The sequence below is a fragment of the Hypnocyclicus thermotrophus genome, assembly GCF_004365575.1.
Classification (GTDB): domain Bacteria; phylum Fusobacteriota; class Fusobacteriia; order Fusobacteriales; family Fusobacteriaceae; genus Hypnocyclicus; species Hypnocyclicus thermotrophus.
This window is the reverse complement of record NZ_SOBG01000001.1, coordinates 288,358-346,028: the sequence shown is the minus strand read 5'-3', so window position 1 is coordinate 346,028 and position 57,671 is coordinate 288,358. Positions and strand designations below refer to the sequence as shown.

Sequence of the window (57,671 nt, the reverse complement as noted above, 5' to 3'; positions counted from 1 at the left end):
GCTTGGATATTCTGCAATGGCAGGTGCTATTGGTGGTGGTGGTTTAGGCGATTTAGCTATTCGATATGGATATCAAAGATTTAAAATGGATATAATGATAATTTCTGTAATTGTAATAATTATTTTAGTTCAAATTATTCAATATATTGGTGATAAAATAGTTTTTTATATTAAAAAAAATAGATAATAAAAATTTTAATAAAATAAATATATATAAGGAGGAATTTATTATGAAAAAACAAAATATTTTTATTTTAGTATTAATATTAATACTATCAACAACAACATTTGCAGGACTTTTTAAAAAGAAAGTTAATGAAAACGAATTAAAAGTAGGAGCAACTCCTATACCTCATGCTGAAATTTTAGAATTTATTAAAAAAGATTTAGCAAAAGAGGGAATCAAATTAAAAATAGTTGAATTTACTGATTATGTAACACCAAATTTAGCATTAAATGATGGAGAAATTGATGCAAATTTTTTCCAACATATACCTTACATGAATAAATTTTCTAAAGAAAGAAACCTAAAATTAGTATCAGTAGGAACTGTGCATGTAGAGCCAATGGGTTTATTTTCTAAAAAAATTCAAAATATATCTGAGTTAAAAAATGGCTCAATAATTGCTATACCAAATGACCCCTCAAATGGTGGAAGAGCTCTTATTTTATTAGAAGATAAAGGACTAATTAAATTAAAAGATGATGCAGGATTAAATGCTACAGAATTTGATATAATAAAAAATCCAAAAAAATTAAAATTTAAGGCTCTTGAAGCTGCTCAACTTCCTAGAGTATTACAAGATGTAGACGCTGCTGTAATTAATGGAAATTATGCTCTTGAGAGTAATTTAAATCCAGCTAAAGATGCATTGCTTGTAGAAGGTGCAAACTCTCCATATGCAAATATAGTTACTGTAGTAGCTGGAAATGAAAAGAATAAAAAAATACAAAAACTTATAAAAGTGTTACAAAGTGAAAAAGTGAAAAAGTTTATTAAAGAAAAATATAATGGTGCTATAATACCTGCATTTTAAAAAATAAGCTACTTTTAATAGGTAGCTTATTTTAATTTATTTATTCTATTAACTATCTCTTTTGCAATAGCATAAGAAGGTAATGTTATATGAGAACCACCTCTTTTTATAGCCTCATTTGGCATTCCAAAAACAATAGATGTTTCTTTAGATTCAGTTATTGTAAAACCACCATTTTTTTTAATCTTTACCATTGCATCTGCTCCGTCATCTCCCATACCTGTCATAAGAACGCCTATTGTTCTTTCTTTAAATACATTTAAAACAGATTTCATCATTATATTAACAGAAGGAATAAATAAATCATCCGGTATTTTAGATAATTTTATAAATACTTTTCCCTCAGTATTTTTTTTTATTTTTAAATGATAATCACCTTTTGCTACATAAACAACACCATTTTTTACTTCCATTTCATTTTCTGCAACAACAACTTTTAGTTTTGAATATCTGTGCAGTCTTTCAGCATATGAATCTATAAAACTTGGCGGCATATGTTGTACTAAAAAAACAGGAGCATTTAAATTTTCAGGTAAATAAGGTATAACTTCATATATATTTTTAGGCCCACCAGTAGATATTCCTATAGTAACTGCATTTACAACTTTACTTGTAATATCTTCTAAATCATAATAATTTTGAGTTTTAATTAGTTTATGTTTTACTCTTTTGTATAATAAATTTAATTTATTAATATCATTCCCTATTCTTCCAGCTTCTATTACAATTTGTAATAATTCTTTAGAAATATCATTTATATTTAATAATAATCCACTACTTGGTTTTTCTATACATGCAAAAGCTCCTAATTCAAAAGCTTCATAAGTAATAACTGAATCTCTTTTTGAAAGTGACGAAAATATTATTACCGGACATATTTTTTCATAAACAATTCTATTTAATGCAGTTAGCCCGTCCATTTTAGGCATATTTATATCTAAAAGAACTACTTCTGGTTTTAAATTTATTGTTTTTTCTATTGCTTCTATTCCATTTTTAGCAAAATCTATTATTTCTATCCTATTATCTAATTTAATAATATTTTTTATTAAATTTCTAATCAATGCTGAATCATCAGCAACTAATACCCTAATTTTTTTCATTTTTATTCACCAGCTTCTTTAATTAATTTCATCTCTTCTTGTGAAATAATTTCTTTTAAATCCACTATAATTGTTTTTATATTTTTTTCAATATAAACCCCTTTAAAATATTTTATTTTTAATAATAAAATATTTGTTATATTTAATATATTATTTTCTTCTATTTCTTTAATCCCTAATACTTTTTCCACAATAAAACCTATTTTATTATTATTAATTTTTTTTACTATTATTTTATTATTAAGATTATTTTCTTTATTTTTATTATTAAATTTTTTATTTAAATCATATAGCGGTAATACTTCTCCTCTTAAATTATAAACATTTAAATTATCATTTTTTTCAAAACTTAAAATTTCTTCTATTTCATTTAATTTAACAGCATATTTTTTATTTTTTATTTCAAATTCGATAAATCTAGTTTTTTTAATTGTATCTTTATTATTTTTATTATTTATTCTAATATCAACTTTTTCATAATAATTCATTAAAATAAATATATCTAAAATAAAAATCATATTCTTTTCATTATCATAAGTAATACTACTTATTTCTTTTATATTTTTACTAATTAAATAATGAGGGATTTCTAATATTTCATTATTATCTCTCCCAATTAATTCAACTATATTAGATACCAATATTCCTAATTTTTTATTCTCTTTTTCTAAAATTATTATTTTAGAAAAATCTGTTAATTTTATTTTTTCATTATTTATTTTTTCTAAAATATCAATAACAACTATTGACTTACCTTTATATTCTAAAATATTAATATCCTTATTTTTAAAAGGTATATTTTTTATTTTTTTATAATTTATTATTTCAACAATTTCATTAGCATTTAATCCATATTTTTCATTATTTATTTTAAAAATTAAAAATTTTTCTGTTTTTTTAATTTGTTTTTTAACGATATTGTTAATTTGAGTATCATTAGTATCTGATACTAATATTTTTTTTATTTCAAGAAGTTTATTTAAATTAAAATAAATGTATTCTATATTTTTTATTTTAATTATTTCATTAGAAAACTCTTCTATATCTAAAAACTCTAAAATTTTTTCTATTTTTAAAGCATATAAAGAATTATTATAATTTAAAATTAACATTTTATTACTATTAATATTTTTTTCAATAGATAATACAGGAATTATATCATTTCTATAATTTATAATCCCTAATATATTTTTATTTTTGCTATATATCGGTGAAATATTATTTTCTTCTATAACTTCTTTAATATATTTATTTTCAATAATATATTTTTTTTTATTTATAACAAAACTAAAATATTTCATAATTCTCCTTTTTAATATTTTATTTCTTCAGCTACTAATAATATTTCTTCAATTGCTTCTGATATTTCTTCAAAAGAATTAAATTTATTATAATTAAAATTGATAACCTCTTCTATATCTTTTATTAATTTTTCTACACTAATTAATATATTTTCTTGTCCAATTTTTATTTCAGAAATAGAATTGTTAATAATGTCAAATTCATTTATTATATTTGTATAATTTTTTAATAAAAAATTAAATTTTTCATTTATTTTATTAAAATCCATAATTGTATTAGTTGCTTTTTTATTATTAATATTTAATAATCTATTAGAGTCTTCTATATTTAAATATATTTTATTATTATTTTGTTTCAATTTTAATATCAAATTATTAATTTTTTCTATTTGATATTCAGAATCATATGTGAGTTGTTTTATATCCATTGATACACTTGTAAAACCTTCTCCTTCTATACCAAATCTCGAAGCTTCTAAAAATCCATTTACCGCTAAAGTTGAAATTTTTATAGTAATTCTATCTATCTGTTTTATTATTTTTTCTATTGAATATATTTTATTTTCAAACAAATCAATTTTTTCTAAAATATTTATAAATAAATTTATATTATTTTCTAAATCACTTTTTATATCTTTTAAATTATTATTATTGACATTAATTAATTCAAAAATTTTATTTAATTCATTAAAATCATTTTTAAAACTAAGTATAAAGCTATTATTTTTATCTTTAATCGCATCTAAAAATTTATTAGTGATTTTTATAGTATTTCCCATTTCATTTATTTCTTTTGAAATAGATTTTAATCCTTCTATTATTTCATATGAAGCGCTTGTTGTTTCAGCAATATTAGAAGATAATTGCTCTGCTGTAGAAGATAATATCTCTGCTAAATTTCCTACCTTTATATTATTTTTTAGATTTTCTGCTACTCCTAATAGTTCATTTGAAGCATACAATATTTCATTTATTGCTTTTACTTGTTCTTCATTTGCATTTGAAGATTCTTGTAATGCTATAGATATATTTTGAATAGAATTTGTTAATATTTCTGATTGAGAATTTATCTTCTTATATAATAAAATTATCCCATCTAACTCTCTAAACAAGTTATCTGTATTTTCTAAAATTTTATTAAATTTAGTATTTATTAAGTTTAATTTTATTTTTATTTCATCACCTATACTATTATCCTGTTTTGAATTATTTATTATTTTATTTATTATCTCTACAATTGAAATAATAATATTTTTTAAATCTTTTATTATTATATTTATATTTTGTGCTGAATTTTCTGAAATATCAGCAAGTTCTCTGATTTCATTAGATAATATGTCAAAAGTGATTCCTTTCCCTTCCATTTTTGATGATTCTATTGCAGCATTTAATGCAAAAAGATTAGTTTGATCTGCTATTTTTACTATAATTTTTAATGATTCTTCTATAATTTTATTTTTTTCATTTAATTCATCTATTTTTTTTACAGATACATTATTTTTTTCTACAATTTCATTGATATCCATTATTAAATCTTCTAAAGTTACTATCATTAAATCTATAATTCTTCTATTATCTAGTATATTTAATTTTAAATTTTCTATACTTTTCTTAAATAAACTAATTTTATCATTAATTTCACTAATAATTTGATTTGACTCTTCAATAGCAGAACTTGATTCATAGCTTACAGAAGAAATATTTTCAAAAATTTGTATAGAAAAATCATTACCTTCTTTAATTTTTTCTATATTTTTAACCAACTCTTGGGTTGCAGAAGCTATTTTCTCAGCGAGCATCTCTCGCCGTAAATTTCCTTGTTCTTTTGATTTACTAATTTTTTTTATACTCATTTCTTTTTCTTTTATAGGATTATATTTTTCATAGTTATGATTTTTTATACTGTATTTATAATCAGATTTATAATTTTCTGGCGTTTCTAATCTTTTTTTTTCCATTTTATCCTCCATTTAATATATATTCAATATTTAATATCCCTAAAATTTCACCATTTCCTAATATAGATACTCCAAATAAATATTTTTCATTTTTTAAAATATCTGGTAATTTTTTATTTAAATATTTATTTTTTTCTATTACTTCATCTATCATAAAGGCTATATATTTTTCATTATTTTTTAGCAATATATATATTTTATTATTATAGTTTGAATTAGAATTAAAACTATAAATTGGATAAATTTCATTATTTTGTTTTAAAAAATATTCATTTTTATAACTTCTTATTTCAAAATTATTTTTAATTATTTTATCAATTTTATTTATAGGTAAAATATATTTTATATTATTAATCTTAATTAATATACCATTAACAATTGATAAATTTATAGGAATTTTCAATATAAACTTTGTTCCTTCATTTTTTTTGCTTTCTATTTTTATATTTCCATTTAATGAATTAATTACATTTTTTACTATATCCATTCCTATCCCTCTACCAGATATATTATCCACCTCATCATTAGTAGAAAAATTAGGTAAAAATATCAAGTTGTATATATTATTTTCATCATATTTTATATTTAATTTATTTGCTTTATTTTTTATTTTTTCTTTATTTATACCTCTTCCATCATCAGAAATTTCAACTACTATATTTCCTCGTTCATTAAAAGCTTTTAGATTTATTTTTCCTTTTTCATTTTTATCTTTTTCTATTCTTTCTGAAATACTCTCTATACCATGATAAACAGCATTTCGCACAATGTGTACAAGCGGTTCTTGAAGTTTATTATATATATCCTTATCAAGTATACTCTCCTCACCCATTATTTCTACTTCTACCTTTTTATTAAGTTCATTTGCAATATCACGAATACTTCTTTTTAAAATTTTAAATAAAGTTCCTATTTTTTCCATTTTTATATTGTTTAATAAATTATTAAAGCTATCCATATTTTTATTAAATTTCTTTTTAAAATTTATAAATTCATTGTTATTTATAGAATATTTCTTCAATAAATATTCGTATTCAGAATTTAATAAAAACATATTATTTAATATTATTTCTAAATTATTAATAGTTTCTTTATTTAAATAAATTTTATTACTTATATCTATTTTTTTATTTGTTTTTTGCGTTGAATTTATTAAATTATATATTTTATCAAAATTTTTATTTTCTACATTAGAATATATTTCTTCAATAAATTTTATATGTTTTTTAATATTTTTCTTTTTTACATAATTATAAAAACCTTTTGAGCTCCTTTTCAATTTTGCTAAATTAAAATCTTTTTTATTTAATATATTAATTTGAATATACTCTTTAAATTGGATAATAAAATTATTTAATATAACATCATTTTCATTTTCTTCTTTTTTATTATAATTAAATAACTCTTTAAATCCATTTAAATCAATGATATTTTTTTTGTTTTCAAATTTTTCTAAAATTTCTTTTATAAAATCAATATAACTAAAAAATATATTAATATTATTAATTAGTGAATCATTTATAATAATATCTTCAAAATAATGAGTTTTTTCTTCTATTAATTTTAAAATATTTTTTATGCTTTTATCCAATTCAAAACTTTCTAATAATCTTGTGTTACCTTTTAAAGTATGTAATTCTCTTTTTAGGATTTTCAACACTTCATTATCTAAACTATTTTCATAATTTATACAATTTTCTTCTATTTTAGTTATTATTTCATTTGCCTCTAACAAATAATCATTAAAAGTCTTTTCTTCAAGTTTATTATTAAATATATAATTTATATTTTTAAATAATAATATTTCTTTATTTTCTTTTTTATTTAAAAGTTTAATTTTATTAAATTCTTTTTCTATAGTCTGTTTATTTTGAGTATTTTCTTTTTTATTATCTAAAATAAAATTGCAATCTAACAATATTTCATCTTTTATATCATTAATTAATATTTTAATTATTTCATCTTTATTTTTTTGATATGTTTTATTTAAAATTTCAAAATAATTTAATAATTCAAATAAATAATTATATGTTCTTAATTTTTTTCTATAAAACTCTATCATTCCTTGATTAAATTCATTTTTAATAATTTCTCGTTTTAATTGTTTTATATAATCAACAACTTCCATTATTCTACCTCTAAATATGATTTTACTATTTCAATAAAATTATTCGATTCAACTGGTTTTATAATGTAAAAATCAGCCCCTATTCTATATCCCTCTTCAATTTTATCTTTTTCATCAAGAGTAGATAATATCCCAATAGGAATTTCTTCAAACTCTTTATTTTCTCTAATTTTTTTTATTAATGATAACCCGTCTAAATTTGGCATATTTAAATCAGTTAATATAAGTTTTATCTCATCTTTATAATAATAAAGTTTATCTAATGCATTCATTCCATCACTTGCATCAACTACATCTATTCTCTGACTTTCAAGAATATATGTATAAAAATTTCTTGTAGTTTCTGAATCATCAATAATTAATATCTTCATAATTTTCCCCTCTCTTTTTTTGATATACAATTTGATTTTCAATTTTTTTTATATAAAATGCTTCTGTTATTCTATTTAATGATTCTGAAGATCCCAAAAATATATAAGCATTTTCATTCATCATTTTATAAAAATTCTCTATCACTTTTCGACGAGAAAAGCTATTAAAATATATAAGTACATTTTTACAAAATATAAAATCAAAGTTTTTTCCCAAACTTCTTAGCTCTCTATCGTTTACTAAGTTAATTCTTTTAAATTTTACTTTTTCTTTTATAAAATCATTTATAATATATTTTTCATTATATTTTAGAAAATATTTTTCTAAATAAAGTTTCGGTATTTGATTTATTCTATTTTTATCATAAATACCTTTTCTAGCAAATTTTAATATTTCTTCGTCAATATCAATAGCTATAATTTCAAAATCAAAGTTATCATTCCCTAACATTTCTTCTGCAATAATTGCTATTGAATATGGTTCTGCACCTATAGAACATCCCGCTGATAATATCTTTATTTTTTTATCAGTTTTATTTTTAGCTACTTCTATAAGGCATTCTTCTCCAAATACTTTTAATTGATTAAATTCTCTAAAAAAATAGCTTTCATTTATTGTAATTTCATTTAATAATTTTTTTATTTCATTATTACTTTTTTTTAAATATTTTAAATATTCACTTATGGATTTAATTTCAACCTTTTCTAATCTTTTTTGAATTTTAGTATACAAAAAATAATATTGATTTTCAGAAATAAATATTCCTGAATACTCATATATAATATCTTTTATTATTAATATATTTTTATCTAATAGATCTATCCTTTCCCGTTTTTCTTTTATTTTATTTATATTTAATCCCATTTTATTCACCTTTGATTAATTCTCTTAATCTCTCTCTTATTGTTTGATCTTTTTCATAATTCAAACTTTTTTTTACATCTTCTATGTATTTTATTTGATTTTTTTCAATTAATATCTCAGCTGATTTATATCTTATTATACCTTCTTTTTCATATAAATATTTTTTTGCTATATTTTCTACCTCTTCATTATCATATAAAGATAATAAAGTTAATACTTCATAATATATAATATCAGATAATTTCAATTCTAAAAGTTCTTTTAATATATTATAAATATCTTTTTCTATTTCAAAAATTTCATCTTCTGTTAAATTTTGAAATGCAGAATTTAGAGCAAAAATAATCTCTTTAGCTAAAAATTTATAATGTTTTTTTAATTTTTTTAATTTATATATCATATCTTTTTTTATAAATTTTGCACAAAATTTTATTAATGGTTTTAATATAATAATACTTACATTTTCTATATCATTAAATTTTTCTGATAATTTTTTATAGCAATAATCATTTCCTATATAATTTAACGCTTCTATTACTGTCACAGTAAAAAATTCATTGTCCTCTTTATCTAATAAATTTACGATATCATCAGCATATCTTTTAGCATTTAATTTTCCTAAATATTCTACGGCTGTAATTTTGTTATTTATATCAGTTTCATTAATTAAAGATTCCATAATAAAACTAGCCATCATAGGGTTTCTAGTATTAAAAAGTGTATCTAAAGCTAGCTTTCTAATATGTTTATTTTCACTATTTAACATTTTTAATAAATTTTGTAAAGGTAACTCATAATATGAAGTAACAATATCTATTGCAATATTTCTCAAATATACATCATTTGAATCATAAAATTTTAATATTTGTTGAACTATTTCTATAGTATTATATTTTTTTAATGAAAATACAATTTTTTCTCGTATGATAAGTTCTTTTTCATTTTCTAATAATTCAAACAACCTATCTATATATTCTAAATAATTTTTTCTTTTAAAAAATTCATCTATTAAATCTAGCTTTTGTTCTTTTGTGGATATTTTATATAATTCGAATAATTCATCCATATATTATACCTCCAATTCATTTAATATATCTATAGCAATTTCAGTAATTTTTCTATTAAAATGTATTCCTGATTTAGATTTCAATTCATTTATTACTATTTCTTTTGAAAGTGCCGGTCGATAAGGTCGATGAGATATCATTGCATCTATTACATCTGATATAGCAATTATTTGGGCCTCTATTCTTATTTCATTATCTTTTAATCCTCTAGGGTATCCACTTCCATCTAATCTTTCGTGATGTTCTAATACATATTCAGCTATATCCCATGGAAAATCTATATTTTTTAATATGTCATATCCACTATCAACATGTGTTTTTATTAAACTAAATTCTTCATTTATAAGTTTTCCTGGTTTATTTAATAAATCTGTTGGAATAGAAATTTTACCTACATCATGAAGTTTTCCTGCAATTTCTATCGCTTTTACTATGTCATCATCAAGTTCTAATTTTTGAGCTATTTTTACTGCTATTTTAGCCACATTTTTTTGATGCCCTGTAGTATAAGGATCTTTTTGTTCTACAATTTTACTAACAGTCTCCACAATTTCATCTATTAATTTATCTCTATTTTGTAAATTTTTTTCCAATATGTTATTTGCTTTTTCTTCTATTTCTATATCTTTTGCTATTATTATAAATAAATTTTTATTTTCTATTTTTAATTTAGTTAATTCTACTGTTATATAACTTCCATTTCTTCTAACTAACTTAGATTTTGTTTTATTTTTTGAATATAAATCTTTTGCTTTTATAATAAATAATTCATTTATTTTTTTATCAAATAATTCATTTTGAGTATAATATAATTCTTTTTTTACTTTTAAATTTACTTCTAACAATCTATTTATTTCTAACTTATTATTCAATTCATAAATAAAAATATAGTCATCTATATAATTAAATAAATAATCTCTTAATTCAAAAATATCAAATAAAATATTCATTTTTTTTTGTTCGAAACTAACGTCTAATAAATAAATTATTTTATCATCTTTATTTTTTTCTATTATAACTTTAAAATATTTCATTCCTTTATTTTTTACAAATGCTTTAATTAAAATTCCTAACTTATTTTTTTGTATTATTTCTATTTTATTCTCTTTAAAAAAATATTTTAAATTTACTCCTTTTATTTCTGAAATATTATAACTAAGATTTTTAGCTCCTATTTCATTAATATAATTCAATTTAAACTGTTTATCAAAAATAAGAATTGCAAAAAATGTTTTTTCTACTGATTTGTAAATATCCTTTATCATCTTTACCACCTTTTAATATTATCTTTATATTTATATTCACTAATATAAAGATTTTCCTTTTATTTTTTATAGAGTTTTTTTATAAAAAATAAAGTTCTTTGATAACAATATCAAAGAACTTTATTTAATAAGTAATATACTCTTCACATTGATACTCAATTATTTCTCCAGTACCAACTAATTTGCCATTTAAATTTGTTTTTAGAGATATAATATCTATATCACCATCTGTAATATAATGTGTATAATTTTTACCATTTATTGTAATAATATCTTTTTTTTCAATAATTTTCATATTAATTTTTACCATTTTATTTTCTTTATCTACCTCATTTAATAAATATGCTATTCTTGATAACCAATCATCCTCAATAAGAAGTTTTCTTATTTTACCACATTCCATTTTTGAGATAACACGTTTATGGATAGCTATATTTCTAGTTTGTACTACTTTTTGCTTATTTATTGCATATACAAATGTTTTAAATAATGGATTTTTTTCAAGTCTATTTATTATATTACCAAATGTTAGCTTTGTATTATTATATTGATAAACTCTTTTCAATTCTATTTCTAATGTTTTTATATAATTAATATATATAATAGAATAATCCATTTTATTATTCGTTTCATTTTTATATAGATATTCAGCAGTTGCTAGTGAAACAATACTTCTATCTAATAAAAAATTATATTTACTTTTTAATTTATTGTAAATAGAATCATATCCATATTTTTTATTTGTATTCCCTATATTTTCTTTTTCTTTCTTTAATTTTCTATTTTCTTTCTTTAATTGTTGAATTTCATTTTGTAATTTTTCTAATTGTTTTTTACTTTCTTCATTATATATTTCATCTACATTAAAATCTATAAACATTTTAGCAATTTCAGTATTTTCATTATCGGACTTTTTGTTGTGGAGGTGTTTTTTTATTTGTTCTAATTCATATTTAACACTATTTAATTCTTTTTTTAATGCTTTTATAGATTTACTGTTTTCATTTTTTTCTTCTTTTGTATTTTTTATCTGCTTTTTATTTTCATTATTCTCTTCTTTTAAAAAGAAGTTTTCTATATCTTGTAAATCTTTAAAATTTTTAAACGTCTTTTTCATTAAGTAATCCCCTTTATTTTAAAATATATAATATTAACTTTATTTTCAATAAAATTCAAGAGAAAAAAATAACTTTTTTGTTTTTTTTATACAATTAATTATGTAATATTTCTTTTTAAATATGAAATTTTATCAAACCGGCAAAGATATTATCATCTATGCTTAGCTCACTTATTAAATAACGATATTAAGATAACATAATTTTTTAAGCTTTACAATAAAAAAGTAAGATTTAAGCTTTTAGTGAAAACATCCTAATTCAGTTAATGAAAAAAGTCGTATAACTCGAGGTTATCTGGTAGAAATTAGCCTGTCCTTTAGGTCATTTCTTGATAAATTGTAATCATAACCGCTTTCAGTTTTATATAAAAAATTCAAAACTCATATAATTTTAGGAAAGCTGACTAGGATGATCGGATTTTTTAAAATGGAATTTCATCAAATTTCTCCAGTACATAACTAAATAAATCAATATCGTATTCTTTATATACAATATCTAATTTGCTCTCTATAAATTTATTCTCAAATACTTCTTCTAAAAGTATTTCCATACCTCCTTCTGCATACTCTTCAAGTTTTTTTCTTGCTAGTAACATAAAATTTTTATTCTCAAATTTTTCTATTTCTCTACCTATTTCTTTATCTGCAAGAATTATTGAATATGCGGTTGCCTTTTGAGCTGAACTAAAATAATTTGACCGAAGTTCTCTCCCTTTTGAATCAAATTTTATATGTCTATTATTCTTAAAGCCAATCGCCGAACAAAGTATAAACAAATCTTGATATTTTATACTAAAGGTTTCATTAAAAAAAATATAAATATCTTCATATTTTTTACTTGTAAAAATTAATTGTTGCTCACTTAGAAAATCCATTACTACCTCCTTTTCGCTATAGAATCATCTAATTTCTTAGAGGTAATTTTGGTATATCCATTTTTTATTTGTTCCAAAATATACCATTTACCCAAACGCTGTGTAGATTTTATTTTTAATTCTTCTGTTACTGTAAATTCTGTATCTGTTAATAATAAAATCCATTGTACTGTTAATTCTGGAATATTATCAATAATATTGTCTCTGTTTTCTCCACTTATTCTTGCTAATGGAGTATCCATAAATAAGGGAAATTCAATATTTTCACGACCACCAGAAGCAATTTTGGCTAATGCTGTAATAAAAGACAATGCAATGATTTGTCTTTGCCCTTGAGAAATATCTTGATTAGTTTGTATATCAGACCAATTTTTTAATTCTATTTCATACTTTTCATTTATATTAATCTCATTTATTAAATTCTTATTCTTAATATCAATTAATTTATTAAAAATTTTTGTACATTCATACGATAAGTCTTTTCTTATTTTACTGCTATATTTTTCAAATATATTCTCAAAATTTTCTTTTAAAATATTCAAATATTTAAGTCTTTCATAATCTGCCCTTAATGATTTATCCTTAGACATTAATACTTCAAGTTCTTTTTGTTCTTTGTTAATATTTTTCTTTAAATCATCATTTACTTTATGTAAAGCTCTGATATCAATTTTTAATTTTTCAAATTTAGTTTTTAATTTTTCACTTATTTCCTCTAATTTAGTTAAGTTTTCTTCTTCTTTACTGTATTCTTTTATATCATCATTATTCTTTTCTAGAAGAAAATGTAATTTATTTAATTCATCTTTTGTATTTTTTATTTTTAATAAATCTTTTCTTATATTATTAATAATTTCATCTTTATTTAAAGAAAAATCATGAACAATCTCATTAATCAACCTTATTAATGGAGTTAATTCCGATTTTTTATATTCATTCTTAATCTTTTCTATATTCTTCAATGCTTCTTTGTCAATATTTAAATTTGTACCACAAATACACTTCATTTCTAAAAGAATTTTGTCTATTATTTCAATAGACACTAAATCTTTTTGTTCGGTTAAAAGTTGATTTAAATATTCCTTAACTTCTTCATAAGAATCTTTCATGAAAAATTGATGTAAACTATTAAAATAACTTCTACTCAAATTTCCTTTTAATAAATTCAATTTTTCATTATACTCCTTTATTTTAACCTTAATATTTTTAGATTCTTCTTGTATCCTTTTTATTGGTTCACTTTTCGATAACTTTATATCAATTTCATCAAGTTCTTCTTTACAAAATTCAAGTTCTTCTTCATTTTTCTTTATTACTTCAAAGTTTTCATTCAATTTTTTCATCTTATCTTCTATTCGTTCTTCTATGCTTTTTATATTCATATTACTACTTTGAGTAGAAATTAGTTTATTCTCTTTGTTATATAAATTTTTAGTAATTTCTATTGATTTATCTAATTTATCAATTTGTAACAATTGAACTATACCTTGCTTCACTTTTTTTCTAATAAGTATATTAGTTTTTGCAAGTGCATCTATTTTTTCACCATCAAAAAGAAAAAAATCTTTTATATTTGAGCTAATAATTTTTTCTATTTGACTTTTTATAAAATTTTCATCTACTATTGGATCTCCAGAATAATTACCTTTACTATCTTGCATATACAACTTTGCTTTATTAACTTTTTCTACAATTTCATTTTTCACTTTATACCCAGTAATACTTCTTTCTAAAAAATAAACTTTTCCATTTTCTTCAAATTCAACTTTAACACAAGCCTCTACAGGACATCCAATATTTTCGTCAAGAATATTAAAATTTACTAAATGTATCTTTTCTTTCTCATTATCTTGTTCCAAAAACTTGTTTCCAAATAAAGCAAATATTAAAGCTCTAAAAATACTTGTTTTTCCTTTTCCATTTTCTCCAAATATTACAGTTATATTTTTTTCTCCTTTTGAAAAAACAATCTCTTGTTTTCCATAAAATTGTCTAAAATTTTCTAAATATATTTTCAATATTTTCATTTACGTCTTCTCCTATATAAACGATTCTCTTAATTCTTCTAAAATGATTTCTTCTATTTGTCTATTTGATTTATTTTTATTTAATTCAGACAAAATAATTATAGCCAACTCTTTAACTTCTACTGGAAAATTTTCTTCAATTTCTTTTATTAATATTGAATTTATATCCATTCATTATCCTCCCATTCATTTTGAAATTCGTTATATATATCCCAAGGTAATTTGTCCATTAAATAAGAAAGGTTATATTTTTCTAAGTATTTTTTTATTTCTTTCCTAGCATAAAACTCATTAAATGCATATTTTGAAAATTCAGCAAAACGTGGCATTTCTTTAGAAACAATATTCTTAAATAAAACTTCATCTACGTTCTTTGGAATTACAATAAAATCATAAATATTTGCATTTTTTTTATTTGGTGCAGGTCTTAATATTCTACCTCGTCGTTGTATAAATTCTCTAGGATTGGAAGTACTTGAAAGAAAATAAGCTTCTTTTGTACTTGGAACATCCACTCCTTCATCTAAACATTTTATTGCAACAAGTATTTGAATTTTACCATTTTCAAAATTTTTTAATAACATTTCTCTATCAACTTTTTTTACCTTTGAGTCAAATCTATAAACTTTTATTCCTAAATTAGCAATTGATTTAGTTAATTCATTAATTTCTCCTGGTGCACAATACAGCAATGTATGTGATATTTCATCAAAATTTTTATTTGATAATATTTTAAATAAAATTTCCTTTTTATTAACAGCTTTTGATAGGATAGATGACCTTTTTCTTGTTATTTGTTCAATTTTCTGTTTGTCTTTTTTCTTTTCTGAAAACAAATATACTAAATGCTTGGTTAACTTTTGATAATCCTTTATTTCTTTTTCTGATAAGTCAATTTTTATCGGAAAATAATTATACTTAATAAGATTTCCTTTTGTAATTGCTTTTTCCATATTATATTCATAAATAGTTTTTTCAAAATATTCATAAATAAAATCAGTACCTGATTTATCCCACCAGCGATTTGGAGTTGCGGACAATCCTAATCTACCGTCTATTTTATATCTTAAGCTTTTAATCCCAAAATAATGACATTCATCAGCTATTAAAAACCCTTTTCCTTTTAATTTGAAAATTATATCATTAAAATCTTTAGAAGAAGCTGTTTTATATGTAGTAATTATTACCTCTTTTTTACTAATATTTATATTATAATCTCTGACTTTTTCTCTCATTTGATATATCCACTTGTTTTTATTTCCAAAACATTTTAAAATGTTTTCAAAATTAAGTTTCTCAAGAGTTAATATCCATTGCTCTATCAAATGAATAAAAGGAACTAATATTATCAAAAATATCCTTTTATTTGTGATATAGTAGTTATTAGCACATAAAATACTTGTAATGGTCTTTCCCGTACCTGTTGCCATCTCAAATATTCCTTTATAGTTATTATTCTTTAGTGCATTTATTGCCTCTACTTGATAATCTCTTGGAGTTATTATATTTTCTTTTTTATAATTTGTATTCATTAATTTTCTATCCTTCCTAAAAGAAAGTATTTTATTTTTTACTTCCATTAGTAATTTTATGACTTCTAATCTTTTTGTTTTATTTTCACATAAACGCTCAAAATCATATATTGCATCTTTTATCCTCATTAAATTATTAGATTCTATGAACACATCTATTTTTTCAAAATTATTTTTCATACCTCCTATAGTTTCATTTGATGAACCTGAAAATAAAACTTGATTGTTATATTTATCATAAAATATTCCAAATTTTCATGATATTTTATATAAAAATCTTTATAAAGCTCATCAATATCAGATCTATATTTAAATTTTAAGTTTAAATCATTTAATGAAATTCTACTTCACCAACTCAATTCTACCAACTTTATCAATTTTAATTATTTCTGACTTTTTTATTTCCAATGGTAATTTCTTATTTTCAATATACTCTCTGCCATTTATTATTTTTTTTTCAACTAAAAAATCATATACTTTTAATTCATGAAAAATTCCATTATATTCTTTTTCTAAAATATGGTAAACTAAATCTTCAAATGTTTTTATATGGCTATCTTCCCTTACAATTATTATTTTATTATATCTATAATCACCGTTACTCTTTTCTATTTTTCTATATCCTACATTTTTTAATATCGTTCCTAATAAATGAGGATTCCACTTATATTGTATTTTGGGTAAAATTTTTCTATACCCTTCTATACTATGCAAACTTAAGTATTCATTTTTAAAGTAATTATCCTCAATAATATCTTTTACTTTATTATATACGTCATTAGGTATATTTAATTTTTCTTTTAGAATTATTTCTTCACGACTTATTTCTACAAAAATTTCTTTTTTTAATAATTTCCCCAAAATTTGTGCAATAGCCCCACTCTTATATCCGTATTCTTCTAAAAAAAACTTTAAATCTTCTTTTAATAAAATTTCAGTAAATTTATTTTTTATAACCTTTTCTATAGAAGTAATACCACTATTTAATTTATAAAGAAATAATGTACGTCCTCCAATATTTGTAAATATATTTTTTATAATAGAAGCTAATTGAAATGAATTCTCTATATTATTATTTTTTATTATTTTATTAAGTTCTGAATCAAATCTTAATTCATTCAAAAGGATATGGCTTGTTGTAAATCCATTTTCCATTTTTTGATTTAATAAATCATTTAATTTTCTTTTCTGATCCTTCGTTATTTTTATTGTTTCAATTAATGTTATTAAATTTCTTCCCCAAGAAATAATTTTACTTGATTTAGATATAGTATCTTCAAGTTTAAAGAGTTTCCAGTTTAGTTTTCTTAAGATAATTTCTTTGTTGATAGGATTATTATATTTTCTAACAATATTTACGACCTGTTCCTCTTTGCTAAGTTTCTCAATATTATCATTTAAAAATATATCTAAAGTATTTCCCTTCCCAATATTATATTTTTCTTCATAATTATATTTAATAATTGAATATAGTGTTTGTTTATTTTTAATATTATTTTCAATTAATATATCTTTTAAATCACTAAATATTTCCTCAGCATTAATTTTATCCTGTTGTTTACTTTTTTTCAGTAAATATTTGTCTATTATTGCTAAGATATTTAAATCATATTTTATTCTGTTAATATTCAAAAAAGTTTTTGGTCCAACCAATACAATTTCATCATTATCTCTAATTCTCCCTTCTAATGATCTAATATTTCCTGTTAATTTATAGTTTAAAAATTCTATACCAATTTTTTTTAAATATAAAAGCCCTTCTTCATTAAAATATATTGGCTCTGTTATATATTGATCGAAAACAATACTAAAAAACAAAGTTACCGTCATTTTTATTCTTGAAAAACATTCATTATATTTAATGAAGCCATAATACATTAATAGATTTTCAATATCTTCTATTTTTATATCTTCCATTTTATATTTTGATAACAAATCAATAATTTCATCTAAAAAATCAAATAAATAAAAATAATCTGGTAATTTATTTATAAAGTTTTTAATTTCGTTTATTAGCCTCGAAATATCTTTGAAAAAATATAATTCCAAAGGTTCGTAATAATAGAATATCTCATTATTATAATTATTAAACAAATAAATATAATTGATATTTTTAGAAGTAATAATTCTAATCAATTCTTCTTTTTCTATAAAAGTTCTGTTAGGAAAAAAAAGCTTTATTATTTGCAAAAAATTATTTGCTTTTAATTCATGAAAAACATTTTTATGAATTTTTTCTAAAATTTGTCTAATTCTTTCGCGTGTCACTCCAAATAGTTTGCTGATCTTTTCATAAGTCATTCCATCGAGAAATCTTTTTTCAAATATCTCATATTCTTTTTCATTAAAAGATATTTTTTTTATCATCTTTGATGGAGATTCTAGTTTGTTTATAATATCTATCAATTTCTCTAAATTTTCATTTTCATAATTTTCATTAATTTCAATAAATTGACTGATCTTTCTATTGTTCAGTTGTTCAATTTTTATATCATCCTTAATATTTAAGTTTATATTAAATACTTTCAAAACTCGAGAAACAGTTATTTCACCGAATTCTTTTAAAATATTCTCTTCTAGATTTATTTCTTTATTGTACATTAATTCAAATCTTTTTTTTATGTCATTAGGGGTAATATTTTTTTCTAAAAATTCTTTAACTTGATAAAGTTTTTTAGATCCAACTCCTAGTTCATTTTGAAAACTAATAAAAGTATTGTTATTAATTTCGTATATATATTTCAATTCTTTTTTATTACAAAACTCTCTAAACATTTCAAATTTTCTTTCTTTAAAGATATAATTTATTGAATTAATCTCATTATCTAACTCGGGTTTGAGTTTTGGATTTTCTACTAATTCAAGGAAATCCTTTTGATTATCAATTTCAATATTCTCATTTAAAAAATTTTCTTCTTTATTTTTCCTAGAATTAAAAGTATTTTTAAATTCTTTTTTTAATATTTCATTATTTACATTTGGATTTAAGTAGCGAAACCCCTTATAAGGAATTTTATTAAAAAATAAATCATCTTTAACTCGAAATCTTTCAATAAAATTTCCTAAATTCAAATTTTTAAAATCAATCTTTACAAAGTTCTTTCCTAGCCTTGATACAAAAATTAGTTCTTCCTCCTCGCAATACTCTACTTTTGGTAAAATATTGTTTGATTTCAATGTTTTAAATTCAAATCCTCTTAATGCTAGTTCGTCTATTACATTTCTAAAATTTATTTCTCGACTTTCTTTGTAGTATTTTCTCAAATACTCTATATCAATTTTATTATCTTCTGATTTCAGAATATATTCAAAAAATTCTTTTAAGTTTTCACTTTTAATTTCATGAATATTATTTATCCAATTCGGGATTATAATATATTCTTCCATTTTCACCTCCAAATTTTATCAAACCAACTAGAACAATCGGCAAAAACTTCTTTTAGATGAATTTTAGATTTTTTCTTTCAAATCAAAAATAAACTTTTTTAAAATGTTAAAGAATGATTTCTATCGTATAATGTTTCCTCTGTATGCAACTACAATAAGGAAAAGAGGTTTTAATTGATGACTTAAAATTTGGTGTCATCTCGTATGTACATCATATTATATTTGACAAAAATCAGCCTATATCTTACCTATTAGAATTTTTTTAATACCTTTTATTCAACAAAAGTCTACTAAGACTATTATGCTTAAAATTTACTTACTTATGATACTTATATCCTTGTTTAATTAGACTTAAAACATCTGTTAAAGTTGTTAACCAGGAAGAAATAATATTTTCATTTATCTTGTGATTATTTTCTTTCTAAATATTTCGCACTATAAATCTAGTTATATGAGGAGCTAAATAACTGGATCCTGATATTTCAATTATTTCCTCTTCATCTTCTAATCTCTGCCATGTTTCCATATTTATATTATTATTTTTAAAATCAATTGATACTTTCTTTTCATCTATTCCTTTTACCCCTATAACATTATTAAAACTTGCAGGATAAGAAATTTCTTTAATGCCGTTACTATGTGCAGCTACAATCATTACACCTTTTTCATCTGCATATTTTACAGCATTTTTATTTCTTTTAATAAACTCTTTATTCGGTGTTCCAAGACTTATATTTATCAGATTGCACTTTTCGTTCACCGCAAATTCAATTGCTTTTGCTAAAGCAATTGAATTCCCCATTAGCTCTTTATTGAGTATTTTTATGCTAATTATTTCTTCAGCTTTTTTTAAATATTTTTCTAAAATTTTAAATACAAGTGTAGCATGACCGTTTTCATCTTCTATTCTATCTTTTAATACGTAGCTTTCATAATCCTGATTAACAAATATTCTGTATTTATTTGTAATATTTAACTTCGATTTTTCAGGTGCTCCGCTATCAATTACTGCTATTTTCACTTAATCACCTTGTGTTTCCTTTAAGCTGCGTGCCATATTAAAAGCCCTTTCAGACTTTTTTGCGAAACCTTGTTTTTTTAATATTTCTCCCTTAAGGTTATAATATTTCCACATATTCGGACTTATTTCTATTGCTTTTTCTACATAAAAAATCGCTTTATTATAGATGCCTTTTTTTTCGTAAAGTTTCCCCACTACATAATAAAGACCTCTATTTTCAGGAAGTATATTTAAAGCTTTTTCATAATATTTTATAGCTTTATCCATATCTTTAAAATCTTTGTAATAAAAACGTCCTAAAGCAAGATTTAATCCTAAATCTTCCGGATTTTTTTCAAACCCAGTTTTGTAGAATTCCAATGCTTTATTAAATTGATCTTTGTCATAATAAAAATCACCCAAAGCAACATACACTTGACTATTATTAAAACCTAGTTTAATTGCTTTTTTATAATTATCTACAGCTTTTTTTGAATTATTAATATAGTAATAAATTTATCCAATGTAATAAAAAATTTCACCATCTTTCTTGTTTAGGCTTAATGCTTTTTTATAATACTTTAAGGCTGATTTATATTCACTAATACCAAAGTAACTATGCCCTAAAAGTAAATATGCCTCTATATCTTTTTCAGTTAACGCTATCGTTTCTTCTACTTTTGTTACAGCTTTTTTATAATAAATAGCAGCTTTTCCTTATCCATTAATAGACTGTAGCATTCAGCAATTCCATAATATATTCTTCCATCATCTGCCCCTAATTTTACAGCTTTATTATAAAAACTAAGTGCTTTTTTGTATTTATTAAGGTTTTGATAGCTATATCCAAGAAGAAAATATACTTCTTTATTTCTATCATCAAATATTAATGCCTTTTCAAAGTTTTTTATGGCTTCATTAAATTGTTGTTCTTCTAAATAATTAGATCCAATACTGATATAATTATTAGTTTTCCCAATTTCATCTGTAAATAATAAATTCATAGACATTAGCATTAATCCTAATATTATGATACTTCTTTGCTTATTTTGGATACTTTTAATTTCTTTGATCCTCCTCATTTTTATTTTATCCTTTCTTTAGTAATTTAAGTAAATTGTATATAAACATTAACATTAACAAAATTCCAATTAAGGGATATTCTAAGGTTTGAAAATGAATACCAGGTTCAATTACAGAGATTTCAGGATTAAGCGGATCATAAAAAACTATAACAATATTTCCTACATCGTATTGTCCTCTCTTTTTCTCCAAAACAAATGAGAACTTTGAAGGTTTATATCCAAAATATATATTATCCCCATTATATTTTTTTTCATTAACAGAGTAGTTGTATTCTATTTTCAAATTATAATTAGGTAATTCATATCGCTTAACCAGATTATCTTTTTCAATCTTAAAAGAAACAATTTCACACTGTATTTCTTTCCAAAGATTACTATTTATTGCAAGTTTTAAGTTGATATTTAAAAAATTCTTCTATATGAGGACTTTCTAAAAAAAGTAATTTTCCCATTCTTGTATATTTAAAATATCTATAAAACATATAGGGAAAATATTATTAAACGTTGACTTTGAGATTCGTAAGCTTTACGATGACAAGACATACACATTTGTAATTTTCGGTTAAGCGTTGACTCATGCAAATTGCAAATGTGTATGGATTTTGGGTTAGATTTTCTTTTCATAACTCTAATTTTCTGATGAGAATATTTCTGCTAATGTTTCACCTTGTGCTAAAACTTTGTCTGCTTCCATTCTTGCTAAATCTGGTGGATAACCATAACGCATCAATATTTTCTTTACTGTTAATCTTAATTTTGCCCTTACATCATCTCTTTTGCTCCAATCAACAGTTGCATTTTTCCTAATTACATCAACAATGGTGTGAATTAATTCTTTCATCTTATTATCATCTAAAAAACTAGTTGATTCATTTTCACTTAACACACTATAAAAAGCGTATTCTTCTGGTGTAAGTCCGAGTTCTTCCGATTTATGATCTTCTAAACGCATCTCTCTGGCAATTTCTGATAATTCTTGTAATACTTGTGCAGAATCTATTTGATTATTATGATATCGTTTAACAACCGACTCTAACATTTCTGAAAACTTTTTTCCTTGTGCAATATTTTTTGTTTTCCTAACTCTTACTTCATCACTCAATAGTTTTTTGAGCAACTCAAACGCAACATTTTTTTGTTGCATATTTTTAACTTCTAATAAAAATTCATCCGACAAAATACTAATTGAAGGACTTTCAATTCCTGCTGCTTCAAAAATATCTATGACACCATCACTTGAAAGTGCATCATCTACAATTTGCTTAATCGCAGTTTCAACTTCGTAATCCGATTTAATTCCATTCCCTGAAAACTTATTTATTCTTGATTTTACAGCTTGAAAGAATGCAACTTCATCTTTTATCACCTCTGCCTCAAAACTTGGGACTGACATTGCAAAAAGCTTTGACAGCAATGTTACTTCTTTTAAAAATCTCTCTTTGAGTTTAACATCAGATAACATAAAATTTTGAGCACCGAGCAAAACTTGTAATTTTTGAGCTGTATCAACTTTGAAATAACTTTTATAATCGAAACCGTTGAACATCTGCTCTACAATTTCAAATTTCTCTTTCATTCCTGCGATAGCTTCTTTTATATCAACAATTGCTGAACCTTTCCCACCGCTTTGCAAATAAGTTGCCATTGCATTTCTAAGTTCTTGACCAATTCCAATGTAATCAACCACCAAACCACCTGGTTTGTCTTTGTAAACACGGTTTACTCTTGCAATTGCCTGCATTAAGTTATGCCCTTGCATTTTTTTATCTACATACAAAGTGTGCATACTCGGTACATCAAATCCAGTAAGCCACATATCACGAACAATGACCAATTTTAACTCATCATTAGGGTCTTTCATCCGTATTGCTAAATCTTTTCGTTGCTGTTTTGTAGTGTGATGCGGTTGAAATATCTCGGGGTCATCTGTCGAACTTGTCATTACAACTTTAATAGTTCCTTTGTCTATATCATCACTATGCCACTGGGGTTTTAATGCGACTATTTCATTGTATAATTTCACACAAATATTTCGTGTCATTCCTACAATCATAGCTTTACCTTCAAAAACTTTTTGCCTTGCTTCAAAATGGCTTACAATATCTTTGGCAATATCTTTTAATCTGTCAGGGTGTCCTACTACGGTATCAATCGTCGCTGTTTTTTTCTTTGCTTTTTCAATCTGCTCTTCCGTAGCATCAGAAATATCATTAATTTCTTCATCTAACTTTTTGGCGGTCTGCTCATCTAATTTAATTTTTACCAAACGAGATTCGTAACTAATTGGAACGGTTGCTCTATCATCTACGGCTTGTTTAATATCATAAACATCAATGTAATCTCCAAAAACAGCAGGCGTTGATTTATCCTCTTTTTCAATTGGCGTTCCTGTAAAACCAATGTATGAAGCATTGGGCAAAGCATCACGCAAATATTTTGCATTTCCGTATCTAATTTCCGAACCCTCTTCATTTTCTACAACTCTACCTTTAAAACCATACTGGCTACGGTGTGCTTCATCTGCAACAACTACAATATTTGTGCGTTCTGATAGTGTTTCGTAAATATTTCCCTCTTGTGGTGCGAATTTTTGAATAGTGGTAAATATTACACCTCCACCTGAAACTTTTAATAACTCTTTTAAATGTTCACGGCTATTGGCTTGCACAGGTGTTTGTCTTAAAAGTTGCTTACAGTTTCCAAAAGTGCTAAAAAGTTGGTCGTCTAAGTCGTTACGATCAGTAAGCATTACAATGGTTGGATTTCCCATTTTTGGGTGTGTAATAATTTGACCTGCATAAAAAACCATTGATAATGATTTCCCCGAACCTTGTGTATGCCAAACTACGCCAACTTTACGGTCACCCTCTTTTGAATTTGTGGCTCTCAAAGTTTCTTTAACTGCTTTTTGTACCGCATAATATTGATGATACGCTGCAACCTTTTTGATTTTAACTTGAAAAACTAAGCCTGTTTTTTCATCTTTTTTTTCTTCTTGCTCAAAAACAGTATTGTATCGTATTAGCTCAACTAATGTTTTTTTACCCAGCATATATTGGGTTAAAATTTGTAATTCTGTCCGTGGGTCATTGTCTAATTTCTCTGGCGATTTCCACGATAAATAACGGGTAAATGGTGCTGATATACTTGATGTCTTTGCTTCTATTCCGTCACTAATAACGCAAAGAGCATTATAATAAAAAATAGTTGGAACGGCTTTTTTATAGTTTTGAATTTGTGTGTAAGCTTTACGAAGTGTTGCGTTTTCATCTGTGGCAGATTTTAACTCCACAAATACCAAAGGTAAACCATTTACAAAAATAACTACATCAAAACGCTTCTCGTTGTTGTTCTCTTTTACTACAAGCTGATTAACTACCCAAAAGCTGTTGTTGTCAGGATTTTCAACATCTAACAAAGTAACATTAATCCCCTTTGTTTTTCCGTCTTTGGTATATTCTACCGTTACACCATTTGTAAGTAAGTTATGGAAACGCTCGTTGTTTTCCATTATATCTTCTGTGCCAAGATTGATTATTTTTTGATAGGCTTCAACTCGTTCCGATTCGCTCAATGTCGGATTTAATTTTTTTAATGATGCTTTTAGGTGCTTTTCTAAAATCACTGATGCAAAATTCTCTCGCTGTGGATTATCACTATTTGGGGCAATCTCTTTACCATTATAATAGGTGTAGCCTTGAGCTATTAATTGGTCAATGAATGATTGTTCTATGGTATTTTCGTTTAACATACCGCACTCTCTTTAAATTCATCAACTCGCAACTGCCCGCTCATTAATTTTGGTAATAGGGTGTCGCGGGTTTGTTTTAAGGTTTGGATTTGGGAATTATTTTTTTGAATTTTATGAAACAATGGTTCAACGATATTATTGAATTTTTCTAAAATGTTATTATCTGGTTTTGGAATCATAATATTTTTAATCCCGTCATTATTAATATCAGCTTGAACACTACCACTCAATAAATTATCTTTAATTTCTTGAAATTCTTTACTAAATACGAATAGCCAAATATAATAATGAGATAGATTTGTAGTTTTTAATCCACTAAATCCTGTTGATAAAATATATTTTTCAACTTCTTCTTTTGAATTTAAATCAAACATCAGTACTTTTCTAACACTACCTTTTTTTGCAAACCATACAGAATTTAATACGGGTTGCATATTTGCTCTTGAAGGTCTTTTGTTAAATGTTATAAAAGTTTCTGTGTTAACAATTTTTTCATTTTGAACATCAGCAGTAGCAAGATATATCTTTTCTCCTCTAAATTCTGTAAGTCCACTTCCTATTATTTTAGATAACTCAGAATTACCTAAACTAACTCTATCCCAATCCTCCCCTGCTTCTTCCACAAACCACTCTTTAAAAATGGTTTGAGCGGTGGTTTCTAAGGTTTTGTTTTGGGCTTGTAAGAGTTCTATTTTGTCATCAAAGGCGGTTAGTATTTTTGTTATGGCGACTTGTTCTTGGAGTGGGGGGACTGGAATTGGAAATTTTCTGAGCTCTCCAAGAGTTATATATTTTTGAGTTGTCCCAGATAGTCTACTCAATATATAATTCTGACCAATCTTACTAATTAAAAAATAAAATAACCACTTAGCCTTTGTTTCATCTCCACATTTGAATAATCCAACATTCTTTATGGCAAAATCAGGTTTATTATTTAATAAACAAACCTCTCCAACAGTTCCAATCATTGATAATAAAATATCCCATTTGTCAACTTTGCTTCTTTTGTTAATTTCAGTAAAATCTTCAATGGAAATATTGTATGCAGAAGATGTTTCTAATTTACTATTCTTAATATTTTTAGAAGTTATTAACAACTTTCCTTCTTTTGTTTTTTTAGGTGAGTTATGAGTTCCATCTGCAATTTTTATACAAAAATTTTCTGCTGTTATTATTTTCCATTGTTCAGGAAACAAACCCAAAGTAGTCTCCACCCAACCTTTTGGTACATTATTATCTGCACTCATAATCTAAACCCAATTTTAGCAAGTTGTTTTTCAATCTCTTGGTTAAGCTCGGTTTCTTTGTCCATTTGTTGTTTTAAAGTTGCTGTAAGTTCAGTCATTTTATCTTCAAATAGTATGCCGTCATCTTCTTCATCGGGTATGCCTACATATCGTCCTGGTGTTAATACATGAGAATGTTTGCGTATCTCTTCAAGCGTGGCAGATTTACAAAAACCTTTTTGGTCTTCGTAGTTTTCGTCTTTACGCCAGTTGTGGTAGGTCTCTTTTATTTTATTAATGTCTTCTGGGGCTAAGTCTCTATGCACACGGTCTTTCATAAAGCCCATTTCAGAAGCATCAATAAATAAAACATCTTTGCTATGGCTGTTTTTTTCTCTACGCAAAAACCAAATACAAGCAGGAATACCAGTATTGTAAAAAAGTTGTTTTGGTAGGGCTACAATACACTCTACCAAATCAGCTTCTACTAAGTTTTTACGAATTTCTCCTTCTCCCGAAGTATTGGAACTTAAACTTCCATTAGATAGCACCGTTGCCATTACACCTCTTGGCGATAGATGATACAACATATGTTGCATCCAAGCAAAGTTGGCGTTTCCATTTGGTGGTGTGCCATATTTCCACCGTCCATCTTCTTGTAAAATATCTGCTCCCCAATCTTTTTGGTTAAAAGGTGGATTGGCTAAAATGAAGTCGGCTTTTAAATCAGGGTGAGCATCTTTTAAAAATGAGCCTTCGGTATTCCAAGCCACAAACTTTGAATTTATGTTACGAATGGCTAAATTCATTTTAGAAAGTTTCCAAGTGGTTTGGTTGCTCTCTTGTCCGTAAACAGTTATATCTTTTATGTTTCCTTGATGCTCAGTTACAAACTTTTCACTCATCACAAACATTCCACCACTACCACTTGCAGGGTCGTAAACTCTCCCTTTGTAAGGCTCTATCATCTCAACCATCAGTTTTACAATCGCTTTTGGTGTGTAAAATTGTCCACCCTTTTTTCCTTCGGCATTGGCAAATTCTCCTAAAAAGTATTCATAAACTCTACCAAAAAGGTCTTTTGAGTTTTGGTTTTCGGCTTGTAGTTCTGTGTTAGAGATTAAGTCAATCAATTCACCCAAAGAGGTTTTGTCTAAATTGGCTTTGCCATAAACTTGTGGGAGCACATTTTTAAGTTCTTTGTTTTCTTTTTCTATGGCTTCCATTGCATCATCAATGGTTTGATAGTTGGCAATTTAGCTTGAGAATGAATATGAGTCCAACGAGCTAATTTGGGTACAAAAAAAACATTTTCAGCAATGTATTCGTCTCTATCTTCTGGGTCACTCCATTCGTCAGCTTCTAATTTGTCATAGAGTTCTGCAAACGATTCGGAAATGTATTTTAGAAACACCAAACCTAACACAACATGTTTGTATTCTGCGGCATCAATGTTCTTTCTAAGTTTGTCTGCCGCTTTAAATAGTTTTTGTTCAAAACTGCTATTATCTGTTTTTGCCATAAATTTTAATCTCCTTTATTAGTTTTAAATATCATTTTTTTAGTTATTTTCAATATATTTTTTTAGTTTCATAATTAAATGATAGCAATCATATAACCTATACCTATTTACGATGACATCAGACAGAAATACATCTACCTTGTTCACTCCTCATACTAGTGATATGTATTTATAACCAAAGCTTTGTAGAAATTCTGTTGCATTACATTTTGGACATGCGACATAATATCTGTGTTGTCATCTAATCTAATTCTAGTTCCACATTTTTTTATAAATATAGGTTCCAATTCCTGGTTTTTCTCCAGTAGTAGCCATATCAAATTACTCATCTTTTTTATTTTTTATCTTTTGGTGGGCAAGGATCACTCCCATAACTGTTCCCTGCCCTTATTTTTCCATCTTTACCATGTATTTTTGTATCCGACTTTTGGTTTTTAGCAATTTCTGTTGCTTTTTTAATAGCTTCGCCTTGTGTTTTAGTTACTTTAGTCGCCTTTGAATTTCCTGCTCCCTTAACTGCCCAATCCTTTCCATGTGGAACTACATGTTGATTTTTTCCCATTACAAATCCTCCTCATCTAATTTTTCTTTATCTATAATTTTTATAAGTCTTCTGATGAGTATAAGTTCCTTTTGAACTTACTCTCATTAATTCATTATAAATATTTTCTAGTATATTATATTTTTCATATATCAAACCATCTCTAAATTTATTTACAAAAAATCCTCTTAATTATTAGTACATATATAATATTAACTTTATTTTCAATAAAAATCAAGAGAAAAAAATAACTTTTTATTTTCTTATTGACAAAACAAGGATCTCCTATTATAATATATTAGAATTTTATTAAATAGTAAAACAATAAAATGAAAGGTGGTTAAAATATAATGTTAGGATATATTTTTAATTTTGGATGGCTTTATGATCTAATAAAGCTATTAGTAGAAAATGTTTTTAATCTTCAAATGAATACAAGACTTGGTGAAAGTATACATTTTTTCTTTTATGATAGTATAAAGATTATAATTCTTCTTAGTTTTATGATTTTTACTATTACTTATATTAGAAGTTATTTCCCACTTGAAAAAACAAAAAAAATAATTGAAAAATATAATGGATTTAGTGCTCACTTAATGGCGTCCTTACTCGGAATAGTTACTCCTTTTTGTTCTTGTTCTTCTATTCCTTTATTTATCGGTTTTGTAGAAGCTGGAATTCCTATTGGTGTTACTTTTTCATTTCTAATTACATCTCCCATAGTAAATGAAGCTGCTTTTGCTGTATTGCTTGGTAGTTTTGGTTGGAAAATAGCTACAATTTATGTAATAACAGGAGTTATTATAGGTATAATTGGCGGTATAATAATTAGACTTCTTAAAATGGAAAAATATGTAGAAGAATATGTATACAAAATGAAAGCTGGAAATGCAATTATTGAAGAAATGACACAAAAAGATAGAGTTAATTATGCTAAAGAACATGTAATAGAAATAGTACAAAAAATTTGGATATATTTATTAATTGGTATAGGAATAGGAGCATTAATTCATGGATGGGCTCCAGCAGAACTTTTAGCAAAATATGCAGGCCCTAATAATCCTATAGCTGTAATAGTTGGTGTTTTATTTGGTATACCTTTGTATTCAAATGCTCTAGGAACTATTCCAATAGCAGAAGCATTAATTAATAAAGGAGTAGGAATAGGTACTGCATTAGCATTTATGATGGCAGTTACAGCTCTTTCATTACCAGAAATGATATTACTTAAAAAAGTAATTAAACCTCGATTAATAACTACATTTGTTATAATTACAGGTATATCAATAATTATTGTTGGATATCTATTTAATTGGTTATTATAACCAAAAGATTATTTAATAAAAAAATTATATATAAGGAGTAAAAAAATGAACAATGATATGAAAAAAATGAATAAAATGTTGTTAATACTTGGATTAATGGCCTTTTTAGCAAATGGCGATAACTATGCCGCAGCACCTCTTTTAATTGACATAGCAAAAGATTTAAATCTTAACATTCAAACTGCAGCATTATCAGTTACGGCATATATGCTATCTTTTGGATTATTTACTTTATTATTTGGTCCATTATCAGATAGATACGGAAAAACTAAAATAATAAACATTGCAGCACTTGGGACAGCTACATTTAGTATTTTAGGAGGCTTTGCTTTTAATTTACCATCTCTTATATTTTTTAGAGCTGTCAACGGAGCTTTTGGAGCAGGTATTTTCCCTGTAACTATGGCACTTGTAGGACAAAGTTTTGATAATCAAAATAGACAAAAAGCACTTGGTAAAGTAATGGGACTTATGTTTTTAGGTGGTGCTACAGCTACAGCAATAGGTGGCGCATTAGCATACTTTGGTTCTTGGCGTATCGTTTATATCGGATATGGTATAGCTGAATTAATTTTAGCTTTAGCTATGTTAAAAATGCTTGAAAGAGATAACCCTGTAGTTAATAAACTTAACTTTATTTCAGCTTATAAAGTTCCTTTATCAAATTATAGATTTATGAGATTAGTTACTTTGATATTTTTTGTAGGTTTTAGTGTATTTGGAAGTTTTACATATTCTGGAAAATTACTCCAATCAATTACAGGATTCAATATACTTCAAGTTGGATTAATTTTATCATTATTTGGAGTAGGAACTGTAATAGGTGGAAAAATTGTTCCGAAAGCAAGAATTATTTTAAAACATGGTTTTTTAATAACAGCAGGAATATTAGGATTTATGTCGTTATTTGCAATATCATCTTATAAAAATGTGTGGATATTAGGAATTAGTTTAATAGGATTTGGTATAGCATTTATCTTTATGCAAACTACTCTTATTTCTACAGCTCAAGAAAAATTACCTAAAATGAGAGGAACTGCTATGTCTCTTGCATCATTTAATATGTTTGTAGGTGGTGCTAGTGGAACAGCACTTAATGGTTATATAATGAAACAATATACTATATCGAAAATTTTTTATAATACTTCCTATATATTACTTACAGTAGGATTTATTGCAGCTATATTTGTAGCTAGATTTGAAATGAGAAAAGCAAAAGGCTATTATAACAATCAATAAAAAAATGATTCTACTAAAAATTTTATAATAAAAAAATTATAATTGCCTATTGTTGTATTTAAAAATATATGATAAAAAATATATAGTTTTATAAAATAAAAAAATGAAAAAGGTGATTATAATGGATACTACTTATTTACTCGGAATCGATATTGGTTCAACTACAATTAAAGCTGTTATCATAAATAACACAGATGAAATTATTTATTCTATATATCAACGACATAATGCAGAAATTATATTAACTTTAAAAAAAATACTAAATGAAATAAATATTAATTTTAAAAATTTTAATTTTAAAATTGCAATTTGTGGAAGTGGCGGAGAAAAAATTGCGAATTATTTAAATATTAATTTTATTCAAGAAGTTGTTGCTAATGCAATTGCAGTAAAAGAAAAATACAAAAATACGAAAGTTGCAATTGAACTAGGTGGTCAAGATGCAAAAGTTATATTTTTTAATCATAATAATGAAGGTAATATAGTTAATACTGATATGAGGATGAATGGAGTTTGCGCTGGTGGAACTGGAGCTTTTATTGATCAAATAGCTGAATTATTAGATATTAAAACTGAAGAATTTGAAAGTTTGGCATCAAAAGGTAAAAATATATATAATATATCTGGTCGTTGCGGAGTTTTTGCAAAAACAGATATTCAGCCTTTATTAAATCAAGGAGTTCCAAAAGAAGATATTGCACTTTCTAGTTTTCATTCAATAGCAAAACAAACTATTAGTGGATTAGCTCAAGGAAATGAAATACTACCTCCTGTTATATTTCAAGGTGGACCACTAAAATTTAATCCTACATTAATAAAAGTATTTAAAGAAAGACTAAATTTTTCTGATAATCAGGTTATCATTCCCAAAAATTCTGAAATTTTTGTAGCTTATGGTACTGCCTTAGCTATTAATCAATTATTTAAAGATACAAAAAAATATAATTTAGAGAAAATTATTAAACGGTTAGAAGCATATAAATATAATTTAGAAACAAATGATAATTATAATAATGTTTTTTTTAAAAACTTAGAAGAAAAAGATGAATTTTATAAAAGGCATACTAAAACTAAATTAAAAAGAATTTTAAAAGAGAATGAAAATATAGATATTTATATTGGAATTGATGGTGGTTCTACAACTACAAAAATAGTTTTTATAGATGAAAATGATAAAATAATTGATAATTTTTATAGTTCAAATAAAGAAGATTCTTTAACAGTTGCAAAACAAGGCTTACTCTATTTAAAAGATAAATATAGAAAAAGAAATATTAAATTTAATGTAAAAGGTGTAGGAACGACAGGATATGGAGAAAATTTGCTATATAAAGCTTTCAAAGCAGATTATCATAATGTAGAAACTGTTTCACATGCAAAAGCAGCTTTAAAATTTAATAAAGATATTTCATTTATATTGGATATTGGTGGGCAAGACATGAAAGCTATCTTTATTAAAAATAATATTTTAACAGATATTGTATTAAATGAAGCTTGTTCTTCAGGATGTGGGTCATTTCTTGAAACTTATGCAAAATCTTTAGATGTAAAACTAGAAGATATTGCTAAATTAGCATTTAAATCAAAATCTCCTTCAAGACTTGGTTCTAGATGTACAGTTTTTATGAATAGTAGTATTATTACTGAACAAAAACAAGGTAAAACTAAAGAAGATATTTTAGCTGGTTTATGTATGTCTATTATAGAAAATGTATTTACTAAAGTTGTTCGAATAAATGATTTTGATAATTTAGGTAATGTAATTTATGTTCAAGGTGGAACTTTTAAAAATGATGCAGTACTCAGAGCATTAGAAATATATACTAATAAAAAAGTAATTCGTGCTCCATTCCCAGGAGAAATGGGAGCATATGGAGTTGCTTTATTAACTAAAGATTTCATAACAAAGCAAAAAAATTATAAATCTACTTTTATTGGATTAGAAAATTTAGAAAATTTTTCTTATACAAAAAAATCTGGTTCTATATGTCAATTTTGTACAAATAACTGTGTAAGAAGTATAATTGAATTTTCTGATGGTACATATTTTGTAACAGGAAATAAATGTGAACGTGGAGAAATTATTGGCAATATTTCTATCGAAAAAACTAAAAAAGAATTAAAAGAAAAAATTAATAAAATTAACAAAGTTCCAGATGTAATGAAAAGTAGAGAAAAATTAATATTAAAAAAATATTCAAATATATTATTATTACCTCAAAAAAATATTACTATTGGGATTCCTAAAATATTAGAATTTTGGAATAGTTTACCATTTTGGAAAAGTTTTTTTGAAACACTTGGATTTAAAGTGATTTTATCAGATAATAGCTCTTACAAAATATTTGAAGAAGGAATGAAATTTATACCTTCAGATACTATATGCTTCCCTTCAAAATTAGCTCATGGGCATATTGAAAATCTTGCTCAAAAAAAAGTAGATAGAATTTTTATCCCTACTTTTTTAAAATTACCTAAAATTACTAAAAAATTAAAAAATTCAGATGGATTATGTGCGGTAGTACAAGGTTCAGCTTTAATGCTTTCTCAAAATAATGATATAAGTAATAGATATAATCTAATAATTGATAATCCCACTTTTAGATGGACAAGTGAAAAATTAAAGGATAAACAAATTATAAAATATATGACCGAAACATTTAATTTAAAAGAAAATATAATAAAAAAAGCTATTGATATAGCAAATATTTCACAAAATAAATTTAATGAAGAACTAATAAATATAGGTAAAGAGGCAATAGAATATGCTAAAGAACATAATACTTTTGCTGTCCTTTTAGCCGCAAGACCTTATCATTCAGATAGTTTAATTAATCATAATATTTCATCAATATTTACTCAAAATAATATACCTATATTAACTATTGATTCTGTCCCTTATGATATAAACGATAAAGATATAGAAAACATTATGATAGATGTAAATAATAGATTTCATTCAGAAATGATTCTGGCTACATTATGGGCTGCAAAACAGCCAGATATAGAAGTAGCTCAAATAATTAGTTTTGGTTGTGGGCATGATGCTATAAATAGTGATGAACTTGCAAGAATATTAAATAAAATTTCTAATAAACAACTATTGGCTTTAAAAGTAGATGAAGGAGAAGTAATAGGTCCTCTTAATATTAGAATAAAATCTTTTATTGAAACAATAAAAGAAAAAAGAAAAGAGAAAAAAGAATTTAAAATAAAATCTTTAGAAAATGGATATAAAGCTAGATTTAAATATGAAGATAAAAAGTTAAAAACAATTTTAATTCCAAACCTTTCAGAAGCATTTAGTGAAATTGCTACAGCTGTTGTAAAACACTTAGGTTATAAAGCTAAAAGACTTGAAATTGCTGATGAAAGAGCTATAGAACTTGCTAAAAAATACGTACATAATGATATGTGTTATCCAGCTTTTATAAATACTGGAGAAATGTTAAAAGTCTTGGAAGAAAAAAAATATAATCCTAATGAAATTGCTTTTGGACTTGCTCAAAATTGTGAAGATTGTAGAGCAGCACAGTATCTAATGGTCATAAGAAATGCTTTAAATTCATTTGGTTATGAAAATATTCCTATAGTAACTACAGGTAATGACCCGCTTGGAGTACATCCTGGAATAAAACTTGGAATAAAATTTCAAGTACGTATGCTTGTAGGAGTAGCAATTATTGATACTTTACAAGTAATAAAAAGAAAAATAAAACCTTATGAAGTGAATAAAGGTGAAACAAAACAAGTTTATGAATATTATGTAAAAAAAATTGCTAATTCTCTTGAAAAAGGATTTTTTGAACCTTTTAATATATTTGAGAAAGCTGTAGAAAGATTTAATAAGATAGAAACAAAACAAGAATACAAACCAAAAGTTTTTTTTATTGGTGAAATTCTTATGAACTATCATTCAACAGCAAATTATAAAATAGTTGAATATCTAGAAAATAATGGACTAGAAGTAATAATGGCTGGAATGGTTGATTTCTTTAGAAGAGAAGTTATTACAATAAAAGAAGGGATAAAAAAACATCATTTCCCAAACCCTGCATTAAGTTTTTTATATGCAGATGTTACAGATAAAGCTTATCATTATGTTCTTAAAGAAATTAATAAACGAATGAAAAACTTTAAATTTTATGAAAAAAAAATAAGTATTAAAGATTTAAGTAAAAAAATAGAAGGACTTGTAGATAAATCATATAATTCAGGAGAAACATGGTTAATACCTGCTGAGATATTAGAATATGCCGAAAAAGGAGTGAAATCTTTTATTATTGTACAGCCATTCGGATGTCTTCCAAATCATGTTACAGGTAGAGGATTAATAAAACCTATGAAAAAACGTTATCCTGATATACAAATTCTTGCATTAGATTACGATCAAAATACAAGTTTTGCAAATATAGAAAATAGATTACAAATGTTAATAATGAATGCAAAATAAATAATTATAATTTCAAAAAAATAATTATATAAAATATTTTATTTATATGATATACTATATATTTAAAAATATTTCATTTGAAATAAAAAAGGTGGTTATATAATGACAATAATTTTATATTTAATAACATTAATTTTATTATTTATTTCTTTTATAAAAGATAAAAATAAAACTAAAAAAGCTTTAAAAAAAGGATTAAAAGCATTTGAAAATATTTTACCTCAATTTTTAGGAGTTATTGTATTAGCAGGAATACTTTTAGCTATTTTTAGTCCAGAATTAATATCTAAAATAATTGGAGATAAATCTGGAATTTTTGGTATATTAATATCGGCTATAATAGGTTCTATTACATTAATACCTGGATTTATAGCTTTCCCTACTGCTGCTTTACTTCTTGAAAATGGCGCTGGATATATGCAAATTGCATCTTTTATATCTACACTCATGATGGTAGGAATAATTACTTTTTCTATTGAAAAAACATATTTTAATACAAAATTTACTATAGCTAGAAATTTATTAGCATTTATATTTTCTTTTATAGTAGCATTTATAATTGGTAAGGTAGTGATTTAAATGAAAAAATTAGTTAAACGATATGTATTCTTTTTAATTACAATAACTATGCTATTAATACTTTTAGCAATAAATTTTGAAATTGGTAAGAAAAGTTTTTTTATTACAATTAATTCTTTAAAAGAAATGATTTTAATTATACCTCCTATTTTTATTTTATTAGGTTTATTAGATATATGGATATCAAAAGAAACTATGACTAAACATTTAGGAGAAAAATCAGGGCTAAAAGGTATTTTTCTTGCTATATTTATAGGCTCTGCTGCTGCAGGTCCTTTATATGGTGCATTTCCTATAGCAACTGTATTTATGAAAAAAGGAGTAAAATTTAAAAACATTATAATATTTTTAGGTGCATGGTCAACTACAAAAATTCCTATGTTTTTATTTGAAATGTCATCATTAGGAGCAAAATTTGCAATAACAAGATTAATAGTAGATATTTTTGGAATAATTATTATTGCAGAAATATTAAACAAAATTATTTCTGATGAAGAAAAAATAAAAATATATAAAAATACACAAAATTTTTAATATCTTATATAATATATAAATTTCTAAATATTAATTTAAAAGGAGTGATTAAACATGGTAATTAAAATTTTAGGTTCAGGATGTAAAAATTGTAAAACTTTAGAAGCGAATACAAAAAAAGCTATAGAAGAATTAGAATTAAATGCACAAATAGAAAAAGTAGAAGATATTCAAGATATTATGGCATATGGAGTAATGAGTACCCCAGCTCTTGTAGTTGATGAGATAGTTAAATCTACTGGAAGAGTATTATCTCCAAAAGATATAATAAAATTATTAAAATAATTAAAAATCCCATTTGATAATTTATTTATTAAATGGGATTTTTAATATTAATTTACTTTATTTAATATTACTTGTTTTATTTTTTTATTTATTGTATTTACAAGTATTGCTATTGCGCCATCACCACTTACATTTGTAGCCGTTCCAAAACTATCTTGAGCAAAATGTATAGCTATCATTAATCCTTGTTGTCCAGTTCCAAACATAAACATTTTTTCTAAAAGTCCTAATGTAGCATAAACTCCTCCTCCTGGTATTCCTGGAGCTGCAACCATTGTAATACCTAACATTAAAACAAATGGAAACATCATAGTAAATGTTGGAGTTGTTCCTGACATTAAAAGAACTGCCATTGTAGCTAAAACTAATGTAATTGTATCTCCTGCTAAATGTATCGTAGCTCCTAAGGGTACTACAAAATCTACTATCTCTTCATCTACACCATTTTTTCTAGAACATTCTAAACTAACTGGTATTGTAGCAGCTGATGATTGTGTTCCCAATGCTGTAAAATAAGCTGGCAATATATTTTTTATTGCTTCAAACATATTTTTATTTGCAAATGTACATGAAATAAAATACTGCACCAATACATAAATAAATTGAAGTGATAAAATCATTATAAATACTGATGAAAATGTTTTCATTGTATAAAAAATTTCCCCACTTGCACTTATTTTTGCAAATATTCCTGCTATATGTAATGGAATGAATGGAATAAGTACTGCGTTTACTGTATTTTTCATTATTTTTTGAAAATCATCTATTACATTAAATAAATTTGTTGACTTTAAATGTGCCATCCCAAGTCCAATTAAAAAAGCAAATATTAAAGCTGTCATTATTCCCATTATTGGAGGCATATCTATTGTAAAAAATGGTTCTATATTTATACTATTATTTTTACTAAGCTCTTTTGCTTTTATAAATTTTGGTAATATATTACTTCCAATTAAAAAAGCACTAAATCCTGCTACTATAGTAGATACATATGCTATAACTACTGTTAATCCTAATAATTTATTTGCTTTTTTACCTAAATCCGCTATACCTGGAGCGACAAATCCTATTATAATACACGGTATTATAAATTTTAAGAAATTTCCAAATATTGATGAAAATGTAGACATTATTCTGACAATTCTAAAGTTATTTAAACTTTTTGATATAAGACCTATAATTATACCTGAAATAATTCCAATTATAAGTTTACTTAACAATCCTAATTTTTTCATATAAAATCCTCCTGTATATTTTTTTAATACATTTGTAACAAAAAAATATCATATATTTTACAAAAAGTCAATAAAAAATTAGTATAATAGTACTAAAAAAATAAACTTATAGTGTTTTATTAATAAAATCAATGTTAAAAGTATTTATATATATGTAATTAAAAAAAGTAGTGCTAATTGCACTACTTTAATAATTTATGCTATTTTCACTTCTTTTTTTATTCTAATTTTTTGCAAGAAATATATTAATCCATAAACTAATAATCCAAATATATAAAATACGTATCTATGAATATTATCTATATGTAGTAAAAGATTAATCAACTTAGGGTAAAACAATATTAAAGTTGCTACTGCGAATAATATTGTTTCATACCATTTATTTTTAATTATAAACCATCCTTGAGTAAAGTTAGTAAATGCTAATGCTCCTAATGATGTCATTATAAATATAAATATTCCTTCTGGCCAGTTGTTTATTCCTACTAAAACTAAATCTGGATTAAATACAAACATAAATGGTATTACTGCTGTTCTCAAATCATATATAAATCCTTGTATCCCTGTCTCGATTGGATCTGATTTTGCAATAGCTGCTGCTGTATAAGCTGCCAAACCAACAGGCGGAGTGTCATCGGCTAATATCCCAAAATAGAAACAGAATAAATGTGCTGCTACTGGTGCAACAGGATTAAATGAATAAACAGCACTAAGCTTTAATATCACAGGAACTGTAATAGATGCCATTACTATATATGTTGCTGTTGTAGGTAATCCCATTCCTAATATTAAACTTGCAATAGCTGTTATAAATAATAATAAAAATAAATTTCCATTTGATAATACTTCTACTATTTGTACTATCATACTACCAATTCCAAGAGATACAACTCCAACAACTATTCCTGCTGCTGCAGTAGCTAATGCTACTCCCATCATATTTCTTGAACCAGCTATAAGTCCATCAGTTATTATAAATATTCCATTTTTTAGTCCTTCAACTATAGTTTTATTATTTTTTTTAGCTGATATAAGTTCTTGAACAAATGTTACAGCAAATAAAACAATTATCGCATTAAAAGCTGATAATTTTGGCGAATGTCTCATTATCATTAACTCATATATTAAAACTGATAATGGTATTAAATAGTGCCATCCATTTTTTAGTACTTTAAAAAAATTCGGTAAATCTGCTTTTGGTAATCCTTTAATTCCTAATTTTAACGCTTCTAAATGTGTTATATAAAATAACGCTATATATGATACAAAAGCTGGTACTATCGCTGCTTTTACTACTTCTATATAAGATACTCCAAGATATTCTGATATAATAAATGCTGCTGCTCCCATAATAGGAGGCATAAGTTGTCCATTTGTACTAGCTGCAACTTCTGTAGCTGCTGCTATTTTACCAGGATAACCACTTTTTTTCATTAATGGAATTGTAAAAGTTCCTGTAGTTACTACATTTGCTATACTTGACCCTGAAATAAGTCCGCTAAGTCCACTTGATACAACAGATGCTTTTGCTGGACCGCCTCTATATTTTCCAAGTAATGCAAATGATAAATCATTAAAAAATTGTCCAGCTCCTATTTTATCAAGTAATGCCCCTAATAAAACAAATAAAAATACTGTATTAGCAGATACATCTAGTGGAATACCAAATATTCCCTCAGTAGAAAGTGATATCTGTGTAAGATATTTTGTAAGAGACACTCCTCTAAATGCAAATATTCCTGGCATATTTGGTCCTAAAAATCCATATAAAGAAATTAACATAGCTATTATTGGTAATGCAGGACCTATTGCTCTTGTTGCAGCAATAAGTATTAAAATAATAGTAGTTATTCCCATAATATAATCATTTGTATTTGGCATACCAGCTCTCTTGGCTATTCCTTCTTTATCTATTATTATATATAAAATAGCTAAAATAGATAGTATAGCAAATATGATATCTATTAATGGTATTTTGTCTATTTCATGTAAAAATTTAAATTTCTTTAATGGCCTTTTTATCATTGGAACACTTAAAAATATAAGAACTGTAGCAAAAGTAAGGTGTATTGCTCTTGTTGATACACTATCTAATATTAAAAATTTTGGTAATGCTAACTGAAATAAAGCCCATAAAATAGAAATTGTAGATATTAAAAAAGAATCAAATTTTCTTTTGTGTCTTATCTTTCCTATTTCTTCTTCTAATAATTCTTCTGCTATATTTTCATCTAATTTCGACATCTTTTCACACTCCCTTTATTTGAAATATAAAAGCCTCCTAAAGATTGGAGGCCTTATCAATTACTTAATTAGTTCTTTTTTTATATATTTCATAAGTCCTGCTTCTTTATAATATTTTAAAGCGCCTTTATGAATAGGTGCTGATAATCCTTGAAGCATACTTTCTTTTGTAAGAGTAGAATAAGCTGGATGAAGTTTTTTGAAATCTTCAAAATTTTCAAATACTTCTTTTGTAATAGCATATACTACATCTTCACTAACTTTTGTCGAAGTTATTAATGTTGCTTTTACTCCTATTGAATTTATATCCTCTGTATTTTGCGCATTTGGATAATTTTTAGCTTCTATTATAGATTTTGCATAATAAGGTTTATCATTTATTAATTTATCAAATTCAGGCCCTGTTATATTTACTATTTTTACTTTTATTCTTCCAGAAGTAGCTTCTTTTATAGCTCCACTTGGATGTCCTACTGTATAAAAAAATGCATCTATTCTTCCATCTTGTAAAAGTCCTGGTGCTTCGACTGCTTTTACATATTCAGCATTTATATCGTCTTCTGAAATTCCTACAGCTTCTAATACATCTTTAGCATTTTGTAATTGTCCAGAACCCACATTTCCTAAATTAACTCTTTTTCCTTTTAAATCTTTTATTGAGTTAATTCCACTATCAACTGATGCTACTAAAGTAATTGATTCTGGATGGATAGAAAATACTGATCTTAATTCTTCTTGTTTTCCAGCTTCTTTCCATTCAGATTGACCGTAATATGCTTGGTACTGTCTATCAGATTGTGCTATACCAAAATCTAAATCACCCTTTAATACCGCATTGATATTATAAACTGACCCTGCAGTTGATTCAACAGTTGCTTTTATATTATATTCTGATTTTGAATTTATCATCTTACTTATTGCTCCACCTGTTGGATAATAAACCCCAGTAACTCCTCCTGTACCTATTGTAATAAAAGTTTTTTTACTACTCGTTGTATTAGTATTTCCGCCTCCACATGCTACAAAAGCAAATGCAAGAGTTAATAATAATAATTTTAAAATATATTTTTTCATAATAGTACCCTCCCTTGTCTTTTTATATATTTCTATGTATACACGTCTATATTTAAGAATATTTTACAAAAAATTAAAAAAAAAGTCAATATTGTCATTTATAATCATCACATATATATATTAGATGAACGCTATATATTTTATAAATGTTTATTAATGTTTATTAATTTAAATATTGTTTTTTCTATGTTTTCTTTATAGTTAAACTTATTAAAATATTCTATAAAATAATATCCATATATAAAATCTTTTTTATAATTTAATAATTTTATATATTTATCAAATAATTTTCTAGCTTTATGAAAATCTTTTTTATTATATAAAGATAATAATTTTTCTATAGTATTAAATCTATATTCTAAAGCCAAATCAAATGTAATATCATCATATTCTATATCCATTAATCTTTCAAAATAAGTTTTAGCTATTTCATTTCTATTTAGATATAATGCTGTATTTGCTATTTCATAATAATGTTTTAAAAGATAATCAGCATCTACATCATTTATATGAACATCTAAAAGTTTTCTATTTTTTCTAAAATAATATTTTACTTTTTCTATGTTTTCTATTTCTTTATATAATTCTAATAAATACATATTTATTAATATTTTTTTGTCATTTTCCTCGTATTTTTTTAATAAACTTCTAAGTATAAAAAGTGATTTATCATATTCTTTTAATCCTCTTAAAACAAGTGATATCATTGATTGAACTCTAAAAACAGTTTCTCTATCTTTTATATATTCTAATTTTTTAAAATACTCTAAAGACTCTTCATATTGTGATAATCTATAAAATGTAAGTCCTAGATTAAATATTATTTTATTTCTTATTTCTTCTTCAAATTCTTCTAAAAAATATCTAATTAATTTTTCTAATCTTACTATTTCATCATAATTTTCTAAATTATATGATATTCTTATTATATTTAATGAAACTTCAGATAATATTTTATTGTTTTTAGATATAATTATGTCGTTAAAAATTCTAAGATAATAATATAATGATTCTTTAAAATTATGATTAGTATACAATGTATCCGCTATTTTTTTATAAAGCTCTATTTTAGTATCAATATTATATTCATGGATATATTTTTCAACTTCATGAGCTATAGTTTCAATATCTTCTCCAGTTTCAATTCTTTGTAAAAAATTATCAGATATTTTTTTCATTTGCTCGTCTTTTGTTTCTAATAAGTAATCTAATTCTACTCTTTCATCTATCCCCCGATTAGATAAAATAGTATTAAAATTATTTACTATAGCTTTTGCAAATTTTTTATTGAAATTTGTTTTCCCTATTTCAACCATCCCAAGATAACTTCTTGAAAATTTTCCTTGTGTAAGTTCTACTTGACTAATTTTAAATTTTTTTCTTAGATACACAATTTTTTCATTTGGTGATAATATTTTCATAACAACATACCCCTTTTTTCAGATTTATTTTAAATTTTCTTCTATTATAGAATACAAAAAAACAATGAATTAGTCAATAGTTTTTGTCGTATATAGTACCGCTTAACTAATACAAGAATTTATTTTTATTCTTTTTCTTAGTAAATAAAGGATGATTTCACTTCTTTTTTTGTCTTATTTATAATATAGAAATTATATATATCTATAATATATATAATCAATATAAGTTTTATATAGCATTTGAAATTATTATAAAACTACGTTACAATATAAAAAATAAAAACAATTATAAATTTTTAAGGGGGAAATATGTTTAGACCATGTATCGATTTACATAATGGAAAAGTTAAACAAATCGTCGGAGGAACTCTTTCAGATAATAAGACAAATTCCATTATTGAAAACTTTGTTTCTGATAAACCTGCTAGTTATTATGCAAAGCTTTTTAAAAAATATAATTTAACTGGCGGACATGTAATTAAACTAGGTATTGGAAATGATGAAGAAGCTATTTCAGCATTAAAAGCTTTTCCTAATGGACTACAAATTGGTGGTGGAATAACTATTAATAATGCAAATTTGTATATCGAATACGGAGCTAGTCATGTAATTGTTACTTCCTATGTATTTAATAATGGTAAAATAGATTTTAAACGTCTAGAAAATTTATCCAATTTAATAGGAAAAGATAAATTGGTATTAGATTTAAGTTGTAGAAAAAATAATAATAAATACTATGTTGTAACTGATAGATGGCAAAATTTTACTAATTTTGAAATATCTAAAGAAAATATAAAAATATTAGAAAATTATTGTGATGAATTTTTAATACATGGAGTGGATGTAGAAGGTAAAAAACAAGGGATTGACAAAGAACTTCTTTATCTTATAAATGATTATTGTTCTATTCCTACTACATATGCTGGTGGGATTCGTTCTCTTGAAGATATTAAGCTTATTAATAGTATTGGAAATGGAAAAATTCATTATACTGTAGGAAGTGCACTTGATATATTTGGTGGAAACCTTTCTTTTGAATATATAATAAACAATCAAAACATAAAATAATATTTATCAATATTAAATATTCTAAATAAAAAACAGCTAAATCTTAGCTGTTTTTTTATTTAGAATATTTATTTTTTTTAATATTAATATATTTCTTTTATTTAATTATAGCGAGATTAAAATCTTATCATTATTCCTAATTTAAAGTCCATATAAAAAGAATCTTTATATCCATTTTCTCCACTCCAACTATCTTTATTACGTAAATAACTATATCCTATATCTATTCCAGCCCATGGACTAAAGAACTCATCACTTGAAAACACCTTATCTAATCCTATACCATATATATCGTATTTACTATCTGGCGCATTACTATTTGAGCTTCCCCCTGAAAAAATATTACTAAAAATATCCTCCCATAATCCATCATATATAGTTCTTTCTTTATAAAAAATCCCATATCTAAATCCATTAGGTTCTTGTAGCTTAATACTTACACCATAATATTCTCCAATTAATGGCGTCATCCCACTACTATAATTAATTAAAATATCTTTTGAATATTGATTAAGTGGAATAATTCCTGTTATTCCAGTTGAAATACTATTTATTATTCCAATTCCTCCTTCAAGTTCAATTGTATGTGCATTTGTTATTGTTGCACATAATAATACTAAAATTAAAAAATATTTTTTCATTTTACCAACTCCTAACTATTGTTATACTAATATATATTTTCGTCAAAATTTCATTTTTTATTAATGTCTAAATCTTTAATAATATAAAATTTTAATTTTTTTTAAAGGATTTCAAAAAAATTTTAGAATAATAATTTAAAGAAAAAATAATATTGACAAATCAAACATATTATATTATTATAATATAATGATATACATTATTTATGACTTATAAAATGTTTTTTTTCACAATCTATTATTAAAATTTAAGGAGGATGAATAAATGAAAGTAATTATTATCGGTGGTGTCGCTGGTGGTGCTAGTGCTGCTGCTAGACTTCGTAGAATAAGCGAAGAAACTGAAATCATTATGATTGAAAGAGGAGATTACATTAGTTTTGCAAACTGTGGATTACCTTATCATATTGGTGGTGTAATAAAAGAAAGAGATAATTTATTAGTTCAAACTGTTAAAGGGATGAAAGAAAGATTTAATATCGACGTAAGAGTAAAAACTGAAGCTATAAAAATAGATACTGAAAAAAAAGTTGTTATATTAAAAAATTTAGAAACTTCTGAGGAATATGAAGAAAGTTATGATAAATTGTTACTTTCTCCTGGAGCTTCTCCAATAAAACCTCCTATTAAAGGGATTAATGATGTTGATAATGTTTATACTCTTAGAAATATGAATGATATGGATGACATTATCGAAGGATTGAAAACTAGAGAAGCTAAAAGAGCTGTAGTTATTGGTGCCGGATTTATAGGAGTAGAAGTCGCTGAAAATTTAAAACACAAAGGATTAAAAGTATCTATAATTGAAAAAGCTAATCAAATTTTAACACCTATGGATTTTGATATTGCTGCTCAATTACATTTACATTTAAAAGAACAAGAAGTAGAACTTTATTTGAATAACGGTGTTACTGAATTTAGAAAAAATGGCGATAAAACTACTGTTGTTTTAGAAAATGGTGATTTTATTGATACTGATATTGTAATTTTATCAATTGGTGTAAGACCTGAAGTAAAATTAGTAAAAGAAGCTAATTTAGAAATTGGTGAAACTGGTGGAATTAAAGTAAATGAGTATATGCAAACTTCAAATAAAGATATTTATGCAGTTGGAGATGCTATAGAAGTAAACTGTTTTGTTTCAAATAAAAAAATTCTTGTCCCTCTAGCATGGCCTGCTAATAGACAAGGTAGACTTGTAGCTGATAATATGCTAGGATTAAAACAAAATAAATATATTGCAACAATGGGAACTGCAATTGCAAAAGTATTTGACATGACTGCGGCTTCTACTGGTCTTAATGAAAAAACTTTAAAAAGATATGGAATAAAATATAGAACTCTTATTGTAAATAAAAATGATCATGCTGGATATTATCCAGGTTCTACTCCTATAGTTTTAAAACTTGTATATAATGAAGAAACTGGTACAATATATGGTGCTCAAGGAATAGGATATAATGGTGTTGATAAAAGAATTGATGTTATCGCTACTGCTATGAAAGGTGGTATTAAAGCTTGGGATTTACAAGATTTAGAACTTGCTTATGCTCCACCATTTAACTCAGCAAAAGATCCTATAAATTTCTTTGGTTATATAGCTGAAAACATTAAAAATGGCGAATTAAAACATATTGAATGGCATGAATTGAAAGATCTTGATCCTGATAAATCGGTACTTCTTGATATAAGAACAAAAGAAGAAAATATGCTTGGTACTATACCTGGTTCAATTCATATTGATTTAAACGAATTAAGAAAAAATCTCGATAAATTAAACAAAGAAAAAGAATATATTGTATATTGTGCTATTGGAGTAAGAGGATTCTTAGCTTATAGAATATTAGTACAAAATGGATTTAAAGCAAGAAACTTGAATGGTGGATATAAATTCTGGTATCCAACTACAGTAGAACAATCAAATATTGGAATATTTAAAAATGACGGAACTTCAACAGGGATTGATAACTATATAACTGAAAATGATGGTGGAATGCATGTTGCTCATGCTGAAGATGCAAAAAGTATTGAAGTAGATGCTTGTGGATTACAATGCCCAGGACCTATAATGAAAACTTTTAAAACAATAGAAGAATTAAAGGATGGTGATATTTTATCTATTAAAGCAACTGATCCTGGATTTAAAAAAGATGTAGTTGCTTGGGCAAATAAAACAGGTAATAGATTACTTGAAGTGACTTCTAGTAAAGGAATAATTACTGCTAAAATACAAAAAAATACACCAAAAGTTGAAAATACAACTAATGCTCCTGCAAAAACTTTAGATGGACAAACTATAGTTGTATTTAGTGGAGATTTAGATAAAGTACTTGCTTCATTTATTATAGCTAATGGAGCTATTGCAATGGGTAAAAAAGTAAGCATGTTCTTTACTTTCTGGGGATTAACTGCTCTAAAAAAAGACGGAGTAAAAGTTAAAAAATCAGGTTTAGCTAAAATGTTTGATATTATGCTTCCAAAACATGTTGGTAAACTTCCTATTTCTAAAATGAACATGGGAGGAATGGGTGCTGAAATGATAAAACTTGTTATGAAAAAAAATAATGTTGATTCTGTAGAAACTCTTATGAAACAATTCTTAGATAATGGTGGTAAAATTATCGCTTGTCAAATGTCTATGGATTTAATGGGAATAAAAGAAGAAGAATTAATTGACGGAGTTGAAATTGGAGGAGTTGCTACTTATTTAGGTGATTCTGAAAATGCAAATAGTAATTTATTTATCTAATTAAAATTAAAGAGTATTTCTAAATATTTAGAAATACTCTTTATATTTTTATATTACTTTATATCTATTTTATTAAAATATATCAATAGCCCTATTTCTCAAGAGGAGCTTTTATTTTTTTCATATATAGCTTTCTATTCATATTATTCTCCATTCTAAATTTTTGATACAAATTTATTACCTTTTATATAAAATCTCCAAAGTTTATATTTATATTCTTCTGCATACTCAATATTAATTCTTTTAGCTTCTACTATCTCAATTTTTTTATCTTTACTATCTAAAATAAAAAGTTTTTTATTTTTACATAAATCATATTTATTTAATTTTTTATCTATTTTAAGAGCTTTACAAAGTTTCCCTGGACCATTTGTTAAATCATATCTTTTTTTACTTTTAATATTTCTGTTCTTTTTTAAATATTCTAATTCATTAAGTGGTTCTACTGCTCTTATTAATACTGCTTCTGGTTTATCTTTTTTATTTGCTACAATATTTAAACAATTATACATCCCATATATCATATATACATAAGTACATCCACCTTCTAAAAACATAGCTTCTGTTCTCTTTGTTCTTTTATTATTATATGCATGACATGCTTTGTCTTCAGGCCCTATATATGCTTCTGTTTCTACTATTTTACATAATATCTTTTTACCATTTATTTCTCTAACTAAAATTTTACCTAATAAATCTTTCGCTAAAAATATTGCATCATTTTGAAAATAATCTTTATTAAGAAACATTTTTCTCCTTTTTATCACTAAAATAAAAATTACAATCTCTTCTATTAATGATTTTATTTTTATAAAAATTATCATATTTAATTTTATCTAATTAATAATTTTTAATACTATATTTTTTTAATATTTTATTATAATTTTTTCTTATTTTTTTCATAGCAATAGGTAAATATTCTAATAAATCACTAGCTATTACTCCGTCCTTCCCTTTATTTTTAGCTATAATATCTGCTGTAAATCCGTGTAGAAAAACTCCTTGCCTTACTGCTTCCTCTATTGATAGCCCTAATATATATTGACTCGCAATAACTCCAGTTAACACATCTCCACTTCCTGCAGTAGCAAGTGCACTATTTCCACTTAAATTTATAAAAATTTCTCCATTTGGATAATAAATCTCTGTTCGAGCTATTTTTACTACTAAAATAACTCCATATTTTACTGCAAATTCCTTACATATTTCTACTCTATTTTTATTTATTTTCTCTATAGATATATTAAGTAATCTACTTAATTCACCTAAATGAGGAGTAAGTATCGTTTTATTTTTTCTATTATATAATATATTGATATCTTTAGAAATTATAGTTAATGCATCTGCATCAAATAAAATAGGAACATCTAGATTTATAATCTCTCTAATGATTTTTCTATTATCTTCAGTAATTGATATCCCCGGTCCTACAACTATCATTTTGTTTTGTAGAAAAATTTCTTTAATTTTATCAATATTTTTAAAACTTATTCCTCCACTTTCATTTTCACTCATTCCAAAATAAACTATTTCTTTTGCATTTGTTGATAATATATTTATAATACTTTTAGAAGTAATAAGCCTAGCATAGCCACCACCAGATTTTAAAAATCCCATTGTAGAAAATATTGGTGCTCCCAAATATTTTTTTGATCCTGCTAAAAACACTACCTTTCCAAAACTATCTTTATGACTATTTTCATTTCTTAAAGGGATTTCAAGTGGTAAATTAATATTTGTTTTTATATCATTATAATTTTCAACTGGAAATGATATTTTAGATAATGAAATTTCACCATTATATTCACAACCTGGATAAAGTATATTTCCATATTTTAATGCACCAAACGCTATTGTATAAGTAGATTTTACAGCTGTTCCCATTATTTTACCGTTATCTCCATTAATCCCAGAAGGAATATCTAAGGAAACAATTTTTTTATTACTATTATTTATTTTGTTAATAATTTCAAAATATTCTCCTTCTATATTTCTTCTTAAACCTATACCAAAAATAGCATCAATAATAAGTGTAGCTTTTTCTAGTCCTTCTTCGTAGTCCTTTTCTCTTTTAATATTTATATTTTTTAAAATTTCTAGATTTATTTTAGAAATTTGACTATATTTTTCTTCATTTCCAATAATATAATACGACACATTAAAATTTTCACTATATAATTTTCTAGCAAGCGCTAATCCATCTCCACCATTATTTCCTATACCACAAATGATAAATATTTTTTCTTTTTTTAATTTAAAATTTTCCTTTAATAAATTATAGGATGAAATAGCGGCGTTTTCCATTAACAATATTTCATTAATTTTATATTTTTCATATGCTCTTTTGTCAATTTCTTTCATTTTTTCTATATTTACTATTTTCATATACTCACCTTTTTTAATTAAAAAAAATTTAACTTACAAATAATATCAAATTATTTTTTATATATCTTTAAAAAACTTTTAGAATTTTTATTATATTCACCAATTATTTTAATTGTTTTATCTTCATAAAATAATATCTTATTTTTTCTAAATTCATATAATTTTTTTAAAAAATCTATATCATAATAAAATTTTATCTCTTTTAAAATTTTATATATATCTGTTTCAAATTGAAAAATATTATGATATTCTGATTCTAAATCAACAAGTAAATCCAACCTCTCCCCATTTTTATCTAATATTTTAAAATGATTAGAATAATAATTTTCTTTTAATGCTTTTTCTAAATACTCTTCATAATCACCATCAAAATGCTCTTTTATAAACTCTATATTATTTTTTATATATTTAATATTTTTCTTATTTAAATACAAATAAAATAATTTTTTAAATTTTTCAAAATTTTTTATTTCATACTTTATTATATTTAACAATTCATCTATATTATTAAATAATTCTAACTCTTTTCTATTTTCAAAATAAAATTTTAAAGACTTAATTCTATTATTTTTAGAATTACCTATTTTTATTTTTTCGTATCTAAAAATATAATCACTTTTATTATTTAATTCTTCTATAATATTTTTTAATACATATCTTTCAAAGTCATAAAATCTACCATATTTTTCTTCTACTTGTAATATATTTTTTAATTTTTCTATTTCTATTTCAAATTCTCCTTTATTTCTATTGAGATACCTTAAAAAATAATTATATAAATCAAGTATATTTTGACTTTCTATTTTTAAAATTGATAAAAAACCAAATTTATAAAATATACTGTCTGGATTTAAAGCTTCAAATAATATTTCATTAAATTCTACTTCTAATATATCTTTTGACATTTTTATACTATTAATTATAGAAAAGATCCCTTCTGCTATTTTACTTTCTAATTCATATATCTCAAAAATATATCTTTTATTTGAAATAGAAATAAGTATCTCATAAAAATCTTTTACGGAAATATCAAAATTTTTTTTCACTGTTTCAATATCATAAATCAAATTTTTTTTAAATTTAGAAAATTCATCAATTAAAATATTAAGATATTCTCTTTCACGTTTTGTAATTTTTTTCTCATTTTGAATGTAAATATAATAATTATTAAGATACGGTATCTTCATTTTCCCACCTTTTTTTAAAAAATTTTTTTTTTAAAATTTTTTTTATAAATATTTATATATTAATTATACCTTATAAACGAAAAAAAACAAATTTATTTTTCCCAATTTAATTATAATTAATATTTTAAAAATTTAATTATAATAAAATCAATACCTTTTAAAAAAAAACAGAATAATTCCTTTTATTATAAAACTTATAAGACGAAAAAAGCACATTTTTTACTGAAATTTGACACAAAAAAGAAAATGTTATAGACTTAGGTCAAGATAAAGAATATCTGAAAAAATAAATAAAATTTTTAGGAGGTAGAGAGGTATGAAAAAAATATTATTATTATGTAGTGCAGGAATGTCTACATCAATTGTTGTAAGAAAAATGAAACAAGAAGCTGATAAAAGAGGTTTGGAAATTGAAATTGATGCTTTAGGATTAGAAAATTTTCATGACAAATTAAATGAATATGATGTATTTTTATTAGGACCACAAGTTAGATTTAAGAAAAATGAGCTTACTGAAATAGCTAAAAAACATAATAAAGTTGTAGAAGTCATTGATTCAAGAGATTATGGTACATTAAATGGAGCTAAAATACTAGATTTTGCGCTTAGCTTATAATTTGAGGAGGAAAAATGGAATTTGATTTAGAAAGTATAGCAATGGAACTTGTAGGAAATGCTGGTGAAAGTAAAAGTTTAGCTTTTGAAGCTCTTGATTTTGCAAAACAAGGTAATTTTACAAAAGCTAATGAAAAAATGAAAGAAGCTGAAGAAAAGATATTAGCAACTCATAGATTACAAACAGAACTTATTTTTATGGAAGCTAATGGAGAAAAAATAGAAATAAATATACTTATGGTTCATGCTCAAGATCATTTAATGACAGCTATAATGGCAAAAGATTTAATAAAAGAATTTATTTCCATGTATAAAAAATTATATAATTAGTTTATAAAATAAAAATTAAAAACTTTCTTTACATCAGAATTAATAGCTCATTTTTTAAAAGAGTTATTTAAAATAGTATTTTTTAGTAAATATTTATATAAAACATAAGGAGGATATTATGAGTAAAATGATGAATTTTGTAGAAGAAAAACTTCTACCAATTGCAGGAAAAATGGCCAGTAATAAACATTTAACTGCCTTAAAAGATGGCTTCGTTTTTACAATGCCATTTTTAATTATTGGTTCTATTGTATTATTATTAGTAAATTTACCCATTTCACAAGAATACCTATCAGAAGGTATCAAAAATCCTATATATATGAAATGGTATGCTGATCTAATGGCGGCTCATAAAGCTAATTGGGTTCAACCATTTTATGTAAGTATGGGGATAATGTCATTATTTGTATCATTTGGTATAGGTTATAGTTTATCTCAGCAATATGGCTTAAATAATATTACTGGTGGATTTTTATCATTATTTACATTTTTATTGACATCAGCAAAACTTGATTGGTTACCTGTTGGCCAAGCAAGTGGTGCTTCTAATCTTTTCCATATACCTGATGGAGGTTGGATGCCAGTTATGGATGCACGGTATCTCGATGCAAAAGGTTTATTTACTGCTATTATTTGTGCATTTGTATCAGTTGAAGTATTTAAAATATTAGTAAAAGCTAAATTAACGATAAAATTACCCGATTCAGTACCACCTGCTATAGCTAGATCATTTGAATTACTAACTCCAATAATAGCAATGATATTAATATTTCAACCTATAAGTATAATTGTTCAAAAAGTTCAAGGAGTAATGATTCCTGAATTAATTATGAGATTATTCCAACCCCTAGTCTCAGCATCTGATTCATTACCAGCAGTTATTTCTATATTGATTATTGTACATGTACTTTGGTTTGCTGGTTTACACGGTGTAAATGTAGTTGTAGCAATAATAAACCCTATAATCCTCTCAAACTTAGCTGCCAATCAAGCAGCATTACAAGCAGGAGAAGTTTTACCTAAAATATTTGCAGGTGGCTTCTTAGATTCATTTGTTTATTTAGGTGGTTCTGGAGCAACACTTGGTCTAGCTATAGCAATGTCTCGAAGTAGAGTAGAACACTTACGTTCTATTGGAAAAATATCAATAGTCCCTGGATTATTTAATATAAATGAACCTGTTATATTTGGTTCTCCAATAGTAATGAATCCAATATTATTTATACCTTTTGTAACTGTACCAATAATAAATGCAACAATTGCATGGTTTGCAGTAAAATCAGGATTAGTAGGAAAAATAATAACATTAGTACCTTGGACAACACCTGCTCCAATAGCTGCATTCTTTGCAACAAATTTTAATTTTATGGCATTTGTATTAAGTTTAGGATTAATAGTTTTATCTACTATAATATATATCCCATTCTTGAAAATTTATGAAGATTCACTCCTAAAAGAAGAAGAAACTCAAACAGTTTCTGCTTAATATTTTCATAAATTTTAAAAGTTTTAATTCACTCTACTTTCAGCGTCCCTTTTAAGGGATGCTGAAAATATTTTTGGAGGCTAACTCATGAATATAACAAAATTAAAAAGAAAAAAGATAAAGATAAATAATAGATTTTGGGAAAAAAAATTGCTATTAAAAATAAATTTATAATAAAATTAAGCTTTAAATTTGATGAAAAACATAAATAATATATTTTAAAGGAGAATAATTTATGAGAAAGTTAGGAATTTCAATCTATCCTGAACATGCTACATTTGAAAAAAATAAAACTTATTTAAATCTTGCAAAAAAATATGGTTTTACGCGTATTTTTACTTGTCTTTTATCTAGTGATGGAGATTTAGATACATTTAAAAAAACTATATCTTATGCGAAAAATTTAAATTTTAAAATAATTGCAGATGTCTCACCAGCTGTATTAAATAAACTTGGGGTTGATTATGACAATTTAGAATTTTTTAATACTCTAAATGTTGATGGTTTAAGACTTGATGAATCATATAGTGGAAATGAAGAATCTATTATGACTTTTAATCCTTATGAATTAATTATTGAATTAAATGCTAGTACAGGTACAAAATATCTTGAAAATATTTTATCATATCATCCAAACTTACATAAATTAACTGGTTGTCATAATTTTTATCCAAAAAGATTGTCTGGATTATCTAAAGAAAATTTTATTAAATCCAGCTTAGATTTCAAAAAAGCTGGTATTCGACTAGCTGCATTTGTTAATTCTCAAAATGCTACATTTGGACCATGGAATATATCTGAAGGTCTTTGTACTTTAGAAGAACATAGAGATTTGCCAATAGATACTCAAGCAAAAGATCTTTTTTATAGTGACTTGATAGATGATGTAATAATCGCAAATTGTTTTGCTAGTGAAGAAGAATTAAAAAAATTAAGTGAAATAAACAAAGAATTAATTACATTAGATATTGAAACAGAAATAGAATTATCAGATACAGAATATAATATAGTATTTAAAGAACTTCATTATTATCGAGGCGATGCTAGTAATTATACTATTCGTTCTACTATGCCTAGAATAAAATATACAAATTCAATTCCACCCAAAAATACTAGAGATATACAAAAAGGTGATGTATTTATAGAAAATGATAACTATTTAAGATATAAAGGTGAGCTCCATATTGCATTACAAAATATTAAAAATAATGGAAAGAGTAATGTAATTGGAAGAATAAGTAATAATGATTTAAGATTTTTAGATATTATTACACCTTGGAAAAAATTCAAACTAAAAAAATTATAATTTTAAAATAATAAATTCTTATTTTTGATTTGCCACCCTAATAAAATAAATGATAGAGATAGATATTTACCTTTCACACTCCCGTCTATCTCTATCACAAAAAGAAAGTGAGTGAAAAGGAGCGATTTTTATGAAGTTTAGTTTATATCTCATCGTATTTTACGGTATTATATATTTTTCAAATTTCTTAGAGAAATATAATTTTATTTCAATAATAATTTCAATATTTTTATTATCATTTATCTACCATAATTCTAAAACAGAAGAAAAAAATTATGAAATAAACCATTTAAAAGAACATTTAGAAGAAATATATATGGATAACAAAGCATTAGAAATTTCTCTTGATTCTATAAATTCAGGAGAAAACGAAGAATTAACATATGGACTTATACATTTAAAAAATAATGCAAATATTATTATGGAGAAAATGACTAACCAATCTAATGACATAAACGAAGCATTATCTTCTATTGAGCAAATATCTACGTCTTCAGCTACAATTAATGTAAATGCACAATATCTATTAGAAATCTCTAATAAAGCAAAACTACAAGTTGAAGAAAGCAAAATAGATATTAACTCATTAAACAAAAATATGAATTTAATTAATAACAGTATTCAAGAAGCTAATGAAAAAATAGATAAATTAATAAGTACATCAAAAAATATAGGAAATATAGTATTTGCAATAAACAAAATATCAGAACAAACTAATTTACTAGCATTAAATGCTGCTATTGAAGCTGCTAGGGCTGGAGAAGCCGGAAAAGGATTTAGTGTTGTTGCTGATGAAATAAGAAAACTTGCAGAACAAACAAATATTGAAACACAAAAAATAGAAAATCTTATAAAAGACATACAAAATAATGTATCTGAAAGTAAAAATGCCAACGATACAGTCTCAAAAAATGTAGAAACAGGTCTTAAAATAAATAATATTGTATTTGAAAAAATAAATAATATTTCTCAGACAAATGATGTTAGTAATACTAAAACAAAAGAAATTGTGAATTTTATAAGCGAACAGATGACTGCTATTTTTCATATAAAAACTGCAATTGAAAGCATATCAAAAGAAGCTGAAGAAACAAAAGAAAATAGCGAATTCAATTTGAAATTAATAACTAATTTATCTAATTTATTAAATCAAAAAATCGTGGATTTAAAATCAACTATGGAAAAACTTGACAAAATATGGTTAACTTTTGATGATTTAAAAATAAATATATAAAAAAGATTGCTAAAAGCAATCTTTTTTAATTATAGCTTACATAAAATGCTCTCGCCCATTAACTTTTAACTATTGTTTTATTTTTATATAAATCTAAATCAGCTAATCTAAATAACTCATCTGGATTTTTAATACTGTCTATAATTGCTACTCCATAACTAAAGTTTACACTTTCTTCATATTTCTTTATGTACTCACAAAATTTTTGATTTGTTTTTAACAATTTTTCTTTATAATTATCTAAATTTGATAATATTACAAATTCATCTCCACCCCATCTACATATAATATCATTTTTAAAATTTTCTTTTAATAATTCTACTATTTTTATCAAAGCTTTGTCGCCTAATAAATGTCCATAATTATCATTTAATTTCTTAAAATTATCCATATCTAATAAAATTAAATATTTATAATCTTTTATTAATTCATTTAAATGCATATTAAAATAATTTCTATTAAATGTATTTGTTAAAATATCGTAATTAGCTAGTCTAAATAATTTTTGATTTAATTTTTCATATATTTTAGAATATTTAGAAGTTATAAAAGTAGAAAATGAAAAAGTAAAAAATATTTGTATCATTCTATCTATAAATTGACTAGTTATACTATATTCTTTAACTAAATATGGATGTTTAAATTCTATATATATTAATATAATATTCACAATAACTAAAGAAAATACTAAAAATAATCTTTTAATTCCTTTAAATAAATAATTTAATATCATAACTAATAAAAATGAATATAAAATAGTATTATTTGCACTTCCTCCCGAATCAATAAAGGCATAAGGAATAAAAAACCATATTAAAAATCCAAAATAGTAAAATTTCATTTTTTTTTGATTTTTATCAAATTTATAAAAAAATAACGACATTAATATCAAAAATAACCATTTTATATTTATTAATATTGGAAATCTTACTATAATATTAAATATTATAAATATAATAGATATTAAAATAGCAAAAATAAGAGAACCTCTATATAAATACTCATCAAGCTCTTCAAAATTTTTTATTTCTTTCATTTTGTCACCTCCTAAAAATAATATCATATTTTACAAAATAATAATATCATATTTTATAATATATTGAAAATTTTTTATTTTATATAAAAA

48 protein-coding genes and 1 pseudogene (1 of these 49 running past the window's edge) are annotated in these 57,671 nt (G+C 24.3%); 15 read left to right on the top strand and 34 right to left on the bottom strand.

Annotated features, from left to right (window positions below; translation table 11 throughout):
* Both EV215_RS01615 and EV215_RS01610 read left to right on the top strand, forming a co-directional pair.
* A protein-coding gene (locus EV215_RS01615; protein WP_134112220.1) for a methionine ABC transporter permease crosses the window boundary here: on the top strand, positions 1-187 show its end. The gene continues 467 nt to the left of window position 1, outside the view; only the last 187 of its 654 coding nucleotides appear in the window; its start codon lies beyond the left edge, outside the window; it ends in the stop codon at positions 185-187.
* A gap of 43 nt (positions 188-230) precedes the next feature.
* Positions 231-1,037: a MetQ/NlpA family ABC transporter substrate-binding protein gene (locus tag EV215_RS01610; RefSeq protein WP_134112218.1), complete on the top strand. Its 807-nt coding sequence runs from the start codon at positions 231-233 to the stop codon at positions 1,035-1,037.
* 26 nt (positions 1,038-1,063) lie between these two features.
* On the opposite strand, the gene cheB is transcribed toward EV215_RS01610, so the two are convergent.
* From cheB to EV215_RS10715, 25 genes and pseudogenes are all read right to left on the bottom strand, one after another.
* Positions 1,064-2,140, bottom strand: coding sequence for a chemotaxis-specific protein-glutamate methyltransferase CheB (cheB, locus tag EV215_RS01605; protein WP_134112216.1), 1,077 nt, complete (start codon positions 2,138-2,140; stop codon positions 1,064-1,066).
* Positions 2,141-2,142: 2 nt separating this feature from the next.
* Positions 2,143-3,441 (bottom strand): chemotaxis protein CheW, encoded by a 1,299-nt coding sequence (locus tag EV215_RS01600; RefSeq protein WP_134112215.1) that lies wholly within the window; start codon positions 3,439-3,441, stop codon positions 2,143-2,145.
* 11 nt (positions 3,442-3,452) lie between these two features.
* Positions 3,453-5,399, bottom strand: coding sequence for a methyl-accepting chemotaxis protein (locus tag EV215_RS01595; RefSeq protein ID WP_166667308.1), 1,947 nt, complete (start codon positions 5,397-5,399; stop codon positions 3,453-3,455).
* A gap of 1 nt (position 5,400) precedes the next feature.
* Positions 5,401-7,527 carry a chemotaxis protein CheA gene (locus tag EV215_RS01590; protein WP_134112211.1) on the bottom strand — a complete coding sequence of 709 codons (2,127 nt, stop codon included), beginning with the start codon at positions 7,525-7,527 and terminating at the stop codon, positions 5,401-5,403.
* The gene (locus EV215_RS01585) at positions 7,527-7,898 is read right to left on the bottom strand and encodes a response regulator (protein ID WP_134112209.1); all 372 of its coding nucleotides are present in this window, start codon (positions 7,896-7,898) and stop codon (positions 7,527-7,529) included. Before EV215_RS01585 ends, EV215_RS01590 begins: the two co-directional genes overlap by 1 nt.
* On the bottom strand, positions 7,879-8,763 hold the full coding sequence (locus EV215_RS01580) for a CheR family methyltransferase (RefSeq protein ID WP_134112208.1): 885 nt from the start codon (positions 8,761-8,763) through the stop codon (positions 7,879-7,881). The genes EV215_RS01585 and EV215_RS01580 overlap by 20 nt, the downstream gene beginning before the upstream one ends.
* 1 nt (position 8,764) lies before the next feature.
* Positions 8,765-9,829 carry a HEAT repeat domain-containing protein gene (locus EV215_RS01575; RefSeq protein ID WP_134112206.1) on the bottom strand — a complete coding sequence of 355 codons (1,065 nt, stop codon included), beginning with the start codon at positions 9,827-9,829 and terminating at the stop codon, positions 8,765-8,767.
* Positions 9,830-9,832: 3 nt separating this feature from the next.
* Positions 9,833-11,095 carry an HD-GYP domain-containing protein gene (locus tag EV215_RS01570; RefSeq protein ID WP_134112204.1) on the bottom strand — a complete coding sequence of 421 codons (1,263 nt, stop codon included), beginning with the start codon at positions 11,093-11,095 and terminating at the stop codon, positions 9,833-9,835.
* A gap of 124 nt (positions 11,096-11,219) precedes the next feature.
* Entirely contained in the window at positions 11,220-12,212 is a 993-nt protein-coding gene (locus tag EV215_RS01565) for a hypothetical protein (RefSeq protein ID WP_134112203.1), read from the bottom strand.
* Between the two features lie 422 nt (positions 12,213-12,634).
* Positions 12,635-13,087, bottom strand: coding sequence for a DNA phosphorothioation-associated 4-like protein (locus tag EV215_RS01560; protein WP_134112201.1), 453 nt, complete (start codon positions 13,085-13,087; stop codon positions 12,635-12,637).
* A 2-nt stretch (positions 13,088-13,089) separates the two neighbouring features.
* Positions 13,090-15,114, bottom strand: coding sequence for an AAA family ATPase (locus EV215_RS01555; RefSeq protein ID WP_134112199.1), 2,025 nt, complete (start codon positions 15,112-15,114; stop codon positions 13,090-13,092).
* 12 nt (positions 15,115-15,126) lie between these two features.
* Positions 15,127-15,285: a hypothetical protein gene (locus EV215_RS10470; protein ID WP_166667307.1), complete on the bottom strand. Its 159-nt coding sequence runs from the start codon at positions 15,283-15,285 to the stop codon at positions 15,127-15,129.
* Positions 15,276-16,826: a DEAD/DEAH box helicase family protein gene (locus tag EV215_RS01550; protein WP_134112197.1), complete on the bottom strand. Its 1,551-nt coding sequence runs from the start codon at positions 16,824-16,826 to the stop codon at positions 15,276-15,278. The genes EV215_RS10470 and EV215_RS01550 overlap by 10 nt, the downstream gene beginning before the upstream one ends.
* A gap of 162 nt (positions 16,827-16,988) precedes the next feature.
* A complete protein-coding gene (locus EV215_RS01545) occupies positions 16,989-20,033 on the bottom strand; it encodes a sigma factor-like helix-turn-helix DNA-binding protein (protein WP_134112195.1) in 3,045 nt (1,014 codons plus the stop codon).
* A gap of 421 nt (positions 20,034-20,454) precedes the next feature.
* A complete protein-coding gene (locus tag EV215_RS01540; RefSeq protein ID WP_134112194.1) occupies positions 20,455-21,054 on the bottom strand; it encodes a S8 family serine peptidase in 600 nt (199 codons plus the stop codon).
* A complete protein-coding gene (locus EV215_RS01535) occupies positions 21,055-21,468 on the bottom strand; it encodes a tetratricopeptide repeat protein (RefSeq protein WP_166667306.1) in 414 nt (137 codons plus the stop codon).
* An 81-nt stretch (positions 21,469-21,549) separates the two neighbouring features.
* Positions 21,550-21,678 carry a tetratricopeptide repeat protein gene (locus EV215_RS10720; protein WP_371682578.1) on the bottom strand — a complete coding sequence of 43 codons (129 nt, stop codon included), beginning with the start codon at positions 21,676-21,678 and terminating at the stop codon, positions 21,550-21,552.
* A 38-nt stretch (positions 21,679-21,716) separates the two neighbouring features.
* Complete coding sequence (locus EV215_RS01525; RefSeq protein ID WP_166667305.1) at positions 21,717-22,037, bottom strand: tetratricopeptide repeat protein; 321 nt, start codon at positions 22,035-22,037, stop codon at positions 21,717-21,719.
* 85 nt (positions 22,038-22,122) lie between these two features.
* Positions 22,123-22,464 carry a DUF3592 domain-containing protein gene (locus tag EV215_RS01520; RefSeq protein ID WP_442786015.1) on the bottom strand — a complete coding sequence of 114 codons (342 nt, stop codon included), beginning with the start codon at positions 22,462-22,464 and terminating at the stop codon, positions 22,123-22,125.
* 282 nt (positions 22,465-22,746) lie between these two features.
* On the bottom strand, positions 22,747-25,869 hold the full coding sequence (locus EV215_RS01515; protein ID WP_134112189.1) for a type I restriction endonuclease subunit R: 3,123 nt from the start codon (positions 25,867-25,869) through the stop codon (positions 22,747-22,749).
* On the bottom strand, positions 25,863-27,116 hold the full coding sequence (locus tag EV215_RS01510; protein ID WP_134112188.1) for a restriction endonuclease subunit S: 1,254 nt from the start codon (positions 27,114-27,116) through the stop codon (positions 25,863-25,865). The genes EV215_RS01515 and EV215_RS01510 overlap by 7 nt, the downstream gene beginning before the upstream one ends.
* Positions 27,113-28,321, bottom strand: a complete 1,209-nt coding sequence (locus tag EV215_RS01505) for an N-6 DNA methylase family protein (RefSeq protein WP_208320309.1) — start codon at positions 28,319-28,321, stop codon at positions 27,113-27,115. Before EV215_RS01505 ends, EV215_RS01510 begins: the two co-directional genes overlap by 4 nt.
* On the bottom strand, positions 28,309-28,617 hold the full coding sequence (locus tag EV215_RS10555) for a type I restriction-modification system subunit M N-terminal domain-containing protein (RefSeq protein ID WP_208320308.1): 309 nt from the start codon (positions 28,615-28,617) through the stop codon (positions 28,309-28,311). The genes EV215_RS01505 and EV215_RS10555 overlap by 13 nt, the downstream gene beginning before the upstream one ends.
* A 334-nt stretch (positions 28,618-28,951) precedes the next feature.
* A complete protein-coding gene (locus EV215_RS01500) occupies positions 28,952-29,179 on the bottom strand; it encodes a DUF2188 domain-containing protein (protein WP_134112186.1) in 228 nt (75 codons plus the stop codon).
* A 27-nt stretch (positions 29,180-29,206) separates the two neighbouring features.
* Positions 29,207-29,317: pseudogene (locus tag EV215_RS10715) on the bottom strand (hypothetical protein); the annotation flags it as partial.
* Between the two features lie 191 nt (positions 29,318-29,508).
* On the opposite strand from EV215_RS10715, the gene EV215_RS01490 reads away from it, so the two are divergent.
* The 6 genes from EV215_RS01490 (at position 29,509) to EV215_RS01465 (ending at position 37,573) form a co-directional block, all read left to right on the top strand.
* Positions 29,509-30,483 carry a permease gene (locus EV215_RS01490; protein WP_134112182.1) on the top strand — a complete coding sequence of 325 codons (975 nt, stop codon included), beginning with the start codon at positions 29,509-29,511 and terminating at the stop codon, positions 30,481-30,483.
* A gap of 45 nt (positions 30,484-30,528) precedes the next feature.
* Entirely contained in the window at positions 30,529-31,722 is a 1,194-nt protein-coding gene (locus EV215_RS01485; RefSeq protein ID WP_243832374.1) for an MFS transporter, read from the top strand.
* Between the two features lie 121 nt (positions 31,723-31,843).
* On the top strand, positions 31,844-36,175 hold the full coding sequence (locus EV215_RS01480) for an acyl-CoA dehydratase activase (RefSeq protein ID WP_134112180.1): 4,332 nt from the start codon (positions 31,844-31,846) through the stop codon (positions 36,173-36,175).
* A 102-nt stretch (positions 36,176-36,277) separates the two neighbouring features.
* Positions 36,278-36,754: a permease gene (locus tag EV215_RS01475; protein WP_134112179.1), complete on the top strand. Its 477-nt coding sequence runs from the start codon at positions 36,278-36,280 to the stop codon at positions 36,752-36,754.
* Positions 36,755-37,288: a permease gene (locus tag EV215_RS01470; protein ID WP_134112177.1), complete on the top strand. Its 534-nt coding sequence runs from the start codon at positions 36,755-36,757 to the stop codon at positions 37,286-37,288.
* Between the two features lie 54 nt (positions 37,289-37,342).
* Entirely contained in the window at positions 37,343-37,573 is a 231-nt protein-coding gene (locus EV215_RS01465) for a thioredoxin family protein (RefSeq protein WP_134112175.1), read from the top strand.
* A 47-nt stretch (positions 37,574-37,620) separates the two neighbouring features.
* On the opposite strand, the gene EV215_RS01460 is transcribed toward EV215_RS01465, so the two are convergent.
* The 4 genes from EV215_RS01460 to EV215_RS01445 form a co-directional block, all read right to left on the bottom strand.
* Entirely contained in the window at positions 37,621-38,808 is a 1,188-nt protein-coding gene (locus EV215_RS01460; protein ID WP_134112174.1) for a dicarboxylate/amino acid:cation symporter, read from the bottom strand.
* Positions 38,809-39,003: 195 nt separating this feature from the next.
* Positions 39,004-41,052: a TRAP transporter permease gene (locus tag EV215_RS01455; RefSeq protein WP_134112171.1), complete on the bottom strand. Its 2,049-nt coding sequence runs from the start codon at positions 41,050-41,052 to the stop codon at positions 39,004-39,006.
* Positions 41,053-41,112: 60 nt separating this feature from the next.
* Complete coding sequence (locus EV215_RS01450) at positions 41,113-42,126, bottom strand: TAXI family TRAP transporter solute-binding subunit (RefSeq protein ID WP_134112169.1); 1,014 nt, start codon at positions 42,124-42,126, stop codon at positions 41,113-41,115.
* 140 nt (positions 42,127-42,266) lie between these two features.
* Positions 42,267-43,547 carry a tetratricopeptide repeat protein gene (locus tag EV215_RS01445; protein ID WP_134112167.1) on the bottom strand — a complete coding sequence of 427 codons (1,281 nt, stop codon included), beginning with the start codon at positions 43,545-43,547 and terminating at the stop codon, positions 42,267-42,269.
* A gap of 309 nt (positions 43,548-43,856) precedes the next feature.
* Here EV215_RS01445 and hisA point away from each other — a divergent pair, with 309 nt between their 5' ends.
* Positions 43,857-44,615 carry a phosphoribosylformimino-5-aminoimidazole carboxamide ribotide isomerase gene (gene hisA, locus EV215_RS01440; protein WP_134112166.1) on the top strand — a complete coding sequence of 253 codons (759 nt, stop codon included), beginning with the start codon at positions 43,857-43,859 and terminating at the stop codon, positions 44,613-44,615.
* A gap of 116 nt (positions 44,616-44,731) precedes the next feature.
* On the opposite strand, the gene EV215_RS01435 is transcribed toward hisA, so the two are convergent.
* Complete coding sequence (locus tag EV215_RS01435) at positions 44,732-45,256, bottom strand: hypothetical protein (protein WP_134112164.1); 525 nt, start codon at positions 45,254-45,256, stop codon at positions 44,732-44,734.
* Between the two features lie 262 nt (positions 45,257-45,518).
* Between EV215_RS01435 and EV215_RS01430 the strand changes: the two genes are divergently transcribed.
* Positions 45,519-48,002: an FAD-dependent oxidoreductase gene (locus tag EV215_RS01430; RefSeq protein WP_134112162.1), complete on the top strand. Its 2,484-nt coding sequence runs from the start codon at positions 45,519-45,521 to the stop codon at positions 48,000-48,002.
* Positions 48,003-48,157: 155 nt separating this feature from the next.
* Here EV215_RS01430 and EV215_RS01425 read toward each other — a convergent pair whose 3' ends face one another.
* The 3 genes from EV215_RS01425 to EV215_RS01415 form a co-directional block, all read right to left on the bottom strand.
* A complete protein-coding gene (locus EV215_RS01425; RefSeq protein WP_134112161.1) occupies positions 48,158-48,751 on the bottom strand; it encodes a DNA-3-methyladenine glycosylase in 594 nt (197 codons plus the stop codon).
* 91 nt (positions 48,752-48,842) lie between these two features.
* Positions 48,843-50,387, bottom strand: coding sequence for an NAD(P)H-hydrate dehydratase (locus EV215_RS01420; RefSeq protein ID WP_134112159.1), 1,545 nt, complete (start codon positions 50,385-50,387; stop codon positions 48,843-48,845).
* A gap of 50 nt (positions 50,388-50,437) precedes the next feature.
* Positions 50,438-51,574: a replication initiation protein gene (locus EV215_RS01415; protein WP_134112157.1), complete on the bottom strand. Its 1,137-nt coding sequence runs from the start codon at positions 51,572-51,574 to the stop codon at positions 50,438-50,440.
* 316 nt (positions 51,575-51,890) lie between these two features.
* On the opposite strand from EV215_RS01415, the gene EV215_RS01410 reads away from it, so the two are divergent.
* The 5 genes from EV215_RS01410 to EV215_RS01390 all read left to right on the top strand — a co-directional run bounded on the left by EV215_RS01410 (position 51,891) and on the right by EV215_RS01390 (position 56,545).
* Positions 51,891-52,190: a PTS sugar transporter subunit IIB gene (locus EV215_RS01410; protein WP_134112155.1), complete on the top strand. Its 300-nt coding sequence runs from the start codon at positions 51,891-51,893 to the stop codon at positions 52,188-52,190.
* A 14-nt stretch (positions 52,191-52,204) separates the two neighbouring features.
* A complete protein-coding gene (locus EV215_RS01405; RefSeq protein ID WP_134112153.1) occupies positions 52,205-52,519 on the top strand; it encodes a PTS sugar transporter subunit IIA in 315 nt (104 codons plus the stop codon).
* 118 nt (positions 52,520-52,637) lie between these two features.
* On the top strand, positions 52,638-54,005 hold the full coding sequence (celB, locus tag EV215_RS01400) for a PTS cellobiose transporter subunit IIC (protein ID WP_208320307.1): 1,368 nt from the start codon (positions 52,638-52,640) through the stop codon (positions 54,003-54,005).
* A 235-nt stretch (positions 54,006-54,240) separates the two neighbouring features.
* Positions 54,241-55,311 (top strand): DUF871 domain-containing protein, encoded by a 1,071-nt coding sequence (locus tag EV215_RS01395; RefSeq protein ID WP_134112149.1) that lies wholly within the window; start codon positions 54,241-54,243, stop codon positions 55,309-55,311.
* Positions 55,312-55,441: 130 nt separating this feature from the next.
* Positions 55,442-56,545, top strand: a complete 1,104-nt coding sequence (locus EV215_RS01390) for a methyl-accepting chemotaxis protein (protein WP_134112148.1) — start codon at positions 55,442-55,444, stop codon at positions 56,543-56,545.
* 58 nt (positions 56,546-56,603) lie between these two features.
* Here EV215_RS01390 and EV215_RS01385 read toward each other — a convergent pair whose 3' ends face one another.
* Entirely contained in the window at positions 56,604-57,581 is a 978-nt protein-coding gene (locus EV215_RS01385; RefSeq protein WP_166667304.1) for a GGDEF domain-containing protein, read from the bottom strand.
* Positions 57,582-57,671: the final 90 nt, after the last annotated feature.

Coding starts and splice junctions, on each gene's coding strand:
- EV215_RS01410 (WP_134112155.1), top strand. CDS start 51,891: ATGAAAAAAATATTATTATTATGTAGTGCAGGAATGTCTACATCAATT.
- hisA (WP_134112166.1), top strand. CDS start 43,857: ATGTTTAGACCATGTATCGATTTACATAATGGAAAAGTTAAACAAATC.
- EV215_RS01575 (WP_134112206.1), bottom strand. CDS start 9,829: ATGGATGAATTATTCGAATTATATAAAATATCCACAAAAGAACAAAAG.
- EV215_RS01585 (WP_134112209.1), bottom strand. CDS start 7,898: ATGAAGATATTAATTATTGATGATTCAGAAACTACAAGAAATTTTTAT.
- EV215_RS01425 (WP_134112161.1), bottom strand. CDS start 48,751: ATGTTTCTTAATAAAGATTATTTTCAAAATGATGCAATATTTTTAGCG.
- EV215_RS01610 (WP_134112218.1), top strand. CDS start 231: ATGAAAAAACAAAATATTTTTATTTTAGTATTAATATTAATACTATCA.
- EV215_RS01460 (WP_134112174.1), bottom strand. CDS start 38,808: ATGAAAAAATTAGGATTGTTAAGTAAACTTATAATTGGAATTATTTCA.
- EV215_RS10470 (WP_166667307.1), bottom strand. CDS start 15,285: ATGGATATAAATTCAATATTAATAAAAGAAATTGAAGAAAATTTTCCA.
- EV215_RS01465 (WP_134112175.1), top strand. CDS start 37,343: ATGGTAATTAAAATTTTAGGTTCAGGATGTAAAAATTGTAAAACTTTA.
- EV215_RS01510 (WP_134112188.1), bottom strand. CDS start 27,116: ATGAGTGCAGATAATAATGTACCAAAAGGTTGGGTGGAGACTACTTTG.
- EV215_RS01390 (WP_134112148.1), top strand. CDS start 55,442: ATGAAGTTTAGTTTATATCTCATCGTATTTTACGGTATTATATATTTT.
- EV215_RS01565 (WP_134112203.1), bottom strand. CDS start 12,212: ATGAAAAAGACGTTTAAAAATTTTAAAGATTTACAAGATATAGAAAAC.
- EV215_RS01455 (WP_134112171.1), bottom strand. CDS start 41,052: ATGTCGAAATTAGATGAAAATATAGCAGAAGAATTATTAGAAGAAGAA.
- EV215_RS01490 (WP_134112182.1), top strand. CDS start 29,509: ATGTTAGGATATATTTTTAATTTTGGATGGCTTTATGATCTAATAAAG.
- EV215_RS01435 (WP_134112164.1), bottom strand. CDS start 45,256: ATGAAAAAATATTTTTTAATTTTAGTATTATTATGTGCAACAATAACA.
- EV215_RS01445 (WP_134112167.1), bottom strand. CDS start 43,547: ATGAAAATATTATCACCAAATGAAAAAATTGTGTATCTAAGAAAAAAA.
- celB (WP_208320307.1), top strand. CDS start 52,638: ATGAGTAAAATGATGAATTTTGTAGAAGAAAAACTTCTACCAATTGCA.
- EV215_RS01505 (WP_208320309.1), bottom strand. CDS start 28,321: ATGGAAGCCATAGAAAAAGAAAACAAAGAACTTAAAAATGTGCTCCCA.
- EV215_RS01480 (WP_134112180.1), top strand. CDS start 31,844: ATGGATACTACTTATTTACTCGGAATCGATATTGGTTCAACTACAATT.
- EV215_RS01590 (WP_134112211.1), bottom strand. CDS start 7,527: ATGGAAGTTGTTGATTATATAAAACAATTAAAACGAGAAATTATTAAA.
- EV215_RS01500 (WP_134112186.1), bottom strand. CDS start 29,179: ATGGGAAAAAATCAACATGTAGTTCCACATGGAAAGGATTGGGCAGTT.
- cheB (WP_134112216.1), bottom strand. CDS start 2,140: ATGAAAAAAATTAGGGTATTAGTTGCTGATGATTCAGCATTGATTAGA.
- EV215_RS01545 (WP_134112195.1), bottom strand. CDS start 20,033: ATGGAAGAATATATTATAATCCCGAATTGGATAAATAATATTCATGAA.
- EV215_RS01405 (WP_134112153.1), top strand. CDS start 52,205: ATGGAATTTGATTTAGAAAGTATAGCAATGGAACTTGTAGGAAATGCT.
- EV215_RS01600 (WP_134112215.1), bottom strand. CDS start 3,441: ATGAAATATTTTAGTTTTGTTATAAATAAAAAAAAATATATTATTGAA.
- EV215_RS01580 (WP_134112208.1), bottom strand. CDS start 8,763: ATGGGATTAAATATAAATAAAATAAAAGAAAAACGGGAAAGGATAGAT.
- EV215_RS01430 (WP_134112162.1), top strand. CDS start 45,519: ATGAAAGTAATTATTATCGGTGGTGTCGCTGGTGGTGCTAGTGCTGCT.
- EV215_RS10555 (WP_208320308.1), bottom strand. CDS start 28,617: ATGGCAAAAACAGATAATAGCAGTTTTGAACAAAAACTATTTAAAGCG.
- EV215_RS01415 (WP_134112157.1), bottom strand. CDS start 51,574: ATGAAGATACCGTATCTTAATAATTATTATATTTACATTCAAAATGAG.
- EV215_RS01395 (WP_134112149.1), top strand. CDS start 54,241: ATGAGAAAGTTAGGAATTTCAATCTATCCTGAACATGCTACATTTGAA.
- EV215_RS01420 (WP_134112159.1), bottom strand. CDS start 50,387: ATGAAAATAGTAAATATAGAAAAAATGAAAGAAATTGACAAAAGAGCA.
- EV215_RS01570 (WP_134112204.1), bottom strand. CDS start 11,095: ATGATAAAGGATATTTACAAATCAGTAGAAAAAACATTTTTTGCAATT.
- EV215_RS01385 (WP_166667304.1), bottom strand. CDS start 57,581: ATGAAAGAAATAAAAAATTTTGAAGAGCTTGATGAGTATTTATATAGA.
- EV215_RS01450 (WP_134112169.1), bottom strand. CDS start 42,126: ATGAAAAAATATATTTTAAAATTATTATTATTAACTCTTGCATTTGCT.
- EV215_RS01515 (WP_134112189.1), bottom strand. CDS start 25,869: ATGTTAAACGAAAATACCATAGAACAATCATTCATTGACCAATTAATA.
- EV215_RS01550 (WP_134112197.1), bottom strand. CDS start 16,826: ATGAAAAATAATTTTGAAAAAATAGATGTGTTCATAGAATCTAATAAT.
- EV215_RS01475 (WP_134112179.1), top strand. CDS start 36,278: ATGACAATAATTTTATATTTAATAACATTAATTTTATTATTTATTTCT.
- EV215_RS01525 (WP_166667305.1), bottom strand. CDS start 22,037: ATGAATTTATTATTTACAGATGAAATTGGGAAAACTAATAATTATATC.
- EV215_RS01555 (WP_134112199.1), bottom strand. CDS start 15,114: ATGAAAATATTGAAAATATATTTAGAAAATTTTAGACAATTTTATGGA.
- EV215_RS01470 (WP_134112177.1), top strand. CDS start 36,755: ATGAAAAAATTAGTTAAACGATATGTATTCTTTTTAATTACAATAACT.
- EV215_RS01560 (WP_134112201.1), bottom strand. CDS start 13,087: ATGGATTTTCTAAGTGAGCAACAATTAATTTTTACAAGTAAAAAATAT.
- EV215_RS01485 (WP_243832374.1), top strand. CDS start 30,529: ATGAACAATGATATGAAAAAAATGAATAAAATGTTGTTAATACTTGGA.
- EV215_RS01595 (WP_166667308.1), bottom strand. CDS start 5,399: ATGGAAAAAAAAAGATTAGAAACGCCAGAAAATTATAAATCTGATTAT.